Source organism: Leucobacter rhizosphaerae (assembly GCF_022919175.1).
GTDB lineage: Bacteria > Actinomycetota > Actinomycetes > Actinomycetales > Microbacteriaceae > Leucobacter > Leucobacter rhizosphaerae.
In genome coordinates this window covers 283,274-340,709 of sequence record NZ_CP095043.1, presented here as the reverse complement: position 1 = coordinate 340,709, position 57,436 = coordinate 283,274, and the positions used below count along the sequence as shown (strand labels likewise).

Here is a 57,436-nt window from a genome sequence, read left to right as displayed (position 1 = left end):
CCGTCGGAGAGGCGCTCCGGGTCGGCTACTCCCCTGGCGCGGCCTGGGCCCTGCAGCACCTCTTCGTCGAGAAGTACCGCGTGGGCTTCACCGAGACGCTGAGCCCCAACGACGGCCTGCCGCCGGCGATCAGCTCGGTGCGATCCGAGTTCCGCGACGACTTCATCGCCTCCCCCATCTTCCGCGACCATCTGCAGCGGCAGGGCTACCGGGACGGGATCAGTATGGAGCTCTTCCTGCGCGGCGAGTACGTCGGCATCGCCCACTTCTCGTCGACGCGCGCGACCGGGTTCCCCGAGGAATCCCGGCGGGCCGCCTCCGCGGTGCGGGGGTTGCTCGCCGCGCTGATCCTGGACGCCCCCGTGGCACGTCACGCGGCCACCTCAACCGCGACACCGGGAATTCTGCCGGGAACCACCGGAGACCCGGACGCGCGGTGGCTCGTCCTGCCCGATCGCGGCACGTCTCCGGGAGAGCCGCCGACAGGTCCTCCCCTCGTGCGCACTGAGCGATTCAGCGCGCACCTCGCGCAGTTCCGCCGTTCCGGCCTCGACGTCATCCGACATCTCTGGCTCGAGGGGCCGACCCTGTACCGGATCGACCTGCGCACGATTCCGGGCGGCGACGAGGTGGCCGTCGGCATGTCTCCCGCGCACCCCGACCACTACTCCCGGCTCACGGTGCAGGAGCTGCGGGTGCTGACGCTCCTGTGCACCGGACTCGACGACGCGACGATCGCGCAGCGTCTCCACCTGAGCCGGCGGACCGTCGAGAGCCACGTCGCGAATGCGCGGCGCAAGCTGGGGGCGAAGAACCGGGTCGAGGCGGTGGTCCGCACGATGACCACCGCCTCGACCCTTCCCGATCCGATCGGGTGCCCTGTCGACGCGCTCTGGCCCGATGCGGGATCAGCGCGCGGCGGTGATCCCCGGTAGCAGTGCTCCGGCGGCGTCCACCGCCTCTCGCTCGTGCGCGAGCAGTTCGTCCCCGCCCATCGCTCCGACGATCGGCTCGTACGCGTCCGCGATCCCGGTCGTGACCCCGGCGAGCTCCTCGATGACCCCGAGCCCGCAGCACGGAACGTAGTACGGGCTGTAGCCGCCCTCCTGCAGGAACACGATCCGCCCGTCGCAGATGCGCTCGGCGGCGTCCGTGATGAGCCGGGTGAGCCGCCGGAACCCATCGGCGCGTACCATCATGCGCGCGAGCGGATCCATGATCGCCGCGTCGAATCCGCAGGGCACCAGGATCAGCTGCGGCTCGAAGGCCTCGAGTGCGGGGATCACGACCTGCTCCAGGGCGTACTCGTACACCGCGTTCCCACCTCCGGGAGGCAGCGGGATGTTCACCGATCGACCCGCGCCCTCGCCGCCGCCGTTCTCGTCGCGGAACCCCGAATCGGACGGGAAGCAGCGATTCTGGTGGAGCGAGATGTTCAGGACCTGCGGCGACTCCCAGAAGATGTCCTGCGCGCCATTGCCGTGGTGCACATCCCAGTCCACGATGGCGACCCGCTCCAATCCGAGCTCCTCGAGCGCGTACGCAGCGGCGACGGCCGTGTTGTTGAAGATGCAGAAGCCGCGGCCGAGGGCGCGCTCGGCGTGGTGCCCCGGCGGGTTGATCAGCGCGTAGGCCCGGTCGACCTCTCCGCTCACCACCGCTCGCGTCGCCTCGATCGCCCCGCCCGCGGCGAGGAAGGCGATCGCGTCACCGCCCTGACCGAACGGAGACACTCCGTCGCCGGCGTCGCCGCCCTTCGGCTGCGCACCCTCCGCGATGATCCGGTCGACGTGGGCCGCGTCGTGCACGCGCAGTACATCAGCACGGCTGGCCGGGCTCGCCGAGAGCTCGTGCAGGTGCTCGATCAGCCCGGAGGCGACGACGAGCTCATGAAGCCGGCGCTTCGTATCGGGGTGCGCCACGTGGTGCGAGATGGGTTGCAATCCGGCCGCGACACTCGACGGGGCGAGGCCGCCGGAGCCGGTATCGACCCAGCCGTAGAGGGTGTTCCACAGATATCCGGTGCGCGTGGTCTGGTCGGTCATGCGACGGTCCCTTCTCCGATGCGGCGAGGCTGCGTTGCCCGCCGTCTCCGACATCGTCCCCCACTCCGGCCCGACCCGTGATCCGTAAAACTACGGAATCTCGCGCGGCACTAGGCTGGGCAGGTGCACGACTCCGCTCCCCAGAAGCTTCCCTTCGAGGTCTGGGCGCTCGTCGCAGGCGGGTTCACGGTGGCACTGGGGTACGGGGTCGTCGCGCCCGCCATTCCGCAGTTCGCGCTCGAGTTCGGCGTCAGCGCCTTCGCCGCATCCGCGATCGTCAGCGCCTTCGCTCTGATGCGATTGCTCTCCGCACCGCTGGCGGGCTGGATCGTCGGCCGGTTCGGCGAGCGGCGGACCTACAGCACCGGGATCCTCATCGTGGCGCTCTCGACCGGCGCGGCCGCGCTCGCGATGGACTACACGCAGTTCGTCATCCTCCGCGGCCTCGGCGGCGTCGGCTCCACCATGTTCACCGTCGCCGCGACGGCGCTGCTCATCAAGGTGAGCCCGCCCCTCGCTCGCGGCCGCGTCGCCAGCTTGAACGCCGCGGGATTCCTCCTCGGCGGGCTGCTCGGACCGGTGTTCGGCGGCATCGTGGCGTCGTTCGGTCTCCGTGCGCCGTTCGTCTTCTACTTCATCACCCTCGTCGCCGCTGCGACCGTGGTGGCGGTCGCGCTGCGCCGGTCCCAGATGGCGAAGGTCATCGCGGGATCGCCGGATGCTCGGGAGGCGATCTCGCTCGCTCAGGCGCTCGGCGTCTCCCAGTACCGCTCACTCCTCGCGTCGGTCTTCACCTTCGGCTGGGCCTCATACGGCGTCCGCGTCTCGGTCATCCCGATCTTCGTCGCGGTGGCGCTCGGCGGAGACGCGGCGGTCGCGGCCTGGGTGCTCGCGGCCTACGCCGCGGGCAACGCCGTGCTGATCTTCCCGTCCGGGCGCTGGAACGACACGGTGGGTCGCAAGCCCATGCTCGTGATCGGGATGTTCGTCCTCGCGGCGACGTACCTGGTGTTCCCGGCTTCGCCATCGGTGTGGGTCGCCATCGGGGTGATGTTCGTCGCCGGAGCGGGATCCGCACTCGTGAACCCCGGGCAGCAGGCCGTACTCGCAGACGTGGTGGGATTGCGCCGCGGCGGCAACGTCGTCGCGGCCTACTCGATGACGAGCGACCTCGGCGGGGTGCTCGGCCCGCTGATCGCCGGAGCGATCGTCGACGCCGCCGGATTCGGCTGGGCCTTCGGGGTCACCGCGGCGATCCTGGCGCTCGCGGGCGTGGCATGGCTCATCGTCCCCGATTCCCGTCGGCTGCAGCGCCCATCCGCTGACGCCGACGGCTGACCCGGCTAGGCTGCCACTATGACGCAGCCCGATCTCGCTCAGCACACCTCATCCGCGGCAGCATCCGGCGCTCCGGCACGGGTCGCCCTGATCACCGGCGCGGGTTCCCCCGACGGCATCGGCTTCGCGGCGGCGGCGCGTCTGGCCCGGGCCGGCTATCGGCTCGTGATCGGAGCCACCTCGGCTCGGATCGAGGATCGGGCGCGCGACCTGCGGTCCGGACCGGCCGGCGCCGAGGTGGTGCCATTCGTCGCGGACCTCACCGAGGAGGCCGGGGCGGAGCTGGCGGTGCGCACGGCGATCGAGGCCTTCGGGCGCCTCGACGTGGTGGTGAACAACGCGGGCATGACCTCGACGTCCGATCCCGAACGGCCCGCATCGATCGACGGGCTCGACCCCGTCGGGTGGGAGCACACGATCCGGCGGAATCTCACCACCGCGTTCCTCGTCACCCGGGCGGCGATCCCGCACCTCGAACGGTCGACCGCCGGGCGCATCGTGACCGTCTCGTCCGTGTCGGGGCCCATTCTGGCCTACCGCGGCGACGTCGGGTACCACGCAGCGAAGGCGGGGCTCGTCGGGCTCACCCGATCGCTCGCAGTGGATCTCGCGGGGAGCGGAACGACGGCGAACGCGGTCGCCCCCGGCTGGATCCGCACCGGCTCGGCCACGGCGCACGAGAACCGGATGGGCGACGCGACGCCGCTCGGCCGATCCGGCACCCCCGACGAGGTCGCCGCCGTGATCGAGTTCCTCGCGTCCCCCGCTGCCTCATACGTCACCGGACAGGTGATCGTCGTGGATGGCGGCAACGCGATCCAAGACGAGAAAGGGCTCGACTGAGCCGTCTCGGAGCTCAGCCCTCCAGGTCGTCGACCCCGGGCAGCCACGTGAGCCCGGGCTTGCCCCAGCCGTTCTTCCGCTCCGCCTTCTGCGCGCCGCGGCTCTCCGGGTGCACCAGGCGATCGACGTAAAGCAGACCGTTCAGGTGGTCGAATTCGTGCTGCAGGATCCGCGCGAACCAGCCCGACGCGGTGATCTCGAACGGCGTGCCGTCGATGTCCTGGGCCCGCAGCATCGCACGCTCGGAGCGTCGCAGTGCGAAGCGTTCCCCCGGGAACGACAGGCACCCCTCCACCTCGTCCTCACCGGGCAGCCCCGGATCCTGCGGGGAGACCCACAGCTCGGGATTGATCGCCACACCGCGCTCGGGGGCGACGTCCTGATCCTCGTACATCCACACGAAGATCCGCTTGCCGACGCCCACCTGGGGCGCCGCGAGTCCCACGCCCGGGGCCGCGACGGTCGTCTCGTACATGTCGTCGACGAGTGCGCGGAGCGACGCGTCGAACTCCGTGACGGGCGCGGCGGGGCGGTGCAGCACGGGCTCACCGCAGATCGTGATGGGGAGAACTGCCATGGATCCCAGCCTAGTGCGGGCGGCCTGTTCGCATGCACACGGATAGACTGTCCCGCAGCGCCACCGGCCGGCCGGCGCCCGACCCCGAGGAGTCCGCGTGTCGAACACCCCCGCCGAGCAGATCGTGTGGATTGACTGCGAAATGACGGGCCTCGACGTCGATCGAGACGGGCTCTGCGAGATTGCGGTCATCGTCACCGACTTCGATCTCACGCCGCTCGATCCCGGGTTCGAGATCGTCATCAACCCCGGTGAAGAGGCCCTCGCGAACATGGGCGACTTCGTCCGCGAGATGCACGAGACCTCGGGGCTCCTCCCCCGCATCGCCTCCGGCGCCTCGCTCGTCGACGCGGAGGCGCAGGTGATCGACTACCTCAGCGGTCTCGTCACTGCGGGCCGGCGCCCGCTGGTGGCCGGCAACACGATCGGCATGGATCGCCGCTTCATCGCGAAGTACCTGCCCGCACTCGAGGAGACGCTGCACTACCGGAGCATCGATGTCTCCACCATCAAGGAACTCAGCCGCCGCTGGTACCCGGCGGCCTACTTCGGCGCTCCCGCGAAGCGCGGCGGGCACCGCGCCCTCGCGGACATCGCAGAGTCGATCCAGGAGCTCGCCTACTTCCGCGACACGGTGATGCAGCCCGCCCCCGGACCCGACAAGAGCGCCTCGGCAGCGACGTCGCAGGCCACGAGTGAGCGCTACGCCGCCCTGATCGACGGCCTCATCGCCTGAGCGCGCTCTTCGCCTTGGGCGGTGCGGCGGGCTCCGCGCATGCCATGATGGACACTATTCTGCAGGAGAGCGTGATGAGGGGTCGTCACACCGGATAGAGGGGCCGTGTTCAGGGGGATGGAAACGTCGAAGCGTAGCCTCGTCTGGGTCGGGGTGTTCGTCGCGATCGCCGCCGGCACCATCGGCACCGGCGTGGCGCTCACGGTCGTGATCCCCCGGACTCCTGGACCCAGGTGCTGGCCCTGATCGCGAGCGTGATCATCTGCGCTCCGTTCCAACTGCACGTGGGTCGCCGCCCCGGGTTCCCGCTCGTCGGCGTCGCCATCGTGATGCTCGCGATTCAATCCGTGGAGGCGTCGCCCTATCTCGACGTCAGCATCTGGGCGATCGGTCTGCTCGTCTCGCAGCTCTTCGCCCGTCGCAGCCTCCTCCAGGCGATGTACCTCACGGGTCTCGGATCGACCTCCGCATTCGCGTTCGTGGCGGTGAAGTCGACGCTCCTCGATCTCGGCGTCTGGCTGCTGCCGACGTTCCTCCTCGCCACCACCGCGTACTATCTCGTCTTCCTGCTGGGCGAACTCGTTCGGCAGCGGGGACGCACCACGACCGACGAGCGGAGCGGCGTGGGGGCGTTGAGCCTGCCGAAGCTGGGCGGCGTCGTGCTCATCGTCTCGGTGCTCGCGACGATCCTCACGCTCGTCGACGCCTCGGTGATCCCGTGGTTGGAGCGCGATCCGCTGGCGGATCTGACGCCGTTCGTGATCCTGCTCGCCGCATCGCTCATGTACATCCTGGCGCAGCGCCGCCGCTACCTCGGCAACGAGGCCCGGATGAGCGCGGTGGTCGACGCCGCCGTCGAACTCCCCCGCCACACCGGCGACGAACTCGCCGAGGGGCTGCGCGAGCGTACCCGCGCCATCGTGCAGGCGAGCGATGTCGAGTTCCGCGACCGTCCGCCGGGGAAAAAGGAGATCGGGGTCCCGATCACGCTCGGCTCAGGCCCGGCGCAGTATCTGGTGGCGTCGCGGGGACCGGGTCAGGCGACGTTCGCCCGGGAGGACGAGCGGGCCGTCGCCGCGCTGGCCCACGTGGCGAGTGAGGCGGCTCGGATCCAGACCGAGGTGGACCTGCTCGAGCGTCGCGCGAACAGCGACGCCCTGACGGGGCTCCCCAACTACGGAGCCTTCCAGAAGGCCCTGATCGACGCAAACGAGAACCGACCGTATCGCGAGGGCATCGCGCTGCTCTTCATCGACCTCGACAACTTCAAGAAGCTCAACGACAACTTCGGGCATCGGGCGGGCGATGAGCTGCTGCGCGCCGTCGCCGACCGACTGCAGGGGGCCGCGGGTGGCGGGGACTTCGTGTCGCGCGTGGGTGGCGACGAGTTCGTGGTGATCCTCACCGACCTCCTCTCGCTGGAGCAGGCGAAGGAGACGTCCGACCGGATCATCGAGGCCGTCAGCCAGCCACTCGCACTGGAGGGGCACGACATGCGCCCCGTGCTCAGCGCGGGTCTCGCGTTCTCGAACCACCGCGAGCTCGACGCCCAGACGCTCGTCGAGGATGCGGACCGCACGATGCTGCAGGCCAAGCGTTCGCGCCGTCAAGGCGCGTCATCGTCGGGAGCCAGCAGCGTCAGTATTTCGTCGCACCGATCGTCCCGCACCAATGAAATCGTCGCCCGCGCCATTCGCGACAATCGCCTTATGCTCGCGTTCCAGCCGATCGTGAACATCACCGACGGCCGGGTCTGGGCCCACGAGGCCCTGGTCAGGTACGTCGATCCGGAGCTCGGGCCGATCTCCCCACCGTCCCTCGTCGCCCGTGCGAAAAGCCTCGGCATGATGAACGAGTTGACCAAGCAGATCATCACCAAGGCGCTCGACGCCGCCGAGGAGTTCCACCGCCTCGCCCCGGCGATCCGGTGCATGACGGTCAATCTCGAGCTGGGACAGATCAGCGACAGCGAGCTCGGGCCGTTCCTGCGGGAATCGGCGCGCGCACACCCCGATCTCACTCTCTGCATCGAGCTGAACGAGCGGTCGCTCCGCTCCGTGACCGACGAGCTGCGGCGCGACGCCCTCCTGCTGCAGAAGGCCGGAGTGAGCATCGCGCTCGACGACTACGGTTCCGACGATTCCTCGGTGGGAGCGCTCGTGCACTTCCCGATGAACATCTTGAAGATCGACAAGAGTCTGATCGACGATCTCGATGACCTGCGCCAGCGGGAGGTCGTGAAGTCGCTGCAGGGCTTCGGCGACAACCTCAGCTACACGACCGTGGTCGAGGGTATTGAGAGCGCGGCGATGGTGGACATCATGATCGAACTCGGGGTCCGCAACGCCCAGGGGTACTACTTCGGGCGCCCGATCTCCCGCGCTCAGTCGTCGGAGCGACTCCGGCGGTGGGGAGACCAGGCATCGATCGGCGGCTGAGCCCGACGGTCGGGCGCGCCCGACGCGCGCCGGTCTAGGACTGCGGGGTGACGTCGATCCCGCCACTCAGGCGCGCGATCGCTTCATCGGGCACGAAGTTCGGGATCGGCTCGAAGAACGCGTCCAGGACGCCGATGAAGGCGAGCGCGGCCACCGACCAGGTCTCGCTGTCCTCCGCCGACGGGAAGTCGAAGTGCGCCTCCACGAGCGCCGGCACGGTGGCGCGGACGATGCCGAGCCCCTCGATCACCGAGGCGGTCGCCACCACGAACGGCTGATAGTCGTTGTGGAACTCCGACCGCAGCTGATAGCCGAGTGTCGGCAGGACGTTGCGGTAGAAGCTCTCCATCGTCTCGACGAACGCCAGCTCGCTCGCTCGGAGCGCGTCGATCACGCGGGTCCGGGCCTCACCCTCCGGCCACGCCATGATGGTCGTGGAGAGCGCCGCGTACGTGCGCCACTTGCCGGACGCGGTGACGACATTGAAGTTGTACTCCGCGGCGGTGCGGATCACACTGCTGAGCACCCGTCGCCGCCCCTCCGGCGACCGGAGGTCGTCAATCCGCATGCCGAGGTACTGCCAGGTCGTGAGCAGTGTCTCGGTGTCGGCGCGATCGATCTGCGCCTGGTTCGCCAGCTCGCAGAACAGGTCGGTGAGGAAATCTTCGGGAGTCGCCCAGATCTTGGAGAACTGCTTCAGGGTGACTCCGGCGTCGGACGACAGCTGGGCGATGAGCGCAGGATTCGCCCCGAGCGTCAAGCCAACGGTGTCGACGTACCGTGTCGCGCTGTCCAGAATGCGGGCGCGGGCATCCGTGGAAGCGGAGTCTGCGCGCGGGCTGCCGTCACGATTCCAATTCTCTTCCGGCACCATCACCCCAATCGACACGTCACCCATTTGCACCATGGTATCAATTCGCGCCGTCGTTTCACCGCTTTTTCCGATTCCTCCGCATTGCCGACGCACAGACTCCGACACGACCCGCCGCGTGAACGCGTCTGCACCAGTTCTGACTCACTTGTAGGGCAGAATGAGTCTCTGACGAACTCATCTGAGTTCACGATCCGGGGGGAATCATGAACTGGCGACGGCAATTACATCTGACTGCACTCCGAAAGGACGCCGTCGTTGTCGCACATTGATCGTTCGATCACCAATCACCAGGTCATTCCGGTAGTGCAGTCGGACCTGTTCGAGGCCGAACCCGCGTCGCGTCTCGCCTGCGGCCTGCTGGCGGTGAACGGGGTACCGCTCCCCGGTTTCGAGGACGAGTACCGCGCGCACTTCGACCTCCGTCGGCGGGTGTACGTCGACCAGACCGGCCAGCTCGACGCGAGCGAGCTGAACGAGGACGGCACGGACCGCGACGACGACGACGCGCGCTCGGTCACCTTCGCCGTCTTTGAGAATCACGAGGAGGGCGTGCGCGTGGTCGGCGTCGCGCGCCTCATCGTGCGCGGCGATACCGTGCCGCTGCCGGTCGAGGAGTTCTGTCCCGAATCCTTCGGGCCGGGCGACGTCACCGCCTCGTGCGTCGAGGTGTCCCGCGTCATCGCGCGTCATGAGACCGCCGTGCTGCAGGACGTGATCCAGTACCACCTCTTCGCGATGATGCTGGCCTACATCTCCAAGCACCAGCACGAGCGCACCTTCGCGATCATCGAGCCCTGGCTGGAGCGCCATCTCGTGGGTGTGCTCGCGATCCAGCGCATCGGCGAGCCCACGTACGTCGAGCACTACCTCGATTACAACCTGCCGATCGAGGTCGATATCCCGGCGTCCATCGACAAGGTGAACACGCGGAACAGCGACTCGATCGACGGGTACCGCGCTGCCGAACCCGCCCTGACCTACTTCGGACGCGCCTCGCGCGGCACGCTCCGGAACCGGGCCGCCTGATGGCCCGATCCATCTCGTCTCCCGAATTCTCGCGCAACTACGGATTCTGGAGCGAGGACGAGCAGCGCGCCATCACGTCGTCTCGCGTGGCGATCGCCGGCGTGGGCGGGGACGGGTTCCAGCTCGGCCTCAAGCTCGCGCGCATGGGGGTCTCGCGGTTCAGCATCGCGGATCCGGAGGTGTTCGAACCCGAGAACGTCAACCGCGTCGAGGGGGCGTCCGTCTCCACGTTCGGACGGAACAAGGCGGAGGTCTTCCGAGATCGTGTGCTCGACATCAATCCCGAGGCCGAGATCGACGTCTTCCTGCAGGGAGTCACCCCCGACAACGTCGAGGACTTCATGCGCGGGGCGTCCCTGGTGCTCGACGAATCCGAGCTCACTCGGCCCGAGATCGGTTCGCTGATCGCCCGCCGCGCTCGGGCGCAGGGCATCCCCGACCTCCTCGTCATGAACGTCGGGTTCTCCGCCCAGGTCACCTCGTTCGCGCCGGACTCCCCCTGGACCTTCGAGCGATTCATGGGATTCGCATCGGACACTCCCCTTGCGGAGATCGCGGAACGCGGGGTCGACTTCGCACGCTGCCTCCCCTACATCCCGCCCTACACGGACCTGCGTTCGCTCGAGGCCGTGGTCGGGGATGACGGGGTCGATCCCGCACCCCTGCCGTCGATCTCGATCGGCGTGGACGTCGCTTCCGCCATCGGCACGACCCAGGCCTTCCTGCACCTCACCGCCGGGGTCTCGAACCGCCGCCGCTCGCCGATCTGGGCTCCGCGGATGGCCTACACCGACGCCTATCGGCTGCGCACGCGCATCGTGCGCGCGGGACGGGGCGCACACGTGCGGCACCTGCTCATGGCGGCCGCCCGGCAGAAGCTGGGGCTGAACCCGCTCGCGAACTACACGCTCCCCGAGATCGCGAGCCGCGCGGCCCGCTGATCAGACGGCTCGGTTCCGGTTCGGTTCGGGTCAGTCCGGTTCGGCTCCGGTCAGTTCGGTTCGGGATCGTCCTGCCTGGACCAGGCGATCGCGATCAGCCGACGGAGGACCGTCTCGTCGATGTCCTCGAGCTTCCGGACGTACACGCACCCCGCACCCTCGGTGTAGGTGCCGAGTTCGGGCAGCAGCCGGGCCCCGTCGGGCAGGTCCTTCAGTCCGTAGAGCGAGAGCTGCGCCTTGCGCGGCGAGAAGCCGGTCTTCGGCCAGTCGCCTCGGCGCCGCGAATCGGAGGGCGAGATGTAGCGATAGCTGCCGTACCCCACGATCGAGGGACCCCACATCTTCGGGTCCTCTCCGGTCACCTCGCGGAAGATCTGCGCGAGTGCCAGACCGTCGAGACGGCGCTTCGCCGGCGTCGCTTTCTCGATGAAGGCGTGCGGGTCGGCGTCCGTGATCTGGGTCGCATTCTCAGCCATGTGTCCAGTGTGCACGTCTGCGCGCCGCTCCGCCAGGTGCACTCTCATGCCCCCGCGCACTGGTGTGAGCGCGTTCCGTTGCGGAGCGAGGTACATCGGCCAGAAATCGGTCACGCCTTCGAGCACCGCCCCTCGTGTGAGCGATATCTGGGGCAGAACACGCGAAGCGCAACGGAACCCGCTCACACGAAAAAGGGAGGTATGGGTAAGAAGGGGTCGAGAGTCCCCCAGACAGCCGACCTTCGGGATCTCGTGACAAGCACACCGCCCCGCCGCGGAGCACTCCGAGACGGGGCGGTACTGTGGGGTGGCTAACGGGACTTGAACCCGCGACCACCGGCACCACAAGCCGGTGCTCTACCAACTGAGCTATAGCCACCATGCTGGCCGCATCCGCCGGGGCGAACGAGGCAACCCTACGATCATAGCCTATCTTCGGGTGCGATGTTCACACCGCCGCACACCGGATATTCACTCCCCGCGCGGCACTCCGCCCGATAGGGTGAAGCCATGGTCGAGGTGACATCCGAAATGTTCGAGTCGTTGGTTTCCGACGGCCTCGACTCGCTCCACGACGACATGCTCGCGCAGCTCGACAACGTCATCTTCCTGGTCGAGGATCGGCCCGAGGACGGTAGCGCCATTCTCGGGGTGTACGAGGGGTATTCGCTCGCCGAGCGGAACGTCTACGGGTACGGAGAAGAGCCCGACCGCATCATCCTCTTCCGCGAGAACCTGGCTGCCCACTGCGCCGATATGGATGAGCTCGTCGCGGAGATCCGCATCACCCTCGTCCACGAGATCGCTCACTTCTACGGCATCTCCGAGGAGCGCATCCACGAACTCGGGTGGGGCTGATGGTCGCGACGCAGGCGCAGCCGGGCGCCGGCGTGAGCGCCCGGACGGACGCGACGCCGGATCCGACGTGGCAGACGGTGGTCTGGGACGATCCGGTGAACCTCATGTCCTACGTCGCCTACGTCTTCCAGACCCACTTCGGATTCGAGCGTGCGCGCGCCGAGGAACTCATGCTCCAGGTGCACCACCAGGGCAAGGCCGTGGTGGCCGAGGGATCGCGCGAGACGATGGAGATGCACGTCGAGGCTCTGCACGGCTACGGGCTGTGGGCCACCGTGCTCCAGGGAGGTGCGGAGTGAAGCTGCTCCCCCTGCCCGAGGGCGGCTTGCGCCTGCACCTGGAGGTCGACGAGGCGGCGATGCTGGATCAGCTCGTCGCACAGCTCATGCAGTTGCTTCAGAGCCACAGCGGCACGGCCCTCGATCCGGATCCGCTCTTCGCGAGCCTCGAGGTCGGCGGGTCGGATGACGTCCCCGAGGATCCCGCGCTCGCGCGGTTGTTCCCGAACGCCTACGAGGACGACGCCGACGCCACGCAGTTCCGTCGGGTCACAGAGCAGGGACTCTTGAACCGCAAGCTCCAGGATGCGATCCAGGTCACGACCGCGCTCGGGCTCGGTGGCGGGCTCCCGTCTGAGGATGCCGTGATCGAGGTCGATATCTCGACCACGACCCTGCCTGCGTGGGCGCGCACGGTCACGGCCCTCAGGCTGGCGATCGCCGCCCGCATCGGCCTCGACACCGCCGAAGACCACGACCGCCTCTTGGAGGACGAGGAGACTCGCGGCACGGTGCTCGTCTTCGACTGGCTCGCGGCGATCCTCGAAGCGGCACTCATGATGCAGGGCGGAGCACTCCTGGACGGGGACGACGGCGACGACGCTGACGGATCCGCGGACGACGCTTCCGACCGGGCTTAGGCGGGCGGCTCGAGCGAGCGGGGATCGACGACCGGCCCGCGACCCTGGAGCAGGCTCGCCGATTTCACTCCGGCCGCCCCGAACCGGTGCTTCACGTCGTCCACGGCTTGGTCGACCGCGCGCCAGCTCTCGTCCTCGCTCCAGAGCGCCGCAAGGTCGCTGCCCTCCGGCTGGAGTTGCTCGGCGCGCACTCCGATAAGTCGCACGGGCGTGCCCGTGGCGCGCAGGCCGTCGAAGAGTTCGCATGCGGTCTGATAGATCCGCTGCGTCGCGTGCGTCGCCTCCGCCAGCGTGCGCGACCGGCTGACGGTCTCGAAGCTCGACCAGCGCACCTTGATCGCGACGGTCCGCGCCTCGAGCCCCGCGGCGCGCAGCCGTTCGCCCGTGCGGGTCGAAAGACGTAGCAGCTCCCGGCGGAGCACGGTCGGATCGGGCTCGTCGAACGCGAAGGTCTCCTCGTGCCCGATGCTCTTCTCGATCCGGGTCGTGGTGACGCGACGGGCATCACGACCGTTCGCGAGGTCGTGGAGGCGCTGGGCGCTCGCGGCCCCGACGAGCCGGGTGAGCGAGTCGAGCGGCTCTCGGGCGAGATCGCCGACCGAGTGAATGGCACGCGATCTCAGTGTGCGAGCCGTCGCCTCACCCACGCCCCACATCGCGTCAATGGGCAGGGGATGCAGGAACGCCAGGGTCTGCGCCGGTGGGATCTCGAGGATACCGTCGGGCTTCGCGCGCTGCGACGCGAGCTTCGCGATGAACTTCGTGCCGGCGAGGCCGACCGAGGCGGGGAGACCCGTCTCGCCGCGGATCCGCTCCCGGAGCTGCCGCGCGATCTCCGCGGGCGCGCCGAACAGGCGGATCGACCCCGCGACGTCGAGAAACGCCTCATCGATGCTCAGCGGCTCGACCAGCGGGGTGAACTCCTCGAAGATGCGCATGACCTGCCGAGAGGCGGCGCGGTACTTCTCGAAGGTGGGGGGCACCAACACGAGTTGGGGACAGAGTTGCTTCGCTCGCGCCACCGGCATCGCCGAGCGGACACCGAACCGACGCGCCTCGTAGCTCGCACTCGAGACGACCGATCGGAGCGTATCGTGCGCCGCGGCGACCGGCAGCCCGACCAGGTCGGGGCGATCGAGGAGCTCGACGGAGACGAAGAACGAGTCCATGTCGACGTGCAGCATCGATGCGATGTCACGCTGCGTGTCGACCATGACACCCATTGCACCACATCCCACCGACACGCACGCTCGACACCCTGCGGATCCGCCCAGGGTCGGGGCGGAGAGTCGGTGGTGTCTTGTAGCGTTGGGGGTGACGTCACGCACCCGGACGGAAGGTCTCTCACGTGCCCCAGGCGAACACCCCCAGCGCTCGCGCATCGGTCCAGCGACTCCGCGATCGCCCGGAGGCCGATGTGCTCATCATCGGCGGCGGGATCAACGGCATCGCGACGTTCCGCGAGCTCGCCCTGCAGGGCGTCGACGTCGCCCTGGTGGATCGCGATGACTTCGTCTCCGGTGCGTCCTCAGCGTCGAGCCACATGGTCCACGGCGGGATCCGCTATCTCGAGAACGGCGAGTTCCGTCTCGTGCAGGAGGCGGTGCAGGAGCGCAACCGCCTGATCCGCAATGCGCCGCACTACGTCGTCCCGCTCCGCACCACGATCCCGATCTTCAAGACCTTCTCCGGTGTATTGACCGCACCGTTCCGGCTCCTCGTGTCGCACGGCCGGGGCAAGCCGCGCGAACGCGGCGCTCTCCTCATCAAGGTCGGCCTCGTGCTCTACGACACCTTCTCGCGCGGCGGCGGCCGTGTCCCGCGGCACCGGTTCCACGGCCGTCGCCGCTCGCTTCGCGCACTGCCCCGACTCAATCCCGCGATCAAGTACACCGCCACCTACTACGACGCCGCGATGCACGATCCCGAGCGGCTCGCGCTCGACGTGCTCTCCGACGGCGTCGCCGCGGGCGCCTCCGCGGAACGCACCACGGCCCGCGCCGCGAACTACGTCTCCGCCGTCGGGTTCACCGATGGCGCCGTGACGCTCCGCGACGAGGAGACCGGCGACGAGTTCGGGTTCTCCGCGCGGCTCGTGATCAACACGAGCGGTCCGTGGACCGACCTCACGAACCGGACGCTCGGCGCCCCGACCCGGTACCTGGGTGGCACGAAGGGCTCGCACATCGTGCTCGACCACCCCGAACTGCTCGCCGCGACCGCCGGCCGCGAGATGTTCTTCGAGCACTCCGACGGTCGGATCGTGCTCATCTATCCGCTCAAGGACCGCGTCATGGTGGGCACCACGGACATCGATGCGGACCCCTCGGTGCCCAGCGTCTGCACCGACGACGAGGTCGAGTACTTCTTCGACCTGATTCCGCAGGTGTTCCCCTCCATCTCCGTCGATCGCTCGCAGATCGTGTACACCTTCTCCGGGATCCGGCCGCTGCCGAAGCACGACGACACCGTGCCCGGTTTCGTGTCGCGGGACTATCGGATCGAGCCGGGCCGCGTCGATGGCGTCCCCACGCTCAGCCTCGTGGGGGGCAAATGGACCACCTTCCGCGCCCTCGCCGAGCATCTCGGCGATACGGCGCTCGGTGTGCTCGGCGCGGAGCGGATCGTCAGCACCCGGACGACGGTGATCGGCGGCGGCGCAGGGTTTCCGCGAGACCGCGCCTCCCGTCGCATCTGGATCTCCCGGAACGGCGGCGGGCAGGATCCGGCGCTCGTGTCGCGCCTCCTCGACCGATACGGGACGAAGGCCGCCGAGGTGATCGCGGCGCTCCCCGCACAGCCGACCGAACTGGTCGCCGCGCCCGGGTACCTGGTCGAGGAACTGGCCGCCCTCGCGGAGTTGGAGGACGTCCGGCATCTCGACGACCTGATCCTGCGACGCACGTCGATCGCCTTCGTCGGCGGTCTCACCCGCGTTGCACTCGTGGAGATCGCCGCAGCGATCGCCCCGGTGCTCGGGTGGGACGACGATGCGCAACGCCTCGAAGTCGAGCGCATGACGGAGATCCTCCGCCACGCCCACCGTGTGGAGCTCGGCACCGCCGGGCTCGCCCCCATCAGCTGAGCGAAGGAGCTCTCGTGTCCCAGTACGTCATGGCCATCGATCAGGGCACCACCTCGAGTCGTGCGATCATCTTCGACCGGGCGGGGCGCGTCGTCTCGATCGGGCAGCGCGAGCACGACCAGATCATGCCGCAGGCCGGCCACGTCGAGCACGATGCGATGCAGATCTGGCAGAACGTGCAGGAGGTGATCGGCACGGCGCTCGGTCGGGCCGATGCCACCGATCGCGACATCGCGGCGATCGGCATCACGAACCAGCGCGAAACGACCGTCGTGTGGGACCGCCACACCGGGATCCCGGTCTGCAACGCGATCGTCTGGCAGGACACCCGCACGCAGGGGATCGTCGACAGGCTCGCGGCGGATGGCGGTGCCGACCGGTTCGCCGCCATCACCGGCCTGCCGCTCACCAGCTACTTCTCCGCGTCGAAGATCTCGTGGATCCTCGACCATGTCGAGGGCGCCCGCGCACGCGCCGAGGCCGGCGATCTGCTCTTCGGCACCACGGACTGCTGGGTGCTCTGGAATCTCACGGGCGGGGTCGACGGCGGGGTGCACATCACGGACGTCACCAACGCGTCGCGCACGCTTCTGATGGATCTCGCGACGCTCGAGTGGCGCGATGACCTGCTCGGAGCCTTCGACATCCCGCGCTCGATGCTGCCCGAGATCCGCTCGTCCTCGGAGGTGTACGGCGAAGCGGAGTACTCCTCGCTGCTGCGCGGCACGCCCGTAGCGGGCATCCTCGGCGACCAGCAATCGGCGACGTTCGGCCAGGCCGCGTTCGATGCCGGCGAGTCCAAGAACACCTACGGCACCGGCTGCTTCCTCCTCTTCCAGACGGGCGAGGAGATCGTGCACTCGAGCAACGGGCTGCTCACCACCGTCGGCTACCAGCTCGGTGAGGCACCCGCCCACTACGCCCTCGAGGGCTCCATCGCCGTCACGGGTTCCTTGATCCAGTGGCTACGGGATCAGCTGGGGCTCATCCACTCGGCCGCGGAGGTCGAGCACCTCGCCCGCTCCGTGCCGGACAACGGCGGCGTGTTCGTGGTACCGGCGTTCTCCGGACTCTTCGCCCCCTACTGGCGACCGGACGCACGCGGCGCGATCGTGGGGCTCACGCGGTTCTCGAACCGCGGACACATCGCCCGGGCGGCGCTCGAGGCGGTCGCGTTCCAGACCCGCGACGTGCTCGACGCCGTGAACGCCGACGTCACCCAGGCCGGTGGGATCCCGCTCACCGAGCTCCGGGTCGACGGCGGCATGGTCGCGAACGAAACGCTGATGCAGTTTCAAGCGGACGTGCTCGGCGTGCCCGTCGTGCGTCCCGAGGTCGCGGAGACCACGGCTCTCGGTGCGGCCTACGTCGCCGGACTCGCCGTGGGGTTCTGGTCGGGGCTCGACGAGCTGCGCGCCAATTGGGCCGAGGATCGGCGCTGGCAGCCACAGATGGACGAGGACGCTCGCGAGCGGCAGCTCCGCCTGTGGCGCAAAGCGGTCACCAAGTCCATGGAGTGGGTCGACGAGGACACCGCCCCCGGCACCTGAATGTGCACTCTCAGCCGCATCGTGCATAATTGCACTTTGTGAACGATAGTGCATCAATTTCCGGCATCGAACAGCGCAAACGGCGCACGCGGCGCGCGCTCACGAAACACGCGCGGCGCCTCACGATCGACCACGGCCTGCACGGCTTCACGGTCGAGCAGGTGTGCGAACTCGCGGGAGTGAGCCGCCGCACCTTCTTCAACTACTTCGCGTCGAAGGAGGAAGCGATCGTCGGCCCACCCGACGGATCGCACCACGAGGCGTTCGATGCCTTCCGCGCTGCTCGACCGGCGGGGGCCACGGGTCTCTCACTCTCACTCGTGGACGACCTCGTCACCCTGGCCGTCGAGCTCATCGGAGAGTTCGACGACGTCGACGAGTTCGACGATCCGCGGCTGGTGATCGCCCGCGAGCCCCAGTTGCTCAGCGCCTTCATCGGCGCCGGCGAGACGGCGGATCGGGAGTTCGCGGAGCTCGTCGCCGAGCGGGAGGGACTGCCCGCTGACGAGCCGGCCGTGACGCTCACGGTGGCGCTCTTCACCGCGCTCGTGCGGAGCACTGCCGACCGGTTCTTCACCCCCGGCAACGACCGAACGCTCGCCGAGCTCCTCGACGAGGCCGTCGCTTCCGCACGCCACCTCTTCCGCTCCGATCTCGAAAGCCCTCGCCCATGACCTCCACTTCAGCCGGTCCCGTCCTGCTCACGCAGCGACGCATCTGGATCATCTTCGCCGCGCTCATCGCCGGCATGCTCCTCTCGAGCCTCGACCAGACCATCGTCTCCACCGCCATGCCCACCATCGTCGGCCAGTTGGGCGGCGTCGAGTATCAAGCGTGGATCACCACCGCGTACCTCCTCGCCACCACGATCGTCATGCCGATCTACGGGAAGTTCGGCGACGTACTCGGCCGCAGGAATCTCTTCCTCATCGCGATCGCGCTCTTCACCCTCGCCTCGGTGGGTTGCGCCTTCGCGGGCGACTTCTGGATGTTCGTCGTCTTCCGCGCACTCCAGGGGCTGGGCGGCGGCGGCCTGATGATCCTCTCCCAGGCGATCATCGCGGACATCGTGCCCGCCGCGGACCGCGGCAAGTACATGGGCCCGCTCGGCGCGGTGTTCGGCCTCTCCGCGGTCGCCGGGCCGCTGCTCGGCGGCTACTTCGTCGATCACCTGACCTGGCAGTGGGCGTTCTACATCAACATCCCGATCGGCATCGTGGCCTTCATCGTCGCGTGGGTCACCCTCACGATCCCGTCGCACCGAGCGTCCAAGCGCATCGATGTGCTCGGCGTCGTCTTTCTGTCGATCGCCACCACCTGCCTCATCTTCTTCACCGACTTCGGCGGCAGCGCCGACCACGGCTGGGGTGCCATGGAGACGTGGGCCTGGGGTGTCGGCCTGCTGCTCGCAGCGATCGTCTTCGTCTGGGTCGAGGCCCGTGCAGAGGATCCGATCATCCCGCTGTCGCTCTTCCGCAATCCCGTGTTCCTGAACACCACCGCGATCGGGTTCACTCTCGGACTCGGCATGTTCGCGGCGATCGCGTTCGTTCCCACCTTCCTCCAGATGGCGTCGGGGACCTCCGCAGCGGAGTCCGGCCTGCTCATGATCCCGATGATGGTCGGCATGCTCGGGACCTCGATCGGATCCGGGATTCTGGTGTCGAGGTCGGGCCGCTATCGGATCTTCCCGATGGTCGGCACCCTCGTCACGGCCGCAGCCATGCTCGCGATGACCACCCTGACGGCGAGCACCCCCATCTGGCTCATCTGCGTGTACCTCTTCTTCTTCGGCGCGGGACTCGGCCTCATCATGCAGATCATCGTGCTGGTGGTGCAGAACGCGGTACCCGCGACCGAGGTCGGCACCGCGACGAGCACGAACAACTACTTCCGCGAGGTCGGTGCGTCGCTCGGCGTGGCGATCTTCGGGGTGATGTTCACGAACCGCCTCTCCGAGAACCTCCTCCGGGTGTTCACCGACGCCGGGGCCGACCCGGGATCGGCCGCGCAGGCGACGTCCACCCTCGATCCCGCGGCGCTAGCCGAGCTGCCGCCGGATGTTCGTGACGGCATCGTGTCCGCGTATGCGGACTCGCTCGCGCCCGTCTTCTGGTATCTGATCCCGTTCCTGCTGTTCGCGTTTGTACTCACGCTGTTCCTGAAGGAGATCCCGCTCTCGCACGAGTCGGGCATGGTCGCGCGAGGTGAGGCGATCGACGGGGAGGCCGCACTGGAGGCCGAACGTGCGCTGCTCGAGTCGCGGCACGCCGGTTCGGATGGCGGATCGAGTACCGGCCCGAGTGCGGAGGAGCGCACCGAGGACCGCACCGACGTGCGCCCCACCCGTCCATAAACGCGGAGCGATCCCCGGCCAGTTCGTCGGCCGGGGATCGCTCCCCGTGGGAAGGCGTCCGCGCGCTACTGCGCGGCGCGCTCCAGCACCAGCTCCCGCACGCGGGCGGCATCTGCTTGACCGCGCATCGCCTTCATCACGGCGCCGATGACCGCGCCCGCGGCCTGCACCTTCCCGTCGCGGATCTTCGCGAGGACGTCGGGCTGCTGCGCGAGCGCCGCGTCGATCGCCTCGATCAGCGGGCCGTCGTCCGAGACGATCGCGAGGCTGCGAGCCTCCACGATCTCCGCGGCGCTCCCCTCCCCGTCGATGATGCCCTGGAGCACCTGCCGAGCGAGCTTGTCGTTCAGTGTGCCCGCATCGACGAGCTGCACCACCTCGGAGACCTGCGCCGGCGTGATGAGGTCGGACGCCGTGGCGGAGCGCTCGTTCGCGATCCGGGCGATCTCACCCGTCCACCACTTGCGGGCGGTCTGGGCGGGCACCCCGGCGGCCACCGTCTCCTCGAGTGTGCTGAGCAGCCCGGAGTTCACCACGTCGCGGAACTCGAGCGGCGTGAAGCCCCAGTCCGCGCGCAGCCGGCGTCGCCGGAGGGTCGGATGCTCGGGCAGTTCGGCTCGCAGTTCCTCGACGAGCTCGCGCGACGGCGTGAGCGGCGCGAGGTCGGGCTCCGGGAAGTACCGGTAGTCGTCCGCGTCCGACTTCGGGCGACCGGGCGAGGTCTCCCCCGTGTCCTCGTGCCAGTGGCGGGTTTCCTGCGTGATCGTGCCGCCTCCGGCGAGGATGTGCGCCTGGCGCTGGATCTCGAACCGCACTGCACGCTCGACCGAACGCAGCGAGTTCACGTTTTTCGTCTCGGTGCGGGTACCGAGCACGGCCATGCCGGCCCCCTCGTTGCCGCGGGGACGCAGCGACACATTCGCGTCACAGCGCAGGTTGCCGCGCTCCATGCGCGCATCCGAGATCCCGAGGGCAACGACGAGGTCGCGGATCGTCGAGACGTACTCGGCGGCGATCTCCGGGGTGTCGGCCTCGCCGCCGAAGATCGGCCGGGTGACGATCTCGACGAGCGGCACACCCGCGCGGTTGTAATCGACGAGCGAGTACTCGGCGCCCTGGATCCGGCCGGTGGAGCCACCGACGTGGTTCAGTTTGCCGGCGTCTTCCTCCATATGCGCGCGCTCGATCGGCACATGCACGACCCGCCCGGATGCCAGCTCGATCTCGACGGAGCCGTCGTGAGCGATGGGGTTGTCGTACTGCGAGATCTGGTAGTTCTTCGCCATGTCCGGGTAGAAGTAGTTCTTCCGGGCGAAGCCGGAGCGCTCGGCGATTTCGCAGCCGAGGGCGAGCCCGAGGCTGATCGAGTAGCGCACGGCCTCGTGGTTCAGCACGGGAAGCGCCCCGGGCAGACCGAGGCACACCGGTGTCAGGTTCGTGTTGGGGTCGGAGCCGAACACGTTCGGCGCCGAAGAGAACATCTTGGTCCGCGTGTTGAGCTCGACGTGCACCTCGAGTCCGATCACGGGCTCGAACAGCTCGAGCGCCCGCTCGAAGTCCATCACCTTGGTCTTGGCCATCAGCGTGCCGCCTCTCCGGTCGGGGCGCCCGCAAGGGTCGGCGCCTGGGCCCAGAACGGTGCGCCATCCCGTTCCTCGATGAGTCGCTCGATCGCGGCGCCCGCGCGGTACAGCCGGGCATCCTCGAAAGCGGGGGCCATCAGCTGGAGACCGACCGGGAGCCCGTCCTCCGCGGCCGTGCCGATCGGCAGGCTGAGCCCCGGGATCCCCGCGAGGTTGGCGGGGATCGTCGTCGCGTCGTTCAGGTAGTCCTGCATGGGGTCTCCGGTGTGCTCACCGAGTCGCCACGCGGTCGTCGGTGCGGTGGGCGACGCGATGACGTCCACACGATCGAAGGCGCTCGCGAAGTCACGCTGGATGAGCGTGCGCACCTTCTGCGCGCTGCCGTAGTAGGCGTCGTAGTATCCGGCCGACAGTGCATACGTGCCGAGGATGATCCGTCGCTTGACCTCGGCGCCGAACCCGGCCGCGCGCGTCGCACTCATGACACCCTCGACCGTGCCGCCGCCCGCGGGCGTCTCACGCAGTCCGAAGCGAACCGAGTCGTACTTGGCGAGGTTGCTCGACGCCTCCGCGGGCAGGATCAGATAGTACGCGGCGACCGCGTACTCGAAGTGCGGCGCGTCGATCTCGACGATCTCTGCGCCCTGCGCGGTCAGCAGGGCGAGCGACTCCTCGAAGCGGTCCTTCACCCCGGGCTGCACTCCGTCGAGCATCAGCTGCCGCACGACGCCGACACGGAGTCCGCGGAGCGCGTCGCCCGAGGCGCCCTCGCGCGCCGCGGCCGCCATCGATGGCCAAGTGACATCGAGCGACGTCGAGTCGTGATGGTCGTGACCGGCCACGACGTCGTGCAGCAGCGCGGTGTCGAGCACCGTGCGGGCGCACGGGCCCACCTGGTCGAGCGAGGAGGCGAGGGCGATGGCACCGTAGCGGCTCACGCCGCCGTAGGTGGGCTTCACGCCGACCGTGCCGGTGAGCGCGGCCGGCTGCCGGATGGACCCGCCGGTGTCGGAGCCGAGCGCGAGCGGCGCTTCGAACGCGCTGACCGCGGCCGCAGACCCGCCGCCCGAGCCGCCGGGGACCCGGTCGAGCTGCCACGGGTTGTGCGTCGGGCCGTAGGCCGAGTTCTCGGTCGAGGAGCCCATGGCGAACTCGTCCATGTTGGTCTTGCCGATGGAGATCAGGCCCGCCGCGCGCGCCTTGGCCACCGTGGTCGCATCGTAGGGCGAACGGTAGCCCTCGAGGATCCGGGACCCGGAGGTCGAGGGCATGTCGGTGGTGACGAGCACGTCCTTGATCGCGAGCGGGACGCCGGCGAGCTCGCCAAGCGTCTCACCCGAGGCGCGGCGCACGTCGATCGCCCGCGCTGCAGCGAGTGACGCGTCGGCGTCGGTCGCAAGGAACGCGCCGATCTGGCCGTCGACCTCGGCGATGCGGTCGAGGTGGGCGCGGACGGCCTCCTCCGACGAGACCTCTCCCGTGGAGAGCTGCGCGGCGAGCTGCGCGGCGGTGAGGTGAATCAGGGACGACATCTACTGCTCCTCCCCCAGGATCGATGACACGCGGAACATGCCGTCCGTGGACTCGGGCGCGTTCGCGAGCGCCTCCTCGCGTGTGAGCACGTCCGCGATCTCGTCGGGGCGGGTCACATTGTTGAGCGGGATCGGGTGGCTCGTGGCCGGCACATCGGCGCTCGCCACCTCGCTCACCTTCACGATGTTCGTGAGGATCGAGTCGAGCTCGGTCGTGAGGCTCTCGACCTCGGCGTCGGTGAGGGCGATCCGGGCGAGACCGGCGAGATGCTGCACGGACTCGGCCGTGATCTCGCCGTTCGCGCCGGTGCGGTCTGCCGCACTGGTTTCAGGCATGCTGCTCCATCGGTATATCGGGAGTGGACGGTTCGGTGAACCACCCCATCCTACCGCTGAGACCCCGCAGTACCGGCCGCGGGCGCCCGACTCCCATCGGCCAGCCACAGCCCCGAGCACCCCCGACGATGGCTCGTGACGAGATGGACGTCGACGATCCCGATCGCGGTCATGAGCGCGTACGCCATCGTCGGACCGACAAAAGAGAACCCGTGGCGTTTGAGGGCCCGGGCGAGTTCGGCGGCTTCGGGCGCCGTACTCGGCACCTCCGCGTCCGTCTCCGGTGCCGGGGAGCGTTCCGGCTGGAATGACCACACGAACTCCGCGAGCCCTGCTCCGGACGCTCGCAATTGCTGGGCCGCGCGCGCGTTCGTGACCGCGGCCTCGATCTTGCGCCGATTGCGGATGATCCCCGTGTCCGCCATGAGCGCCTCGACGCGGGTGTCGTCGAAGTCGGCCACACGATTGACCTCGAAGCCCGCGAAGGCCTCACGGAACGCCTCGCGCCGGCGCAGGATCGTGAGCCAGGAGAGCCCGGCCTGGAACGCCTCGAGCGTGAGCCGCTCGAACACGCCGGTCTCGTCGCGGACAGGCATGCCCCACTCGGTGTCGTAGTACCCCCGCAGCAGCGGATCGGTGTTCGCCCAGGCGGCGCGCACCCGCGTGTCGTCGTGCAGCTCCATACTCGATCTCACAATCTCGGAGGGCGGACCCTCACCGCGAGGGACCGTGCCACTTACCGTACGTCACCGAACCCCCGCGACGGGCGGGGGTTCGGAATCTGTGGAGAGTCCGTCGCTCACAGGTCGAGCGCGGCCGGCCCCTCCGTCACGAGCACGGCGAACTGCTCGGCCGTGAGCACGGGGATCCCGAGCTCCTCGGCCTTTCCGAGTTTGGAACCCGCACCGGGTCCCGCTGCGACGTAGTCCGTCTTCTTGGAGACACTCGATGCGGCCTTGCCACCCGCCTGAATGATCGCCTCCTTGGCGCCGTCCCGCGTGAACCCCTCGAGGCTGCCCGTCGCGACCACCGTCAGGCCGGAGAGCACACCGCCGGCGGCGACCGCGGCCCCGGGTCCCGGATGCCCGGGAGTCGACCACTGCACCCCGGCAGCGGACCAGCGGTCCACGATCTCCCGGTGCCACTCGAGCTCGAACCACTCGGTCACGGCGACGGCGATCGTCTCGCCGACGCCTTCGACCTCGGAGAGCTCCGCGACCGACGCGCTCCGGATCGCGTCGAGCGACCCGAACCAGTCTGCGAGCGCTCGCGCGGCGACGGGCCCGACATGACGGATGTTCAACGAGACCAGGAGGCGCCAGAGCGGCTTCGTCTTGGCGCGCTCGAGCTCCGCCAAGAAAGTCTCGGCGTCCTTCGACGGGGTCACCACCCGCACGTTCTTCCGCAGCCCGGCGGCGCGGCGCTCGGTCGCGGTGAGCCCCTCGGCCTCGGGCGGGTACTCGATCGAGACGCGCTGGAAGGGCGCGCGGCGCACGTACTCCCCCGTCGCCTCGTCGACGCGGCGTTCACCCGTCTCGCTGTCGCGCACGATCACCTCGATCGGCACCAGCTGATCGAGGGTCAGGTCGAAGAGCCCGGCTTCGGTCTCCAGCGGCGGGGTCGCCGGCACCTTGGGCTGGGTGAGCGCGGCCGCGGTGATCTCGCCGAGCACCTCGATATCGAGAGCGCCCCGGGATCCGATGTGCTCGACCCGGCCCCGCACCTGCGCCGGGCATGCCCGCGCGTTCGGGCAGCGGAGGTCGATGTCCCCCTCCTTCATCGGTCGCAGCTCGGTGCCGCACTCCGGGCAGTCGGCGGGCATGTGCCACTCGACCTCGCTCCCGTCGCGCCGCTCCAGCACGGCACCCAGGACCTCGGGGATCACGTCGCCGGCCTTGCGCAGCACCACCGTGTCGCCGATGAGCACCCCCTTCGCCTTCACGACCTGCTGATTGTGGAGCGTGGCCTGCCGCACGGTGGACCCGGCGACCTTCACCGGCGCCATCACGGCGTACGGGGTGGCGCGCCCCGTGCGTCCGACACCCACCCGGATGTCGAGGAGCGTCGTGTGCACCTCCTCGGGAGGGAACTTGTAGGCGATGGCCCAGCGCGGCGCACGACTCGTCTCGCCGAGTTCTGCGTGCAGCTCCAGCTCGTCGACCTTCACCACGATGCCGTCGATCTCGTGCTCGACATCGTGCCGGTGCGCGCCGCGATCCTCGATGAACCCCACCACATCGTCGGCCGAGTCGAAGACGCGGGAGTGCGGCGAGACCGGGAGCCCCCAGGCGTCGAGCAAAGCGTAGGCGTCCGACTGATTCTCGAACGCGGGGTGCGACCAGGCGCCGATGCCGTGCACGTAGAGGGACAGCCGCGCGAGCCGCCCGCGCATGAGCTCGAGGTCGGCGTCGGACTTGTTGTCGGCGCGCTGCCGCAGGCTTCCGGCGGCCGTGTTGCGCGCGTTCGCGAACTCAGGGTAGCGCACCGGGATCGACTCGGGATCCTTCCCCCTGGCGGTCTGCTCGGCCACGAATGCCGCCTGCAGCTCCTGCTGACGCACGTTGAGCGCCTCGAAGTCGGCGCTCCGGAGGAACACCTCGCCACGGGCCTCGAAGAACTCCGGGATCCCGCTGCCGCTGAGCTCCCTCGGGATCACCGGGATCAGATCGACGTTCTCCGTGATGTCTTCTCCGACCCGGCCGTCACCCCGGGTCGTCGCGGTCTCGAGCACCCCGTTCCGGTAGGCCAGACTGATCGCCAGACCGTCGATCTTCAGTTCGGAGAGCCAGCGCACGTCGCGCCCCGCCGCGAGCCGCGTCTTCTCCGCCCACTCGCGGAACTCCTCCAGCGAGAAGACGTTGTCGAGGCTGAGCATGCGCTCGGCGTGCTCGTGCTCGGGGAACCCCGCCGAGACGACCGCCGCACCGACCTCCTGCGTCGGACTGTCCTGCCCCATCAGCTCCGGGAACAGCCGCTCCAGCTCCTCGAGACGACGGAACATGACGTCGTATTCGGCGTCCGAGACCATACCGACGCCCTCCGAGTAGTAGGCCGTGCGGAGCCGCTCGATCTCGGCGGTCAGCTGCTCCGCCTCCGCGCGCGCCTCCTCGAACGTCGGGTCAGATCCCTCGCTCATCCGAGCACCTCCGCGGTCGTCTGCTGCGCCGCGAGGGCGCGGTCGATGGTGAACTGCCCGAGCACGCGGGTGCCGGTGTAGAGCACCGCGGTCTGCCCCGGTGCCACACCGAGCAGCGGTTCGGCACGCTCGAGGTCGATGTCGACGACGATCTCGTGACTGGCCCCGACCCGGTGCTGCTCGGTTCGCTCCGCGTCGAGGATCGGCTCCAAGCGGGCACGCGCGGGCACCGGATCCGCGTGCGCGCGAATCTGAACGTCGCAGTCGAACGGTTCCGAGACCTCGAACCCCGGTTCGCCCGCCCAGCTGTACCGGCCGCCCGCAATGGTGCCGATCGCCAGGTGCTCCTTGGGTCCGACCACCACCTGGTTCGACACCGGCCGGATCGACAGCACGTACCGGGGCTGACCGTCCGCAGCGGGTCGCCCCAGTTGCAGGCCGCGGCGCTGCCCCACGGTGTAGCCGTGCGCACCGTCGTGCCGCCCCACCACCTCGCCGTCCTCGTCGAGGATCTCGCCGGGCCTCCGCTCGATGTGGTCCGAGAGCCATCCCCGGGTGTCGCCGTCGGGAATGAAGCAGATGTCGTGACTGTCCGGCTTCTGCGCGACCTGCAGGCCGCGGTCCTCCGCCTCCGCACGCACGAGCGCCTTGGAGGGGGTGTCGCCCAGCGGGAAGTAGCAGTGCGCGAGCTGATGCGCGGTGAGCACCCCCAGCACGTACGACTGGTCCTTCGCCCACGCGCTCGCGCGGTGCAGCTCGCGACCGGTCGCCGTGTCGCTCAGCGTCGCATAGTGCCCGGTGGCGACCGCGTCGAAGCCGAGCGCGATCGCCTTGTCGAGCAGCGCCGCGAACTTGATCTTCTCGTTGCACCGCATGCACGGGTTCGGCGTGCGGCCCGCCGCGTACTCGGCGATGAAATCGTCCACGACGTCCTCGGCGAATCGTTCGCTCAGATCCCACACGTAGAACGGGATGCCGAGCAGGTTCGCCGCGCGCCGCGCGTCCATCGCGTCCTCGATCGTGCAGCAGCCGCGGGATCCGGTGCGGATCGTGCCCGGCATGCGGCTCAGCGCGAGGTGCACCCCGACGACGTCGTGCCCCGCCTCGACGGCGCGCGCCGCGGCCACCGCGGAGTCGACTCCCCCGCTCATCGCTGCCAGAACTTTCACCCCGACAGCTTAGTTCAGTCCGGCGGAGCGCGCTCCGGAAATCGCGCGCGGCAGTGCCGCGAGGAGCGCGTCGATCTCGTCGTCGCGCGTGTCGGGGCCGAGGGTGAAGCGCAGCGCACCGGCGGCCTCCGGCTCCGGCACCCCCATCGCGAGCAGCACGTGGGAGATCTCGGCCACGCCCGCCTGGCAGGCCGAACCGACGGAGGCCGATACCCCGGCGGCATCCAGCAGGAAGACGAGCGAGTCCCCCTGGCAGCCGGGGAACGTGAAGTGGGCGTTGCCCGGCAGCCGATCGGGGGCACCCTGCGCGCCCCGTGCGATCGCGGAGGGGTCGGCAGCGCGCACCCCCGCGACGAGCCGATCTCGCAGCCGCTGCAGCTCGGTGATGCGTGCCTCGTGCGGCACCCCGTCCGCGTCGATCGCGAGCCGCATCGCCGCGGCGAACCCGACGGCCCCGGCGACGTTCTGGGTGCCGGATCGCGCGCGCTGCTGGGACCCGCCGTGCAGCAGCGGGTCGGCGGACGTCCGCCGGCCGAGCACCAGTGCACCGACGCCCACGGGACCACCGATCTTGTGCGCGGAAAGGCTCATGGCGGCGGCTCCCGATCGAGCGAAATCGAGCGGCAGCTGCCCGAGCGCGGCGACCGCGTCGACGTGCACGGGGATCCCGGCGTCCGCGGCGATCCGGCACAGCGCCTCGACGGGCAGCACAGAACCGACCTCGTTGTTCGCCCACAGGAAGGAGACGAGAGCGACGTTGTCCGCCCCCGCGTCCGCGATCGCCTGGCCGAGCGCCTCGGGGCGAAGGACTCCCTCGGCGTCGATCGGCACCCACACCACGTCGGCCCCCTGGGTGTCGCGCAGCCACTCGGCCGCCTCGACCGTGGCGTGGTGCTCGCCCGCGGCGATCAGCACGATCGGCCCGGCCCCCGCGCGCCGGCGCGCCCAGTAGATGCCCTTGAGCGCGAGATTGATCGACTCGGTGCCGCCCGCCGTCATGATGAGCTCGGCGGGATCGCACCCCAGCCGGCTCGCGATTTCCTCGCGCGCGGTCTCGAGCACCTCGCTCGCGCGCTGCCCGTCGCTGTGCGTCGAGGCCGGGTTGCCGACCGTGCGGAGCGCGTCCGTGTAGGCCCGCAGCACCGCATCAGGCATGGGCGAGGTCGCCGCGTGGTCGAGATAGGCGCCGGCCGGGGTCATCGGTCGCTCAGTACAGCAGGTTCGCGAGTCGCCCGCGAGCCGCGATGACACGGGGATCCGCGACGCCCACGACCTCGAAGAGCTCGAGCAGGCGCTCGCGGATCACGGCGCGATCCGCGTCGTCGCTCGCCGCGAACCGGTCGAGCAGGCGCAGGAAGGCGTCCTCGACGTGGCCGCCAGAGAGATCGAGATCGGCGACCCGGAGCTGGGCGTCGAGATCGTCCGGGCGCGCGGCAGCGTCGGCGCGGACCCCCTCGAGCGTCAGGCCTTCGAGGCGCTGCAGGAGCTTCACCTGCACGAGCGCCGCACGCGCCTCCGCGTCCGCGGGGGCCTTCGCGAGCACCCCTTCCCACTCCGCCACGGCGGTCGCGTAGTCGCCGCGCTCGGCGGCCTCGACCGCGGCGAGGTGCGCGGCGGGAATCACGGGTTCGGCCGGTTCGGCAGGAACCTCGGCACCGGCATCGGGGGCGCTGACGCGCCCCACGACCCCTTGCTGCTCCGCGAGCTGCCCGAGCTGCCCGAAGATCTCGCGGACCTGCTCCTCCGGCACCGGCCCCTGGAAGAGCGGCACCGGGCGACCGCCGACGAGCGCCACCGCGGTCGGGATCGACTGGACCTGGAACGCCTGCGCCAGTCCGGGGTTCGCATCGACGTCGACCCGGGCCAGCAGGATCCGGCCGGCGAACTCGCGCGTCAGCGTCTCGAGGACTGCGGAGAACGCGACACTCGCCTCGCTCCGCTCCGACCACAGGTGCACGACGACCGGCACGATCGAGGAGAGCTGGGCGGTCTGCTCGAAGGTGGCATCGGAAATGTCGAGCACGAGCGACGGCACGTCGACGACCTGGGCGCCGGGTGCACCGACCGCGCCGGTCGACGGTGCGCCGGGAGTCTGCGGCGCGCGTGCGGCTGCGAGGTGGCTCAGGTCGATTCCACCGCCGGGGATCCGTTCGGGCATCTGCTGCGACATGGTCGTTAGTTCCTCATTCCTACGAGTTCGCTGGTCACTCCGAGCAGTTCGATCTGGGTGCCCTGGGTCTTGCTGGGAACGAAGAACAGGAGCTGGTGGGCCACCTCCTGCACGATTCGATCCTGCTCGCCCGAGAGTCCCGAGAGCGCGGTCATGATCGCGCTCGCCTGCGGCTTGAATCGGCCGCCGTTCGAGTCGATGATCTGCTCCTCGATCACGGTCGTCGCGACGAGGGCGCCGCCGACGCCGGTCGAGAGGGCGACCGGTCGTTCGTCGCCCTGACGAGCCGTGACCGAGTAGAGCATGGTCTGGCCTTTACCATCCGACGTCGCCTGATCCGCCTGGGTGCGGGTGAGGCCGTAGTTCTCGAGGATCGTGGCGGTCGAGAGATCGAACGCCTTCGCCTCCTCGGAGTCGGGACCGGACTGCAGCACCTGCGCGAACGCGGTGCCGACCTCTCCGGGCGGCATCACGAAGGTCTCGAGATCATTCGCGAGCAGGGCGGTGCCCTCCTCCGCGGGTGCGGCTTGCGGCATCGAGATCCCGCCGCGCAGCGCGATGACGCGCGAGACGTGGTAGTTCTCGTGCGGGTTCTCCTGGGTCAGGATCATCGCCAGCGACGGCGACGACGGCGCATCCTCGGCCGTCGCGCCCTCGGTCGGCTCGGCGTCGGCGCTGTCGGCGTCGGACTCAGCGCTGTCGGCGTCGGCGTCGCTCGTCGACGAGGCGACGGTCACGAACAGCGTGCGCGGCCAGGACTCCGTGCTCTGCACCAGCTCGTAGTCGAGACCCTCCGCGGTGATGCGCGGCGGCACGACGGCGTAGGCCGGATCGGCGCCGCGGATCGTGTAGTTGGCGGTGCGCTGGGCGAGTGCGTCGCCCGAGAAGCGCGGCTCGAGCACCGCGGCGTCGAGGGTCTCGTCGCCCTCGCCGGCGACGGTGGCGACGCGCTCCACGATGCGGTCGAGCTGCGCGTCCGTGACCGGCACCGGCGCGGCGCTCGAGGATGTGGGCGGAGTAGCCGTCTCCTCGGACTGGCCGCCCGTGAGATCGGGCCAGTAGTTGGCCGAGCAGCCGCTCAACCCGACTGCCGCGACCACGGCGAGTGCCGGGAGCGCGACGCGGCGACGCGCGCGGATCCGGGTCGTCGAGATCGCCGCCTCACGGGCGAGCGGTGCGCCGGAGTCGGACCGGGACCGGCGCTTTCCTCCGCCGAACATGTTCCGGATCCCCTGCAGCGGCCCGCGCCGACCGCGCCGCGGACCGAGGCCACGACGATCATGGTCCACCGCCAACAGGTACAGCACTCCGCCGACGACTGCGAGGATGCCACCGCCGACGAGCAGCGGGCCAGCCCAGGGCGTGGCGCGATCCTGCACCCAGACGAGCGAGACGTCGCTCGGCACGGGGTTCTCACCGTCGGAGGCGATCAGCACGGACTGCCCCGCGGTGACCGCCACGGGGACCCGCAGCGTCTCCGTCTCGGTGTCGCTGCCCGCCTCGTCGATCCCCCGTTCCTCCAGCCAGAGGTCGCTGCCGCGCGGATCCATCGGGGCCAGCTCGTCGGCCTCGGTCCCGGCTGCCCCGGTATCGGCGGCGGCGCCGTCGGCCTCGGTCGCCTCTGCGGCCGGAGCCTCCGTCACCACCGCCGCGGCCACGAGGCCGCTCAGCAAGCGCTGCTGCCGCGTGTCGACCGACAGTTCCGCGTGCAGGAACGGCTCGAGCCAGGCCTCGACATCGCGGGTCGCGCCCGTCGCGACGAACGCCTGGGATCCCTTCACGACGACGTTCGCCTGTCCGGTCACCTTGGCGAACTCCGCGCCGTCGACCACGGCGTACCCCGCCTCAGATTGGGTATCGACCGGGAAGCTGATCTCGGCAGGGCCCGCAAGAAAGGTCCGCTGGCCGATGCCGAGGATCAGCATCACGCCGGAGAGCACGAGCGCTGCTATCGCAAGCACATATCGCACGGGGGCTCCTCACTCCATGACGCCGGCTCACCGCGCCCGAGCGGGCATGGCTGTTGCAGGCAGTCGTTCTCAACATCCAACGCTACCGGAGCTTTCCGTACAAGACATGGAAGTGACGCCCCGATGTGCCGCCTCGTGCCGCACGGCGCGAGCGGGCCGCCCGATGGCGGAACGATGTGGACTATCATGAACCCTTGTATGCCCGCGGCGCGGAATCACTGCGCCCGAGCGGGAACATCGTCATCTCCGGAGGGCCCGTGTCCGAATCAGCCCAGCAGTTCACCCCAGCATTCCGCGGTTACAACCGCGAGGAGGTCGACGAGCGTGTCGCCGCCCTGATCGGGCACATCAGCACCCTCCAGACACACCTCGAATCGCTGCAGCTCGCCCACCAGCAGGCGACGAACGTCGGGCAGGAGCAGCGCCAGCTGATCAGCGACCTCCAGGAGCAGGTCGCCGAACTCGGCGCGAGCGGATACTCCGGGCTCGGCCTGCGGGTCGAGAAGAGCCTGAAGGTGGCGGAGGATCACGCCCAGCGGCTGATGGCGCAGGCCGACCTCGACGCCGAGAAGCTGCGCCGGTCGTCGGAGGAGGAGAGCACGCGAGTGCTCACGCAGGCGCAGCAGCGCGCCGACGACCTCCTGAGCTCCGCGAATGAGCAGGCCGAGATCATCATCACTGGTGCGCGCAGTGATGTCGCGCAGCAGAGCGCCTCGGCGAACGCCGAGCGCGAGCGCCTGCTCGCCGAGGCGCAGCGGACCGCCGAGCTGACCCGCGCGTCGGCGGAACGCGAGGCCATCTCGACCCGCGAGGCCGCGCAGCGCGACGCCCAGGCGACCCTCGCGGCCACGGCCGCGGAGGCCGAGCGGATCGCCGCCGATGCCGCGATCGCCGCCGCTGAGCTCCGCGAGGAGACGGAGACCCACGCCGCCGCGTTCGAGCGCCGACGCGCCGAGAGCGAGCGCGAAGCAGAGCTCGAGCGCGCCCGTCTCGTGCAGGAGGGCGAGCGCGCCCGTGCCGAGTTCGAGGCGAAGCGCCAGCGCGAGGAGGCCGAGCTCGAGGCACGGTACACGGAACAGCAGCGCGAACTCGAGGCCGGGATCGCGTCCCAGCGCAGGGCGCTGGACGCCGAGATCGAGGACCTCCGGGGCAGGATCGCCCAGGAGCGCAGCGCGCATGACGCGGCACTCGCGACCGAGCGCGATCAGCACGACCGCGCCCTCGCGACCGAATTGCAGGCCCACACCGACCGCATCACGCAGGAGCGCTTCCAGCACGAGGCGACCATCGCGCGGGAGCTGGAAGCCCAGCAGAGCGAACTGCGCACCCTCGCCGAGCAGGGCGCCCGCGAGCGAGCCCGAGCTGACGAGCAGGCGCGCGCCGAGCTCGCCGAGACGCGCGCCGAGCAGGAGGCCGAGCTCGGTGCGATCCGCGAGGCGCAGGAGGTCCGGCTCGCCGCAGCACTCGCCGCGCACACCGAGCAGCTCACCTCCGAGCGGGCACTCCACGAGCACACGATCGCGGAAGAGCGCACGGCGCACGACCATCAGCTTCGCGCCGAGACCCTGGAGCACGAGGTCCGGTTGAGCAACGCGGACGAGCTTCAGAGCACCCGTCTGAGCGAAGAACTGGCCGCGCACGAGTCGCGACTCGCGGAGGAGCGCGCACGCCACGAGGCGCGCATCGCTGAGGAGCGAGCGAACCATGAGGCCGCGATCGCCGCCGAGCGTGAGCTCCACGACACCACGATCGCCGATGAACTGGATGCGCATCGCTCCGGGCTCGCCGAGGAACGCGCGACCCACGACACCGCGATCGCCCGCGAGCAGGCCGAGCACGACGCTGCGCTCGCGGCGGCCCGCACGGCTCTCGATGCCGAACTCGCCGCCGAGCGCGAGACCCATGACAGCCGCATCGCCGCCGAGCGCGAAGCGCACGACACCACGATCGGCACCGAACTCGCCGATCACCAGGATCGCCTCATCGCGGAGTGGGAGGAGCACCGCTCGAAGATCGAGTCCGAGCTCGGGGTGCACGAGGGCGAACTCGCCGCCGAGCGCCGCGCGGTCGAGCGCGAGATCGCGACCGCGCGCGCCGAGCACGAGGCGCGCATCGCGGACGAGTCCACGATGCACACCGAGCGCATCGCCACCCAGCTCCGCGAGCACCAGCAGCGTCTTGACGACGAGCGCGCCGCCGCCGCCGAGCAGCAGCGGATCGAGGGTGCCGAGGCCGCGGCCGCGCTCGGTCTCGAGCGCGAATCGCTCGAACTGCAGATCGAACGGGAGCGGCTCGCCCTCGACGCCGACGTCACCCGCGAGCGCGACGAGCACCAGCGCGGGATCGCCGCCTCGCTCGCGCAGCACGAGGCCGACCTCACGCAGCAGCGTGAGGCCGCCACCGCGGAGATCGACCGCGAGGTGGCCGCGAAGCGCGCGGCGGTGACCGAGGAGACGGATCTCCTCCGCGCCGACACCGTTGCCGAACTCGCCGAGTACCGCGCGTCCGAGGAGGCGCGGCTCGGGCAGCTCCGCGCCGACGCGGAGGACGCGGCGCGGGCGCTGCGGGAGCAGATCGAGACCGACACCCTCGCGTTCAAGACCTCCTCGACCCAGCAGCGCGAGCAGGTCGAGCAGGAACTGGCCGCGCGCCAGCACGAGGCCGCCGAGGCCTCGCGGCTCGAGATCGAGGCGACGACCCGCGAGCTCGAGGAGCTCCGGACCCAGCTCGCCGCCGCGCGCGACGAGTACGAGAGGATCACCCTCGATGCGACGCAGATCGCACGCTCGCTCCGCGCCGACGCTGAGCGTCAGGCCGCCGAGACGATCCTGGAGGCCGAGCGTCGCGCGCAGACCACGTTCGCCGCGGCCGAGGACCGTGCGACTAAGGTGCTCGCCGCAGCAGAGGATCGCATGACCCAGCTGAAGGTCGAGCGCGGAGCGGTGGCTCGTTACTTCGAGAGCCTCGGCGAGGTCATCACCAATGCTCAGAAGATGAGCACGGTGGCCGGCCGACTCGTGGAGCGTCCCGTCGCCGAAGCGACCGACGCCGCGTTCGTGGAGGCGGCAGCGTCCGATGCCGCGGCGGCCACGACGCCCGAGACGCCCGCGACTCCCTCAGATGCGGACGCCGCGCCGGTCCCCGAGTCCGCGAGCGACGAGACCACTCCGATCGAGCGGATCCCACCGCAGCAGGGCTGACGCATGGTCGGCGTCACTCCGAGGGTGGCGCGACGCGATCCTCGTCGACCTCGCGCGGCAGCGGCGTCGGCGCCGTGCCGACCGTGCCGACGATCTCGTCGAGCACCCGACTGGTCTGTTGCTCCCCCACCCACAGGTGCTTTCCGCCGTCGACGGGGATGAGCCGCGCGCGCGGCACCGCGGCGAACCGTTCCGCCGCGGCCTCGGGCCGCAGGTAGTCGTCGAACTCGGGGATCAGCGCGACGAGCTCCGCTTCCGCGTCGTTCCAGGCGCGCAGATCCGCCTCGGTCGCGCGATGGAGCGGCGGCGAGAGCAGGATCGCCCCCTCAATGGGGTGCTCAAGACCGTACTTCAGGGCGAGTTCGGTGCCGAACGACCACCCGAGCAGCCACGGCCGCGGGAGCCCGCGATCCCGAACGAACGCCATCGCCGCGGCCACGTCGGCGCGCTCGTCGATGCCATCACCGAAGGTGCCCTCGCTCGTGCCGCGCGGTGAGGTCGTGCCGCGCGTGTTGAAGCGCAACACCGCGAGATCCGCGAGTTCGGGCAGTCGGTTCGCAGCCTTGCGGAGAATGTGGGAGTCCATGAACCCGCCTGCCGTGGGCAGCGGGTGCAGGGTGACGAGGGTCGCCGCCGGTTCCCGATCTTCCGGTACGGCCAACTCCCCCACGAGCGTCAGCCCATCGGCGGTCGTGAATGCGATGTCTTCGCGGCGCGCGCGGAGCACCGTATTGCTCGAGATCTTCGCCATGTTCGTCCTCCTCGGGATCACGCGGTGCATGTGGCAGACCCGACCCAGCCTAGCCGCTCGCCGCACTTGGCTTCGGCACAGGCTCCGGCTCCGGCTCCGTCTCCGTCTCCGTCTCCGTCTCTGGCAGGATGGGAGTATGACTCTCACAGCGGCAGCGGACGGTTCGGCTCTCGGGAACCCCGGCCCTGCGGGGTGGGCCTGGGTCGTCGATGACGGCCAGTGGCGCGCCGGCGGCTGGCCCCGCGCCACCAACAACCAGGGTGAGCTCATGGCGGTGCTCGATCTGCTGCACGCCACCGCGGACCGCGCCGATGAGCCGCTGCACGTGCTCTGCGACAGTCAGTACGTGATCAACTCGGTCACCCAGTGGATGCCCGGCTGGAAGCGCCGCGGCTGGCGGAAGGCCGACGGCAAGCCGGTGCTGAACCGCGACCTCCTCGAGCAGCTGGATGCGGCCCTCGTGGGTCGTCGGGTGAGCTTCGAGTGGGTCAAGGGGCACGCGGGGCACCCGCTCAACGAAGCGGCGGATCTACGAGCGCGAGCGGCCGCCACCGCGTTCCAGGCGGGTCGGGATCCGGAGCACGGACCGGGCCTCGCGGGTCGCGTCGCGGCTCCGAGCCCCGAGATCTCGCTCGAGCAGCCCGCGGCTCCCCCGACGCTCTTCTAGCGGGAGGTCACGCCAGGCGCCAGCAGTGCGCGTGGTAGTGACGGCGATCCCGCATCGCCGCCTCGTCGCCGAAGAAGTGCTCGGCGTGCCATGCGACGATGTGGGCCTGACCCGGGGGCACTTCGTTGCTGCAGACCGGGCACCGGTACGCTTTCTCAGCGCGGTGCGCCGGGATGTCGCGCACGACCCACTCGACGCCCCGACGAGTCTCGGTGCGCGCGCCGCCGTGAGCGAGCCGGGTCACGTCGCCCGCCGGGTCGGACGGCGCCCTGCGGTGCTTACGCCCCATGAGAACGGTGGACTACCACCAGTGGTTAGCGGTCCAGAACGCGTAGGCCGCTGCCCAGCTGCCATAGCGTCCGACGGCGTAGCCATTCGCCCAGACGAGGTTGTCGACTGGGTTGTATCCGCTCCCCGGCACCTTGCTGCACGGGTACGCCTGGATCAGCCCGCAGGCGCCAGAGCTCGCGTTCGTCGCGTTCGGGTTCCAGCCGCTCTCCTTCGAGGCGATGAAGTCCACGTACCCCCAGTCGGCCTCCGCGATCCCCGCGGCCGCCATCCACTCGGCCGGTGAGCCGCCGCCCTCGTACCGGGGCGGTGCGGAGGGAGTCGTCGCCTGCTTCGCGGCGGACGCCTTCGCCTCCTCGGCAGCCTTGGCCGCGGCCTCGGCTTCCAGTCTCAGCCGTTCCTCTTCGGGGTCGGGCAGCTCCACCACCGACACATCGGTGAAGACGAGGTCGGCCTCGGCGGAGACGTTCGGCACGAACTCCTGGTGGATCCGCGCTTGGAACGCCATGGTCTCGGCGTCGGCCGAGGCGCTCGGCATCGCGAACGGGGCCACGACGGCCGCACCGAGGAACCCGGCCACTGCGATCACGGCGACGGGTGCCCGGAAGCGGGACCTGAAGGACACGGAGGAAGAAGGTTGCACAGCCACAATGTAACGATTCTATCTCAGGCCGCGGAATCACTCAATGCCGCGGAACCGGGCGCGCCGCACAGCATCAGCGCGTGGACAGGATCAGCTCGACGACCCCGTCGAGCAGCGCGTCGACCTGATCCTCGTCGTACCCCCGCCACTGCGAGTGGAACACCACATCGCGCACCTCGGCGGGAGCGAGGCCGAGCTCGCGGTTCTCGAACATCTTCGCGACCCGGTCGAGGAAGGCGTCGACCTGTGAGCGACGGTACCCCGTGGCGAACAGGCCACGTCGCCGGAAGCGCTTGCCGCGCGGCCGCTGCAACCGACCGCGCACCTCGGACAGCAGCTGCCGGGTCTCGTCCCACCACTGGTCCTCGCCGTCGGCGCGCACACGCACGCGACGCTCCCGCTCGAAGAAGACCTCCTCGAGGCGATCCATCGCGGCGTCGACGTAGCGCGGAGAATATCCCCCGCGACGCACGCCGAAGGCGGTGCGGCGGACCTCTTCCGCGGTGATGGCCCCATCGGGCACCGCTCCGCCCTCGTACGTCGACCGAGCGCGGTCGAGGAACGCGTCGACCTGATCCTGGTGGTAGCCGACCTGACGTTTGGGAGCGAGGGGGAACGCGGTGTGCACCACCCCATTCTGCCCGGACTTCTTCCCCGCACCCTGGGAGCGAGGGCTCACGACACGGCCCCCAGTACCAGGGCGACACCGTAGACGCCGACGGCGGAGGGCAGCAGTGAATCGAGACGGTCGAGGAACCCTCCGTGGCCCGGGATCCAGCTGCTCATGTCTTTCACTCCCAAGTTGCGTTTGATGAGGGACTCGGTGAGGTCTCCCCCCGTGGCGGTGAAGAGCACCACGATGCCGAGGATGATCCCGACCCACCAGGGCTGGTCGAGTGCGAGCACGGTCACGGCGACCCCAACCGCCATGGCGACGATCGCGGCTCCGGCGAACCCCTCCCAGGTCTTGTTCGGGCTGATCCGAGGCGTCATCTTGTGCTTGCCGAGGGTCACTCCGGCGGCGTAGGCACCCACGTCGACCGACACGACGATGAGGACGAGGGCGAAGACCCACCACTGGCCGTTCTCGGCCGCCACGAGCAGCACGGTGAAGCTGGCGAGGAACGCGACGTAGACGAGCGTGAAGAGACCGGAGAAGACGTCACGGATGAGGGTGCGCGGCGGGGTCTCCCATCGCGGCACGAGGCCCTCGATGAGGCGCCAGACCGTCAGGAGAATGGAGCCCGCGAAGAGCCCGAGGAGCATGCCCTCCGCTCCCCAGAAGTAGGCGCCGACGACCACCAGGAGTCCTCCGAGGACCACGCCGATTCGAGGCACCCGACGGCCCGCGACGCTGAATGCCGACGCGAGTTCTACGAGGGCGATGGCCACTAGGATCGCGACGAGCAGGGCGAAGATCTGCTTCACGAGCAGCAGGCTTACGAGGAACACGCCTCCGAAGAGGAGCCCCGAACCGATCGCGAAGACGAGGTTGCGCCCCGCACGCGCTTCGATTTTGGCGTTGGTCGCTTCCAGCTGCGCGCGCGTGGATTCCAGGTGCGCCCTGAGCTCGTCTCGCCGGTCGGCACCCGCCATCGCCGCTAGACCTCCAGCAACTCGGCTTCTTTGCGCTTCAAGGCCTCATCGATCTGATCGATGAACTGCTTGGTGAGCGTCTCGAGCTCCTTCTCGGCGCGAGCGAGCTCGTCCTCTCCGACCTCGCTCTTCAGCGCGTCGAACTCGTCCTTGCCGTGACGGCGCACGTTGCGCACAGCGACGCGGGCGTCTTCAGCCTTCGCCTTCACGATCTTGACGAAGTCCTTGCGGCGCTCCTGGGTCAGCTCCGGCAGGGAGAGGCGGATCACGTTGCCGTCGTTCGACGGGTTGGCCCCGAGGTTCGGCATGTCGCGGATGGCCTGCTCGATGTCTTTCATCGCACCCTTGTCGTAGGGGGTGACGAGGAGGCTGCGCGCATCCTGGTTCTGCACCGAGGCGAGCTGCGGCAGCGGGGTCGGCGTGCCGTAGTAGTCGACCTGCACCCCCTGCAGCAGCGAGGGGTTCGCGCGTCCCGTTCGCACCGTGGCGAAACTCTCCTTGGCCGACTCGACCGCCTTGGTCATGCGGTCTTTCACGTCTGCGAAGATGTCGTCAATCACGGTGTACCCCTTCAGAAGTTGTGCGTCAGTCCAGCTTAGCGGTGAACGAGGGTGCCGAGCTTTGCCCCGCGGAGGGCCTCGGTGACATTTCCGGCGGGTTCCATACCGAACACGCGCATTGGCATGCCGTTGTCCATGCAGAGGCTGAAGGCGGTCGAGTCGACCACCTTGAGGCCGCGGACCAGCGCGTCGTTGTAACTGATCTCGCTGATGAGCGTGGCGTCGGGATCCTGGTTCGGATCGGCCGTGTAGACGCCGTCGACGCCGTTCTTGGCGACGAGCACCTCATCGGCGCGGATCTCGAGCGCACGCTGCGCCGCGACGGTGTCGGTCGAGAAGTACGGCAGCCCGGCGCCCGCGCCGAAGATGACGACGCGCCCCTTCTCGAGGTGCCGGACCGCGCGGAGCGGGATGTAGGTCTCCGCCACCTGGGTCATGGTGATCGCGGACTGGACGCGGCTCGAGACCCCGGCCTGTTCCAGGAAGTCCTGGAGCGCCAGCGCGTTCATCACCGTGCCCAGCATGCCCATGTAGTCGGCGCGGGAGCGATCCATGCCGCGCTGCGAGAGCTCGGCACCGCGGAAGAAGTTGCCGCCGCCCACGACCACGGCGACTTCCGCGCTCTCCATCGCCGCGGCGATCTCACGCGCGATCTGGCTGACCACGTCCGGATTCACCCCGAGGGTGCCGCCGCCGAAGGCCTCTCCCGAGAGCTTAAGCAGGACGCGGCGCTTGCGTGCGACGGTTTCGGACATGGGTGATCTCCTTCTTCGAGTCTCAGATCAGCGTAGTGGTGATGAGGGGGACGCGCAGCAGCTGTGCACAGGCCGGGCACAGTAAGGAGGCCCGAGCGAATGCCCGGGCCTCCTGGATGCCGTGGTTACGCGCCGACCTTGCTGCGCGCGAACGACGTGACGGTGATGCCGGCCGCGTCGGCGACCTTCTTCACGTCGCGCTTCTCGTCATCAAGCGCGTGCACCTGCTCGTTGAGCACGACCTGCTTGAAGAACGCGTTCAGACGCCCCTCGACGATCTTCGGCAGGGCGGCCTCGGGCTTGCCCTCGTTCTTCGAGATCTCGGTGACGATCTCGCGCTCCTTGTCGACGTCGGCCGCGGGGACCTCGTCGCGGGTGACGTAGAGCGGATCGGCGAAGGAGATGTGCTGAGCGATGCTCAGTGCGGCCTTCGCATCGTCGCCCTCGTAGCCGACGACCACGCCGATCTGCGGCGGCAGATCCTTCGAGGTGCGGTGCAGGTAGACCGCGGTGCTCGGAGCCTCGACGCGCGAGACCTTGCGCAGCACGATCCGCTCGCCCATGATGGCGGACTCGTCGGTGATGACCTCACCCACGGTCTTGCCCTCGGCGGGAGCGGCGAGGGCCTCCTCGGCGTTCGACGCACCGGCGGCCACGACGGCCTCCAGCACCCGATCGGCGAGCGCGATGAACTTCTCGTTCTTCGCGACGAAGTCGGTCTCGCAGACGAACTCGATCATCGTGGCGGCGCCGTCGCTCTGCTTGACGGCCACGAGGCCCTCGCTCGCTTCGCGATCGCCGCGCTTCGCGACACCCTTGAGTCCCTTGAGACGCAGGATCTCAATGGCCTTCTCGATGTCGCCATCCGCCTCGGTCAGTGCGTTCTTGCTGTCGAGCATGCCGGCGCCGAGACGCTCGCGCAGCTCCTTCACAGCGGCCATGGTTACTGCAGCCATCTGTTACTCCTTAACTGTTCGTTCAGACGAAAACGTGGGGCCGAGACTACTCGGCAGCCGCCTCGGCGGGAGCCTCGGTTGCGGCCTCGGCAGCTGCGGGAGCCTCCTCGGCTGCGGGTGCCTCAGCTGCGGCGGGAGCGGCCTCAGCGGCGGCGTCCTCGGCGGGCTTGGCATCGGCGTTGAGGAGCTCGACCTCCCACTCGGCGAGCGGCTCAGCAGCGGCTGCGCCCTCTTCCGGCTTCTGATGGCGCTCCATGAGGCCCTCGGCGACGGCGTCGGCGATCACGCGGGTGAGCAGCGCAACCGAGCGGATGGCGTCGTCGTTGCCCGGGATCGGGTAGGTGACCTCGTCGGGATCGCAGTTGGTGTCGAGGATCGCGATCACGGGGATCCCGAGCTTCTTCGCCTCGTCGATCGCGAGGTGCTCCTTCTTGGTGTCGATGATCCAGAGCGCCGAGGGGGTCTTGGTCATGTGACGGATGCCGCCCAGCGACTTCTGCAGCTTGTCGAGCTCGCGCTTCTTGAGCAGCAGCTCCTTCTTGGTGAAGCCGCTCGTGGTGCCCTCGAAGTCGAGCTGCTCGAGCTCCTTCATGCGCTCGAGGCGCTTGGTGACGGTCTGGAAGTTGGTCAGCAGACCACCGAGCCAGCGCTGGTTCACGTAGGGCTGGTTGACGCGGGTCGCCTGCTCGGCGACGGCCTCCTGCGCCTGCTTCTTCGTACCGACGAAGAGGATGTTGCCGCCGCGTGCGACGGTGCTCTTCACGAAGTCGTAGGCGGCATCGATGTACCCGAGCGACTGCTGCAGGTCGATGATGTAGATGCCCGAGCGCTCGGTGAAGATGAAGCGCTTCATCTTCGGGTTCCAGCGACGCGTCTGGTGTCCGAAGTGGACGCCGCTGTCGAGCAGCTGGCGCATGGTTACAACGGCCATTGCCGTCTCCTGTTCTGCGCGCTCGAACGAGCACGCGTTTGCGGTTGTTCGGCTGCGGATGCAGCCAGATCCTGGTGCCCGCGGGATCAGCCGCCCTGAGCTATTCGCACAGGGACCGATGGCGTCACTCCGGTGAGTGGGCACGCGAAGTCACCTCTTTCGAGGCGCAGCGACCAGTGTACCACCCGCGGCGCCCCGACGGTGCGCGGGGCGCGCCCGGAATCTCCGCTCACATCCTGACCGCTCTGCGAGCCCGGGGCGAGGTTTCCCCCGATCGAGTCGAACCGCCTCCCCCGCCCCGCCGGCGCGCCACCCTGGATCGCATGCACCGCTACTTCGGGATCCCGCGTCGGGCACTCGGCGTGCGCGGAATCCTCGCGGGGCTGACGATCCTCGCGGTACTTCTTCCGTTCACCCACCCCACCACCGGCGGGGACGGGGCGGGACGCTGGATCCCGCCGCTGCACGCACCATTCCGGGTGACCGGACCGTACCGACCTCCGCCGCACCCCTACGGGTCGGGTCATCGCGGCATCGACCTGCCGACGACCACCGGTGCGGTCGTGGTCGCCCCTGCCGCAGGGACCGTCACGTTCGCGGGAGCCGTCGCGGGGCGGGAGTTGATCTCGATTCGGGTGGACGCGCACACGGTCGTGTCGATCGAACCGGTGTCGAGCGGGTTGGCCGCGGGTGACGCCGTGCCGGCCGCGGCGCCCCTCGGCACGGTGGGCACGGGGGGCCACTGCATCGGAGCTGCGGGATCGGTCGAGTGCATCCATCTCGGGGTGCGCGTCGACGGCGACTACGTCAACCCGCTCCGCTACTTCCTCGGTCGGCCGCGTCTGGTGCCGTGGTGACGGCTACGCGCGCGGGTGCGCCTGCCGGTAGCTCTCGGCAAGACGCTCGGTCGAGACGTGTGTGTAGACCTGGGTGCTCGCGAGACTCGAGTGACCGAGCACTTCCTGCACCACCCGCAGGTCCGCGCCACCGTTCAGCAGATGCGTCGCCGCCGTGTGCCGCAGCGTGTGCGGACCGCGCGGGCCGCCCCCGGGCTCCTGCTGCAGCTCCCGCGCGACGAGCCGATAGACGGCATTGGCGCCGAGCGGTCCCCCACGACTCCCGAGGAACAGAAAATCCGTGCGGTGTTCGGTCTGGATAGCCGTGCGGGCTCGGGCTTCCGCGGCGCGGGCTTCCGCAGCACGTGCGGCGAGCGCCGGTCTCCCCGTGGCGAGATAGGCCTCGAGTGCTGCGGCGGCCGGCGCTCCCAGCGGCACGACTCGCTCCTTGCCGCCCTTGCCGAGGACCCTCACGGTGCGCTGCCGCCGGTCGAATCCCTCGCGCGGCAGGGTGCACAGCTCGGAGACGCGCAGCGCGGAGGCATACAGTAGCTCGAGCACGGCGTGGTCCCGAAGCTGATCCGGGTCGCCGGTGGCCGCTCGAGCCGCGGCGCGGTCGAGGATTCGGGTGATCTGCTCATCGGCGAGCACTCGCGGCAGTGTTCGGGGAGCACGTGGCGCTCGGAGCCGTGACGCCGGGTTGCCGGGCACGAGCTGCGTGCGCTCGAGCCAGACGCCCAGGGACTTGAGCGTCGCGACGTTGCGGGCGAGCGTGGAGGGTGCGAGGTTCGCCTGCTGGCGGGTCCACAACCATCCCCGCATGAGTTCGATGTCGCAGTCGCGCACGTCGCGGGCTTGCTGCTCCTCGGCGTAGTCCGCGAAGCCGAGCAGATCGCGCCGATACGCACGGACGGTGTGCTCCGAGTACCCGTACTCGAGCCGGACCGCCGTGAGGAACGCGTCGATGGCGTCACGGAGCTGCATGGTCTCATTGTCCTCGCTCCAACCCCCACAGTTCCTCGGGATCTCCCGGCGAGTCGCGTCGCCGCACCCTGCCGAGCAGTTCCAGCTCGGCGAGCGCGGCGCTCGTGTCGTCGAGGGCGAGACCGGCTCGGCGGGCAACCTCGTGCGAGGTCCGGGCCCCGCGCAGCGGCAGGGCATCGACCACCCGCCGGTGCACCGCGGACTCGCGCGACCCCTCGGACGTTGACTCCCCGGGCGGTGACTCCCCGGGCGGTGACTGCCCGGGCGGTGACTGCCCGGGCAGTGACCCGCCGGGCAGCAACTCCCCCAGTGGCGCATCCTCCGGAATCCCGAGAAGCTCACGCAGGTCGCGCCCGTCGGTGATGAGCGACGCGCCGTACTCCCGGATCAGTCGGTGGCAGCCCACCGAGGCAGCACTCGTGATCGGACCGGGAACGGCGCCGAGCGCCCGGCCGAGCTCGGCGGCGTGGCCCGCGGTGTTCAGCGATCCCGAGCGGGGGCCGGCCTCGGTGACGAGGGTCGCCCGAGCGAGCGCCGCGATGACGCGGTTGCGCTGCAGGAACCGCCATCGTGTGGGAGCCGACCCCGGCGCCATCTCCGAGCAGACCGCGCCGACCGATGCGATGTGTTCGAGCAGCTGGCGGTGGCCGCTCGGGTACGACCGGTCCGCACCACCCGCAAGAACCGCGATCGTGGGGGTGCCGAGCGCGAGCGCGGCACGGTGCGCGACCGCGTCGATGCCGTACGCGGCGCCGGAGACGATCGCGACCCCGGCTCCGCACGCGTCACCCGTGAGCTCCGCAGTGACGTGGGCCCCGTACCCGGTGCTCGCGCGTGCACCCACGACGGCGAGCGCGGGTGCACACAGCAGGGCCGCATCTCCCCGAAGCCAGAGGAGCACTGGCGCGTGCGCCCCCAGGTCGTCCAGGGATGCGGGCCAGTGGTCGGTCCCGGGTGCCACGACGCTGATCCCTCGTGCCCGAGCTCGTGCAATCCCGTCCATGACGACGGACCGATTCAGTCGGGGTGCCCAGCGCGCGATGGCCGCGGAAGCCTGGCGCGGCGTCACCTCGTCGTGACCTCGCCCACGCAGCGCAGCGCACAGCTGTGCCCCGGTCGTTCGAGAAGCGACCAGATCGATGGCGGTCCCAGCACCGAGGTGCGCGATCAGGGTGCCGGCCACCGCATCCCCTGGCTCGACGACGTGCGACCACACGATGCTGGCGAGCAGTGCATCGGCCGCAGCCGGCGTCAAGCCCTGAGACGAGGCGCCCCGCACACCGGGCACCAACTCCTCCAGTTCCCGGCGCAACGAGGCATCCGCGCGGATCTCCACGGCTCCGTTCCTCCCAGTGCCGCCGGTCACGGCAGATCACCGCCCCGCAGCACCAGTGCACGAGAGAGATCGCTGCGCACGGGGCGGTCGCGCCCCGCGAGGTCGGCGATCGTCCACGCCACCCGCAGTACCCGGTCGTACCCCCGCATCGTGAGACCTCCCCGGGCGAGCGCCCGGTCGAGGACCGCGGTATCGCCGCGTGGGAGCCGCATCTCCGGGCTGCGCAGCCAGGTCCCCGGCACCTCAGCATTGACCCGCCAGGGCGTGCGACGCAGCCGATGAGCGGCCGCTTCGCGAGCCCCGGTGACCCTCGCTCGGAGCTCCCCGCTCGTCTCGGTGCGAGCACCCGAACCCTGCAGCAGAACCGTCGGCACGCGTCGCACCGTGAGCCGCAGATCGATCCGATCGCCGAGCGGACCCGAGATGCGCTGCAGGTATCGGACCCGGGTGTGAGCGGCGCAGCGGCACTGCGCCACGGTGTCGGGCGACCCGGCGTAGCCGCACGGGCACGGGTTCGCGGCGAGCTTGTATCGGGTGTTTGTGCCTATCTACTGTTCACAAAGAACCGTCCCTCGCTTAGCATCCAATTGTGAGCAAAGAGGCCGACCAGTCCATCATTTCTGGAAGTGAGCGCTGGCGCTGCTTCCGATTTGAAGAGCCCGGCCCAGGTCCCGCATCGGGTCCAGTTTCACAGAAATGGTGGAACGACCTCGGAGTGCCACTAGGGACACCCTTTCTGATGTCGCCAAGGTGGCGATACGACCGCGAGTTGAACGAATTCTTTTACTCCACCGAGATGCTATCTGCACGGATGTCAACTCGAGTCGGCTACGCAAACGATCTGGTCTTATATTTCAACTTTCTTCACCATAATCGAGGAATCTCTGACTGGAGAGCAACGCGGGAGCTCGATCACTTGGCATATCTGATCTGGCGGCGTCAGGATCCGCAGGGACCGCAAGTGAGCGGCGCTACCTGGGATCGAGAAGTTAGCGCACAGAACCGTTTCTTCCGCTGGCAAACCTCGCGAGGGAATATCTCGGTGAATCCGATCCCGCAACGAGATAGCAGGTCACGGCCGGAGACCTCACGACGGCAAGCCGGACCTACCGCGGCCACCTATTCGCATGATCGCCAGAGAGATCGCGTGCGATGGTTGCCTGCCTCGTCCTACCGAACATGGCGAGACATTGGGATTCGAGGGTATTCAATGGAAGGGTTCCCAGACCCCGGATTTCGCGGACGATGGGCAGCCCGAAACGCGACTTTTGCTGACTTTATGGTTCGCACCGGCCTGCGTCTTACCGAGCAAGCATCACTCTTGGTGACAGAGATTCCAGAAGCCTCCGGTCGGGGTTACTCCCGTTTCTGGCTGAGTGGTGCTGTCGCCAAGTGGGGTTCAGCACGATGGGTATACGTCCCCGCGAGCGTTCTGTCAGACGTCGCTGCGTATATAGACATTGATCGTCAGTATGTGATCAAAATGGCTCAATCGCGCGGAGACTATGAGAGTTCGGGCAAATCAGTGTTCAATCGAGGATCCGGGTTTGTTACTACTGCGATTGACGACGGAGTTCACGTCCGCACCCGTGTAGGCAATCTCTCACCTGCCGAACGATTACGCCTCATGGTCGAGACAGATGAGGGTTTAGAGCCTGCGGCATTGTGGCTTTCTGAAACAGGGCAGCCAGTCGCTGTATCGACTTGGAAGGATGTGTTCCGACAGGCCAATGCACGGTGCATGGCAAAGGGCGCGAGAGTTCACGCTCATGCACATCTTTTGAGACACACATTTGCAGTGCTGACATTGGAGCAACTCCAGCGCGGCCATATTGCTGCTCTCTCGAATTTGCGTCCTGAGCAACGTTCTCACTACGTGCGAGTGTTCGGTGACCCGCTCGACTGGGTACGACGCGCACTTGGACATCGCAGTGTTACCACCACCCAGGTTTATCTCCATGCGCTTGAAGAGCTCGAACTCGAAACCCGACTCGCCCTCATCCCGGATGAGTGGAGCGACCCGCGAGTCGAACCCTTCAAGTTGGGTGCTTCCCAATGAGTGGGCGAGGCAGTACTAGCAACGGCCGGCGGTCATCTGTTCCTCCAGCGAACTATGAGCCCGCGCCGTCACGCACGTCTGGGCTAGAAGGCTCAGTGGTGCACTTTCTGGGCGAAGACGGGCGCCGAAAAGCGTTCGATTTCGAAACTCTCCCCCTGCCGGGCTGGCATCAGAGCCTTGCCACGGCATGGTCAAGGCGCGTCGGGCCTTCCGGCGGCTTACGAACCCTGTCGTCGGCAATGAGCGCCTGGGGTATCGTTGCGAGATTTGTTCGGTTCCTTGGAGGTCTACCGTCTCCACCTTCCGCGCCCGCAAATCTCACCCTCATGCAAGTGGAGTACTTCCGAAGAATCCGTGCTCAGTCAATAGGCACTGTGCAATCCGGTATCGAGGTACGCCAGATTGGCTTGTTGTGCGGCCTGCCGCCGCTTAGCAACCTCGTGAACCCTGAGGTCCAAGCGGGACTCCGCCCCAGAGTCTTCGGGCAATCTCGTCGAGGATCCGTGTCAGGGTACACAGATACGGAACTCTCCAGCATCATCACCGCTGCACGCGCTGACGTCTCGACGCTTCGCCGTCGATTAGACAAACACAAGGACAGCAAGCACCCCGAACCTTCTCTGACCCCAAACTCTGCTCAGGCAACGTCGAGAGACAAGGCAGCGCCGTCGTCTGTCGCAAGTCGGACAGCAGCTGCCGAACAAGTCTTTGTGACTCGCAATGACCTGTACCCGATGCTCCTGCTCATGATTTCACTCACGGGCTGGAACCTAGAGGTCATCAAAGAACTGCCTGCTGAACATCGCATCATCGATGAACGCGCCGTTGAGGTGACCCTCCTGAAACGACGTCGAGGCGCGGGGAGATGGCATCAGACAGCGATCTGGGAGATTGGCCCACCTGGTCGAGAACTACACACTCCCGGTGGCCTGTACCTTTTGCTTCATCGGCTCATGGAGCCCGCACGACGCACTCTTAAATCGCCATCATTCTGGGCCATCTGGGATCACACAGCCAACTCCCGAGAATCCCAGTGTTTCAATCCATTCGCTGCAGCACTGAACGCACAACTCCGATGGACCTCATGGGTAGCGAAGCATAATCTCGAATCTGGTACTTCTCGACACGGGGACGAACAGCAAAAGGATCAATCGCAGCCGCCGTTGCAACTCACCGCGAACCGCCTAAAGACAAGCATCGACGTACGGCGCACTCGGCAATTGGGCGGGCATCTCCCATCGGCGGCGCGCAGCAACACAACAGCCGTACTCTTTCGCAACTACCTGTCGGGAGACCAGACCACGATCGATTGGGCGAAAGGTCTGATTTCCGAAACGTTCACGGAAGTCGAACAAGCAGCATACGACGCACATACTCGCGCGCTCCACAGCAATAGCGGACGCAACCAGTTGCAAATCACCCCTATCAATGCGCCAACGCCAACCAGAAGTCGGGATCGCCAGTCATCAGCGGCCTGGAACAACTGCGAGGATCATGAGCATCACCCACTCACTGGACGCAGATGCTCGGCATCATTCCTGGATTGTTTTCACTGCGGTAATTGCATCATCACCCCGGACCACCTCCCCAGACTGCTAAGCCTGCTAGACGCGTTCGAAGCTCGACGAATCGCGCTGTCTGAGGAGGATTGGTGGAACAAGTACGGACCAGCCTGGATCGCAATTCGGCACGACGTGCTTCCGAAGTTCACCGAGGCAGAAGTCGCCGCCGCTTTTGAGGATCGTCCAAGTGACAGCCTTCTCGACCTTGTGGAACCCAGTTGGGAGCACCCGTGAAAACGAACACCGTCACTGATGGCTTCGAAGAATTTGCCGACCCCCGATACGTGCTCAGTCGACGCCCACTCCGGCCCGGGTATCGTCTAGAAGACACTGCTCGATTTGATGAAGACAACTGGCCGCTCGCTCCAGCGTCATTGCAACAACAAGAACGCGGCCTCACGCTTCGTTTCGGCACGGTACCCGAACTGCATCGCACCGCCCTCAAACGCTTGTGTCACGCAATGCTCTCGTCAGTGCCACTTGGAGATGAACCGCGTCCCCGCGTATCCAGCGTCACCACGACGTTCTACAACTTACGGGTGTTCCTTCGATGGCTAGATCTTGAGTACCCACAAACACGACTTCCAGAAATTCTGTCGAGACATCTTGAGCAGTACCAACGTCATCTACTCAAATCATTTGCGAACCCACATCGCAGATTCGCTCTGCGTTCATCAGTCAATAAATTGTGGGCTTATCGTTCAGCGCTAGCCAAAGAAGGTCTCGCCCATGATCCGCGTGAGACACCGGGATGGAGCGAGCCAGACCCTGACCGGGGCCGCGAAAACACAACGGACCGCATCCCCGAGTCCGTACACAGCCGCGTACTGGTGTGGGCGCTGCGATTTGTCGACGAATTCAGCGGCGACATCATCCACGCAATCCAACGCTGGAAAGAAATACGCCGCCCAACAGGATCTCGTTCAGCTATTAAAAAGCCCTACGCCTACCAGCAAGACCGAATTCGCGCCTATCTTGACGCCGCTAGAACTAACAACCGGCCATTGCCAGGAGTCGATGGCATCGTCCATCTCAACGCGATCGCACACCAAATCGGGTGTGATCGCACCTCGCTCGAACGTCAGCGACACGAAATCTCTCAAATCGCCGAGCAGACCGGAGTATCAGCTTACGCCGAGCTCGATATTTACGTACAAGGGCGGCTTGATGGAAAGCCTTGGATCGCGGGCGTCTCGCTCTCGACAAGCCACTTCGATTCTCTTACTAGCTTGGCCAGAATGCTCCAAATCGCGTGCTACATCGTAATCGCGTTTCTCTCCGGTATGAGGGACAGTGAACTGAAACATCTAAAGGCAGGGTGCTGCACCATTTCGCGAGACGCAAACGGACGAACGTACAGATGCACGGTGAAGAGCACCGCCTTCAAAGGTGAAATCGATGACCATGGCACGACCGCAACATGGGTAATAGGTGAGCCAGCGGCTCGCGCAATCAGAGTGCTCGAACAAGCCCACGCTGCAATCTCCACGCCAACGCCTTGGCTCTTCGCCCCATTTAAAGTTGGGCCAGGAGCTGGATCCGCGGGGCGCGGCGGAAACCACGCCCTCACTCTCCCTGCAACAAACCAACAACTCGCTCATTTCGTGACTTGGATCAACGAATACTGCAAAAGGCACGACCGGCCAGACCCGATACCTCAATTCAACGGGCGGACGTGGAAACTCTCAACCCGCCAATTTCGACGCACTCTTGCCTGGTACATCGCTCGCCGCCCCGGAGGATCCATTGCGGGTGCAATCGCCTATCGACACCACAGTATCCAAATGTTTGAAGGATATGCCGGTACTTCGGATTCGGGCTTTCGTGGAGAAGTCGAAGCCGAGCAATCGCTCGCACGCGGCGAACATATGCTCGAAATGATCGATCGACATGACCACTCTGAATTGATCGGTCCTGCTGCAGAAATAGCTCAAGAACGACTCACTGCCTTTCGTGAACACGCCAAGTTTCAAGGTGTAGTCGCCACCGATCGCAGACAACTCTTGCGACTCATTGGCCGTGATGACCCTGCAATCTACCCAGATCGCTATGTGACATGTGTTTACGACCCTGCGAAAGCGCTCTGCCGAAATCTCACCGGTACCGCTGACGAGAAGCCAAATCTCCCAGCCTGCAAACCCCTTGCATGCAGAAACGTCGCACTCGACGCTGAAAACTGCGAAACCTGGAAGAACGAAATCAACACGATTGAAATGGAACTCAAAGCCCGCCCATCTCTCCCACCGCTCTTAGCATCGCAGCTTAGAGAACGCCTCGAACAGATCAGAGAACTGCTGCATCAGAAGGGCTTTCGCGCATGACCAAACCTGTTCCTCTCCCGACACATTCAGAAATCGATATGGCAATAGACCTATGCAAGAAAGAAAGGCCCACTCATCCTCCGTCAGCTCTGTCAGTCGCAACTCGCCTAGGACTAAGCAACGCAACCTTTTGGCGTCACTTCCCACAAATTGCCCAGGGTCTTGCAGATGCCAGGCGAGATTCACGCAAGAGAGTTACCACCTCGCTGAAAGGGGCCGCACTCACTACTCAAACGGAGAACCTCAGACGCGTAACTGACGACCGTGCACGCCTCGAAAACGACATCAAACTCGCTGCTGCAGAAATCCAACGATTAACAATTGAGAATCATCGACTGCGCACTCATCTCGAACAAGCATCAGGAATACTACCGTTCAAGAGGCCGAGCGAAACTTGAAGTCCTTTCAGCACTGAAGAATTCAACAGCGCACTCACGACGCGGACAGCGTCGATTCGGTCGAGGCGCAACCAGCGTTCTCAGCTCCTCTCAGCATTTCGGTCAACCCAATGTGATTGTGACGTCCTGTGTATCGGTTGCAACGGCGACGCCATCTTTGACAATCCAGGCCTGCACCCAGTGGTTGCCGGCGAAAGAGCTGCGTTCGGTGATCTTTTCGCCGCCCTTGAAAATTTCGCCACGTAGGTTGCAAAGCTCAACAGCTTCGATTCCCGCGTTGCGGACCTTCCAATAGACGTCATACGGGGCGGGTACGGTGCAATCCTCGACCGTGAAGCTAAGGCTGCGACCGATGGGGACGTGGTTCCCTGTCGCGTTCATCGGCCGGTATCTGCCAGTTGCCCGTCGCGTCGCCGACATGCGTCCAACGAGACGGAAACGCGCACTCGGCTGGATGCGCACGGGGATGTGATGGTCGCGCTCGAGGAACTGCTCACCTGGAGCTTCTCGCTTCTCGTAAGTCTCGGTGGTCTCGGTGGTCTCGGTGGTCTCGGCCGATGCTGACAGCATAAGCTCCGCCTTCGTGGAGCCGCCGAACTTATCACCGAACACCTCCTGCCATTTGTCGACGCTTTCGTCGCTGGGGGCATCCAAAGCAGCCCGCATCTTCCGCGCCCACGTCTTGACTTGGCTCTGCAGGTTGAGGAAGCCAGTATGTGAGAGCCTGTCTGCGAGGTTCTGGCCGATACGGTCGTCGACCCACGGGGCCGACGACATCGGTCCCAGGTAGTCGTTGAGGTCCTCGACCAACGACACCAGAGTTGTGGCGACATTTTGGTACTTGTCGACACCGGCGAAGCTATGAACCCTTTCCGTAAGCATCGCAGTAAGAACCACCGATGCAACGTTCAAAGAGCTTCTGTCTCGAAGATACTTAACCAGCCGGATTGCACGGATCAGGTGACCGTTGGTTACCCGGGACGACTCCTCGATCCATGCGGTGAGCGCAACAGGATCCTGACGAATCCAATCGTTGTCGATGCGGTGCGTAATGTATGTGCTGTCGTCCTGACGCGTGACGAACGGGACAACGTCGATGTGGAAATTATCCGCATACTCGATGGTGACGCAGCGCTTACCAAGCGTCGTCTTCCCCTCGTAGTTCTTGGATGCTTCAAGCGCTTTCTGGAGCTCGATGGTGTATTTTTTCGGTTCCCAACCCGGCTCCTCATCTATGGGAAGCAGGACATCGGCGTCAAAGTCATTGCCGGTGTACGGACGGATGATGGTTTTGTGCGCGAAAGAACCCTGCGGGATCACGTCGTCGGTGACCATGCCACTCAGTGTCGAATCGTCGCCCAGGAACTTATCGAGAGTGGAAACACGCGACTGGAGCGTGTTTACTCTGGTCTGGTTCAGGTTGACGTAGTCGCGCAAGAACGCGTTGAACTCTCTAACTCGGGCGGTCATCCCGCAACCTCCATCACTGCTTCGTCGATTCCCTTGCCGTGGTGCTGATACAAAACAAATGTGGGGTGCGCGCCTCGCATACGGTGGCGCCCCATCGTGACAGCGGCAGTACCCGGTACCGCTGCCAAGATGTGCAGGCGTTCCACTCGGGGCCATTGACGCTCCACAGTCGAGAGGAGTTCCCTCCATGCTGCCGCGAACGATACTAGATCCACCCTGGACGCGATTGCTTCAGACGATGCACCCTCAGTAACCAAGAGGCGCACGGAGGGTGCTCCAGCAAGCTGTGCCGGCACGCGTGCTACGTCCACCGATGCGGTCACGTCCACGAACGCAACAACGTCTGTCGCCTCGGCATCAGCGCACGATGCCTCGACTTGGAACGTGTAAGGCGCTCGGACTGGTGCCGTCCAAGTCCATGCGTCTGGTGCATCGCTCCTATCTCGCCGGAACAACACGGTCTCGGTCTTGTCGTCAAGCTCCGCTCCCAGATGGATCAGCATCGGAATCGGCGCCAGCGCAAAGACCGCCAGCACACTCGCGTCGCCCGCAGCGATAGCTTCGTGTGCCTTCTGGACCTGCATATCGATCTGCTTACGCGCGGCCGCCCAGGTCCATGAGTCGGACTCGTCATCGTACGTGGTGATATCGAACAAACCTGTGCGGGAGTCTGCGTGCATCCCCGTGAGCCCTGCTTCACGGAGAGCCTCACCAATCTGTTCTTTAGTCGCAGGACTCCGAGTCCCTCGAATCGTACCCGTCATACGGATGACAATGGCCGGACGCAAGCGCGCAAAGTTAGTAACGTCACGGACCCAGCTTTCGTGCTCGTTCTTCTTATCCGTTAAGAACTGGACCGTGAACTTATCCTTGAGCGCTGACGAATCAATCTTTCGATGACAATCGCCACAGAGCAGAAGAAGGTTTGCTTCTTCTGCTCGCTGTTTCGAGCTCAGCTTCGAATCGCCCCTCGGCGCCTTTGGCCCGTTCTCCGCCGCGATGTTATGCGCGATCTGCCCAGTTGGAATGGCGTGCCAAAACTCTGTCTCATCGACGAGCCATTTTGAACACAGAACACATCGAGCCGCCGAGCGACCCCAAATGCGTTCGCGCACCGCAGCGGGCACGTTGGTTCGCTTGATCTCTGTGTCAAAGGTCGTCGCAGCGCTCTCGTGCTCAGCAGGATTTCCCATATTCGAATCTTAATCGGGGGGTCGGACATTGACCTGCAGGAGCATTTGGGCTGCTCAACGTCGTGAAGTATCGCCGGCTCCCGTCGAGTGCATAGATCCATGTTTCTTACATTCCTCGATGGAAACACATTAAGTGCCAAGCGGTGTCAAGCAATGGGCCAATACAGGTTCCACCAATTAGGGGTGGTTTGAGCCTGAAACATCGGACTCGTGACTCCTCAAACTCCTGCTGGTGCGACAAACGTAAGGCAGAATTCCGATCTTCGCCCAGGTTTCAGAAATCGATCACCAGATTTCGAATCGTCTTTCAGGATCCTCATTTCTGAGCTCCTTCTCGCGTTTCACCTTCGCGTCACAGAGCGACATCGACACTGCGGACCTCGCACTAGCCCTACAGTCTGCGGAGCCTTCTGAGTACCTCATTCGCGTGATCCGCCTCGGTGAGGCAGCGTCTGCCGAACTCGGGATTTCCCTCTCGCTCAGCGCGTGCAGCATCTCGACGTTGGGTTCGTTCGTATTCACCTAGCGCGATCGCGACTGTAGCGGTGTGGCCTGGTGTCCCGAGAACCAAAGTCCGTTCCTGGGCGTGTTCGTATCCGTCTACCCATGCCTCAGCGCGAGAGACGGTCTCTTTGCACCGATTCCGGAGCTGTTCTTCACTCCACGTATCAACCTTCGGCATGGGGTCAGGGAACCTGAAGTAGTAACGAAGACCGCCAAACTTTTGCTTGATCTGGAGCACCGTATAGCCGGGGATGCGTTCCTCAAGGTCTTGGTGGGTGCGCTAGATAATCGGGAACCACGGATGTCCTCGCCATTGATTGACTTGTTGCTCGTTGCTCCTATTCATGCTCCACCCCAAACAATATGCAGCCGTTCTTCTTCAGGCAGTACTCCCGCGAGTGGAGACACCAACCTAAGCGCTTCACCATGGCGGCCTGGCATTACAGCGAGACGCTCCACCTCATCTGGACCTGCGCCGACCGCGAACTCCCACTCATCCAGATACACGCTGTGAGCAGCAGCACTCGGGCGACTGCGCTTCAACTCGAGATTCTTCCGAATCAGTGCTTCGGAATTCACCCAGTTCGAATGCAAATAGAGTGCAGCCGCTCGGTGCAACTCACGCCGCCGCCAGATCCTCGGCCACTCATGCTCCAACCACCCCAAAAACTGAACAACGTCACGCTCTGGGCAGACTCCACCATGAGATCCACCACCGCAGTTCTTTCCATTGCATACGCTCCACGCGATACCCATCCCGAGGCTTGCAAACACATCCCACTCAAATTGCAACTCGGAGAACAGGTCCATCATTTGCAAAGTGCTGTAACTACTCCCGCACTCGGGCCGGGGTCGGTTCTCTTCGGTCCACACCATGACATCCTCGATCGTTCTAATCGTGCCGAATTCGCTAGTTGTGCGGTCGTGTTCGCGTACGTACACATTTGCTAAGCGCGTTGAAACTCCCACCGCCCATTGTGGTTGTCGACCAGCGGAGAGCAAAAGAAGCTTGGCAATTCAAGTATTTGTGTCTACTCCGCTCCACGGCAGGCCAGCCTGCTCTTTCATGACCGAGCGAACAATTGATCCGCTTCCAAGAGACCTGCTCCGTCACTTGCGACCACCATCATGTCGAAGTGGGCACCGTGTCCCTGAATGTCGAAATAGTGCTTGAACATCCGAAGAAAGTCCTTCGTGCGTCCGACATCGATCGTCTGGTCTATGTCATCCGCGATCGTATGCGAACCTGAGTTGGCCCAGACATGAAACTGGGAGACCATTCTCTCTTCGAGTGGCGATGCGTTGCTTGGCCGATCGAAGTCCTTCACGTTTCCGATCGTCTTGAAGTACCCCTCAAGGATCCTCCTGACGATGTTGAATACGCCGACACGCACCAGGTCTGATTCGTCTTCGGTCTGCGCGGCTTCGACAACCGAATGCCAGAGCAGAGGGTAGCTGCCGCGAATCTTGGATGTATCCCCATCGTCACGGACTGTGGTCAAACCATTCAGGTCTTTCACGAGCCTGAAATAGTGGCGATGCTTTGATTTTCGATCTGCACTGTAAGCCGCCTCATGATGAAACTGTGTGTTGTGCGTCAAGACAATCAGCTGGCGGAGATTGGTAGTTCCCTTGATAGCAAGATTCGCGGCCTCTCGGATGTAAGCAGCAATCATGAATAGAGCGTCACTATCTAGGCTAGAAATAGGGTCGTCGATCACTGCCACCACATCTTCAGGTACCCCGCTGGCCACTTCGCTACCGAAGAGTGATTCCCAGAAATAGGCGAAGCAGATGAAGGATTTCTCACCTTCAGACAGAGATTCGAATGCCGCGGTGCCATCCTCGCGCACCAACCGATAACCACCGTTGGACTCACCGGCGCTGCTCAAAGTGAAGCGGTGAAACCCCATTGCTTTAAGGAGCTTGTTGATTTTCTCGGCGACTTCGCTTGTGTTGGAAATGGACTTCTGAAGTACATCTATTCTCTGCTTCGCTTCCTCGTCCGCTCGCTCGCTGACCTCAATATTGGTCCGCAACTCAGCGATTCTTCCTTGCTTCCGTGCTTCAACGCCATTGAACCGTTTGAGCTCGATACCGACGGCAGTTCCAGATAGAAATGCTTCCCACCCGTCCTTGACGAGCTTGCCGCGCTCGACATCCGCGTTTTCGACTATCTGATTGTGCTGCTCGATCTCTTCATTCTCTGCGTCAACGAGCTGCACAAGTTCAGAGACGACGTCATTTACGTCCGAAACTGCGATCGGTTGTGTCGGGTGCGCGCTCCTTTCTCGCAATTCAGAGAGCAGGAGTTTCGAGGCCTCGCGAAGACGCGAAATAGCAGAATCGAAATCCTTGTTTTCGGTCGCTTCGTCCTTGCTCAACGCGACTTCCAATGCGGAGATCTCGTTCTCGAGTCTTGCGGCCACAACCTTTACTGTGTTTTCAATCTTTATCGAACCTTGAAG

At 66.9% G+C, this 57,436-nt stretch carries 51 protein-coding genes, 1 tRNA gene and 1 pseudogene (2 of these 53 cut by a window edge); 22 read left to right on the top strand and 31 right to left on the bottom strand.

The genetic code is table 11. The features are described 5' to 3' along the window. Positions 1–935 carry the 3' portion of a helix-turn-helix transcriptional regulator gene (locus tag MUN76_RS01565; protein ID WP_244686554.1) on the top strand. It extends 130 nt beyond the left edge of the window, so 935 of the gene's 1,065 nt are visible here — the last part of the coding sequence; its start codon lies off the left edge, out of view; its stop codon occupies positions 933–935. On the opposite strand, the gene MUN76_RS01560 is transcribed toward MUN76_RS01565, so the two are convergent. Next, positions 909–2,045, bottom strand: coding sequence for a class II histone deacetylase (locus tag MUN76_RS01560; protein ID WP_244686552.1), 1,137 nt, complete (start codon positions 2,043–2,045; stop codon positions 909–911). The genes MUN76_RS01565 and MUN76_RS01560 overlap by 27 nt on opposite strands. 123 nt (positions 2,046–2,168) lie before the next feature. Between MUN76_RS01560 and MUN76_RS01555 the strand changes: the two genes are divergently transcribed. Both MUN76_RS01555 and MUN76_RS01550 read left to right on the top strand, forming a co-directional pair. Continuing rightward, positions 2,169–3,383, top strand: coding sequence for an MFS transporter (locus MUN76_RS01555; protein WP_244686551.1), 1,215 nt, complete (start codon positions 2,169–2,171; stop codon positions 3,381–3,383). An 18-nt stretch (positions 3,384–3,401) separates the two neighbouring features. Then, a complete protein-coding gene (locus MUN76_RS01550) occupies positions 3,402–4,226 on the top strand; it encodes an SDR family NAD(P)-dependent oxidoreductase (RefSeq protein WP_244686549.1) in 825 nt (274 codons plus the stop codon). 13 nt (positions 4,227–4,239) lie between these two features. On the opposite strand, the gene def is transcribed toward MUN76_RS01550, so the two are convergent. Continuing rightward, entirely contained in the window at positions 4,240–4,803 is a 564-nt protein-coding gene (def, locus tag MUN76_RS01545) for a peptide deformylase (protein WP_244686547.1), read from the bottom strand. Positions 4,804–4,900: 97 nt separating this feature from the next. Here def and orn point away from each other — a divergent pair, with 97 nt between their 5' ends. The 3 genes from orn to MUN76_RS01535 all read left to right on the top strand — a co-directional run bounded on the left by orn (position 4,901) and on the right by MUN76_RS01535 (position 7,977). Next, entirely contained in the window at positions 4,901–5,539 is a 639-nt protein-coding gene (gene orn / locus MUN76_RS01540) for an oligoribonuclease (protein WP_244686545.1), read from the top strand. A gap of 117 nt (positions 5,540–5,656) precedes the next feature. Next, entirely contained in the window at positions 5,657–5,785 is a 129-nt protein-coding gene (locus MUN76_RS15480) for a hypothetical protein (protein ID WP_256451798.1), read from the top strand. Further along, complete coding sequence (locus tag MUN76_RS01535; protein ID WP_244686543.1) at positions 5,773–7,977, top strand: putative bifunctional diguanylate cyclase/phosphodiesterase; 2,205 nt, start codon at positions 5,773–5,775, stop codon at positions 7,975–7,977. Before MUN76_RS15480 ends, MUN76_RS01535 begins: the two co-directional genes overlap by 13 nt. 34 nt (positions 7,978–8,011) lie before the next feature. On the opposite strand, the gene MUN76_RS01530 is transcribed toward MUN76_RS01535, so the two are convergent. Next, entirely contained in the window at positions 8,012–8,875 is an 864-nt protein-coding gene (locus MUN76_RS01530; RefSeq protein ID WP_244686542.1) for a hypothetical protein, read from the bottom strand. A 231-nt stretch (positions 8,876–9,106) separates the two neighbouring features. Here MUN76_RS01530 and MUN76_RS01525 point away from each other — a divergent pair, with 231 nt between their 5' ends. Together MUN76_RS01525 and MUN76_RS01520 are read left to right on the top strand one after the other, a co-directional pair. Beyond that, positions 9,107–9,877, top strand: a complete 771-nt coding sequence (locus MUN76_RS01525; protein WP_244686540.1) for a GNAT family N-acyltransferase — start codon at positions 9,107–9,109, stop codon at positions 9,875–9,877. Then, entirely contained in the window at positions 9,877–10,818 is a 942-nt protein-coding gene (locus MUN76_RS01520; protein ID WP_244686538.1) for a ThiF family adenylyltransferase, read from the top strand. The genes MUN76_RS01525 and MUN76_RS01520 overlap by 1 nt, the downstream gene beginning before the upstream one ends. 50 nt (positions 10,819–10,868) lie before the next feature. Here the strand turns inward: MUN76_RS01520 and MUN76_RS01515 are convergent, their stop codons facing one another. After that, the gene (locus MUN76_RS01515; protein ID WP_244686536.1) at positions 10,869–11,294 is read right to left on the bottom strand and encodes a DUF1801 domain-containing protein; all 426 of its coding nucleotides are present in this window, start codon (positions 11,292–11,294) and stop codon (positions 10,869–10,871) included. Between the two features lie 303 nt (positions 11,295–11,597). Then, positions 11,598–11,673, bottom strand: a tRNA-His gene (locus MUN76_RS01510). A 131-nt stretch (positions 11,674–11,804) separates the two neighbouring features. On the opposite strand from MUN76_RS01510, the gene MUN76_RS01505 reads away from it, so the two are divergent. Genes MUN76_RS01505 through MUN76_RS01495 form a run of 3 tightly spaced genes read left to right on the top strand, consistent with a single transcriptional unit; the run spans position 11,805 to position 13,071 of the window. Continuing rightward, the gene (locus MUN76_RS01505) at positions 11,805–12,152 is read left to right on the top strand and encodes a metallopeptidase family protein (protein WP_244686534.1); all 348 of its coding nucleotides are present in this window, start codon (positions 11,805–11,807) and stop codon (positions 12,150–12,152) included. Then, complete coding sequence (gene clpS / locus MUN76_RS01500; RefSeq protein WP_244686532.1) at positions 12,152–12,451, top strand: ATP-dependent Clp protease adapter ClpS; 300 nt, start codon at positions 12,152–12,154, stop codon at positions 12,449–12,451. The genes MUN76_RS01505 and clpS overlap by 1 nt, the downstream gene beginning before the upstream one ends. Then, a complete protein-coding gene (locus MUN76_RS01495; protein WP_244686530.1) occupies positions 12,448–13,071 on the top strand; it encodes a DUF2017 family protein in 624 nt (207 codons plus the stop codon). Before clpS ends, MUN76_RS01495 begins: the two co-directional genes overlap by 4 nt. On the opposite strand, the gene dinB is transcribed toward MUN76_RS01495, so the two are convergent. Next, a complete protein-coding gene (gene dinB / locus MUN76_RS01490; RefSeq protein ID WP_244686528.1) occupies positions 13,068–14,285 on the bottom strand; it encodes a DNA polymerase IV in 1,218 nt (405 codons plus the stop codon). The genes MUN76_RS01495 and dinB overlap by 4 nt on opposite strands. Before the next feature lie 134 nt (positions 14,286–14,419). On the opposite strand from dinB, the gene MUN76_RS01485 reads away from it, so the two are divergent. The 4 genes from MUN76_RS01485 to MUN76_RS01470 are packed head-to-tail and all read left to right on the top strand — an operon-like array spanning position 14,420 to position 20,062. Further along, positions 14,420–16,156, top strand: a complete 1,737-nt coding sequence (locus MUN76_RS01485) for a glycerol-3-phosphate dehydrogenase/oxidase (protein ID WP_244686526.1) — start codon at positions 14,420–14,422, stop codon at positions 16,154–16,156. A 14-nt stretch (positions 16,157–16,170) separates the two neighbouring features. Continuing rightward, positions 16,171–17,706: a glycerol kinase GlpK gene (gene glpK / locus MUN76_RS01480; RefSeq protein ID WP_244686524.1), complete on the top strand. Its 1,536-nt coding sequence runs from the start codon at positions 16,171–16,173 to the stop codon at positions 17,704–17,706. A gap of 38 nt (positions 17,707–17,744) precedes the next feature. Then, a complete protein-coding gene (locus tag MUN76_RS01475; protein WP_244686522.1) occupies positions 17,745–18,380 on the top strand; it encodes a TetR/AcrR family transcriptional regulator in 636 nt (211 codons plus the stop codon). Then, the gene (locus MUN76_RS01470) at positions 18,377–20,062 is read left to right on the top strand and encodes an MDR family MFS transporter (protein ID WP_244686520.1); all 1,686 of its coding nucleotides are present in this window, start codon (positions 18,377–18,379) and stop codon (positions 20,060–20,062) included. The genes MUN76_RS01475 and MUN76_RS01470 overlap by 4 nt, the downstream gene beginning before the upstream one ends. A 65-nt stretch (positions 20,063–20,127) precedes the next feature. On the opposite strand, the gene gatB is transcribed toward MUN76_RS01470, so the two are convergent. The 9 genes from gatB to MUN76_RS01425 all read right to left on the bottom strand — a co-directional run bounded on the left by gatB (position 20,128) and on the right by MUN76_RS01425 (position 31,958). After that, positions 20,128–21,642 carry an Asp-tRNA(Asn)/Glu-tRNA(Gln) amidotransferase subunit GatB gene (gene gatB, locus MUN76_RS01465; protein ID WP_244686518.1) on the bottom strand — a complete coding sequence of 505 codons (1,515 nt, stop codon included), beginning with the start codon at positions 21,640–21,642 and terminating at the stop codon, positions 20,128–20,130. Further along, complete coding sequence (gene gatA / locus MUN76_RS01460; protein ID WP_244686516.1) at positions 21,642–23,177, bottom strand: Asp-tRNA(Asn)/Glu-tRNA(Gln) amidotransferase subunit GatA; 1,536 nt, start codon at positions 23,175–23,177, stop codon at positions 21,642–21,644. Before gatA ends, gatB begins: the two co-directional genes overlap by 1 nt. Beyond that, positions 23,178–23,513, bottom strand: a complete 336-nt coding sequence (gatC, locus tag MUN76_RS01455) for an Asp-tRNA(Asn)/Glu-tRNA(Gln) amidotransferase subunit GatC (protein WP_244686514.1) — start codon at positions 23,511–23,513, stop codon at positions 23,178–23,180. 50 nt (positions 23,514–23,563) lie between these two features. After that, positions 23,564–24,196: a DNA-3-methyladenine glycosylase I gene (locus MUN76_RS01450; RefSeq protein ID WP_244686512.1), complete on the bottom strand. Its 633-nt coding sequence runs from the start codon at positions 24,194–24,196 to the stop codon at positions 23,564–23,566. A 116-nt stretch (positions 24,197–24,312) separates the two neighbouring features. After that, entirely contained in the window at positions 24,313–26,649 is a 2,337-nt protein-coding gene (ligA, locus tag MUN76_RS01445) for an NAD-dependent DNA ligase LigA (RefSeq protein ID WP_244686510.1), read from the bottom strand. Further along, complete coding sequence (gene mnmA / locus MUN76_RS01440) at positions 26,646–27,818, bottom strand: tRNA 2-thiouridine(34) synthase MnmA (protein ID WP_244686508.1); 1,173 nt, start codon at positions 27,816–27,818, stop codon at positions 26,646–26,648. The genes ligA and mnmA overlap by 4 nt, the downstream gene beginning before the upstream one ends. 9 nt (positions 27,819–27,827) lie before the next feature. Further along, positions 27,828–29,018: a cysteine desulfurase family protein gene (locus tag MUN76_RS01435; RefSeq protein ID WP_244686506.1), complete on the bottom strand. Its 1,191-nt coding sequence runs from the start codon at positions 29,016–29,018 to the stop codon at positions 27,828–27,830. A 7-nt stretch (positions 29,019–29,025) separates the two neighbouring features. Continuing rightward, complete coding sequence (locus MUN76_RS01430) at positions 29,026–29,988, bottom strand: tetratricopeptide repeat protein (protein WP_244686505.1); 963 nt, start codon at positions 29,986–29,988, stop codon at positions 29,026–29,028. 5 nt (positions 29,989–29,993) lie between these two features. Further along, positions 29,994–31,958 (bottom strand): DUF8094 domain-containing protein, encoded by a 1,965-nt coding sequence (locus MUN76_RS01425; protein ID WP_244686503.1) that lies wholly within the window; start codon positions 31,956–31,958, stop codon positions 29,994–29,996. A gap of 257 nt (positions 31,959–32,215) precedes the next feature. Here MUN76_RS01425 and MUN76_RS01420 point away from each other — a divergent pair, with 257 nt between their 5' ends. Continuing rightward, positions 32,216–35,158 (top strand): coiled-coil domain-containing protein, encoded by a 2,943-nt coding sequence (locus tag MUN76_RS01420; protein ID WP_244686501.1) that lies wholly within the window; start codon positions 32,216–32,218, stop codon positions 35,156–35,158. Positions 35,159–35,171: 13 nt separating this feature from the next. On the opposite strand, the gene MUN76_RS01415 is transcribed toward MUN76_RS01420, so the two are convergent. Next, a complete protein-coding gene (locus MUN76_RS01415; protein ID WP_244686499.1) occupies positions 35,172–35,909 on the bottom strand; it encodes an alpha/beta hydrolase in 738 nt (245 codons plus the stop codon). 136 nt (positions 35,910–36,045) lie between these two features. Between MUN76_RS01415 and MUN76_RS01410 the strand changes: the two genes are divergently transcribed. Then, the gene (locus MUN76_RS01410) at positions 36,046–36,576 is read left to right on the top strand and encodes a ribonuclease H family protein (RefSeq protein ID WP_244686497.1); all 531 of its coding nucleotides are present in this window, start codon (positions 36,046–36,048) and stop codon (positions 36,574–36,576) included. Positions 36,577–36,583: 7 nt separating this feature from the next. On the opposite strand, the gene MUN76_RS01405 is transcribed toward MUN76_RS01410, so the two are convergent. The 8 genes from MUN76_RS01405 to rpsB form a co-directional block, all read right to left on the bottom strand. Then, positions 36,584–36,865, bottom strand: coding sequence for an ATP/GTP-binding protein (locus tag MUN76_RS01405; RefSeq protein ID WP_244686496.1), 282 nt, complete (start codon positions 36,863–36,865; stop codon positions 36,584–36,586). A gap of 12 nt (positions 36,866–36,877) precedes the next feature. Beyond that, positions 36,878–37,489 (bottom strand): aggregation-promoting factor C-terminal-like domain-containing protein, encoded by a 612-nt coding sequence (locus MUN76_RS01400; RefSeq protein ID WP_244686494.1) that lies wholly within the window; start codon positions 37,487–37,489, stop codon positions 36,878–36,880. Between the two features lie 91 nt (positions 37,490–37,580). Further along, positions 37,581–38,135 carry a DivIVA domain-containing protein gene (locus MUN76_RS01395; RefSeq protein WP_244686492.1) on the bottom strand — a complete coding sequence of 185 codons (555 nt, stop codon included), beginning with the start codon at positions 38,133–38,135 and terminating at the stop codon, positions 37,581–37,583. A 47-nt stretch (positions 38,136–38,182) separates the two neighbouring features. After that, complete coding sequence (locus MUN76_RS01390) at positions 38,183–39,103, bottom strand: phosphatidate cytidylyltransferase (protein WP_244686490.1); 921 nt, start codon at positions 39,101–39,103, stop codon at positions 38,183–38,185. A gap of 5 nt (positions 39,104–39,108) precedes the next feature. Beyond that, a complete protein-coding gene (gene frr, locus MUN76_RS01385) occupies positions 39,109–39,663 on the bottom strand; it encodes a ribosome recycling factor (protein ID WP_244686488.1) in 555 nt (184 codons plus the stop codon). A gap of 35 nt (positions 39,664–39,698) precedes the next feature. Beyond that, the gene (gene pyrH, locus MUN76_RS01380; protein WP_244686486.1) at positions 39,699–40,418 is read right to left on the bottom strand and encodes a UMP kinase; all 720 of its coding nucleotides are present in this window, start codon (positions 40,416–40,418) and stop codon (positions 39,699–39,701) included. A gap of 125 nt (positions 40,419–40,543) precedes the next feature. Further along, positions 40,544–41,374, bottom strand: a complete 831-nt coding sequence (gene tsf, locus MUN76_RS01375) for a translation elongation factor Ts (RefSeq protein ID WP_244686484.1) — start codon at positions 41,372–41,374, stop codon at positions 40,544–40,546. A gap of 46 nt (positions 41,375–41,420) precedes the next feature. Then, entirely contained in the window at positions 41,421–42,305 is an 885-nt protein-coding gene (rpsB, locus tag MUN76_RS01370; protein ID WP_244686482.1) for a 30S ribosomal protein S2, read from the bottom strand. A gap of 323 nt (positions 42,306–42,628) precedes the next feature. Between rpsB and MUN76_RS01365 the strand changes: the two genes are divergently transcribed. Continuing rightward, entirely contained in the window at positions 42,629–43,162 is a 534-nt protein-coding gene (locus MUN76_RS01365) for a peptidoglycan DD-metalloendopeptidase family protein (protein WP_244686480.1), read from the top strand. 3 nt (positions 43,163–43,165) lie between these two features. Here MUN76_RS01365 and MUN76_RS01360 read toward each other — a convergent pair whose 3' ends face one another. The 3 genes from MUN76_RS01360 to MUN76_RS01350 are packed head-to-tail and all read right to left on the bottom strand — an operon-like array spanning position 43,166 to position 46,009. After that, positions 43,166–44,125: a tyrosine recombinase XerC gene (locus tag MUN76_RS01360; RefSeq protein WP_244686478.1), complete on the bottom strand. Its 960-nt coding sequence runs from the start codon at positions 44,123–44,125 to the stop codon at positions 43,166–43,168. Between the two features lie 4 nt (positions 44,126–44,129). Continuing rightward, positions 44,130–45,461, bottom strand: a complete 1,332-nt coding sequence (gene dprA / locus MUN76_RS01355) for a DNA-processing protein DprA (protein WP_244686476.1) — start codon at positions 45,459–45,461, stop codon at positions 44,130–44,132. 26 nt (positions 45,462–45,487) lie between these two features. Continuing rightward, the gene (locus tag MUN76_RS01350) at positions 45,488–46,009 is read right to left on the bottom strand and encodes a magnesium chelatase subunit ChlI family protein (protein WP_256451816.1); all 522 of its coding nucleotides are present in this window, start codon (positions 46,007–46,009) and stop codon (positions 45,488–45,490) included. Between the two features lie 191 nt (positions 46,010–46,200). On the opposite strand from MUN76_RS01350, the pseudogene MUN76_RS15590 reads away from it, so the two are divergent. From MUN76_RS15590 to MUN76_RS01335, 4 genes and pseudogenes are all read left to right on the top strand, one after another. After that, a pseudogene (locus MUN76_RS15590) lies at positions 46,201–46,482 on the top strand (site-specific integrase); the annotation flags it as partial. A 258-nt stretch (positions 46,483–46,740) separates the two neighbouring features. Next, a complete protein-coding gene (locus tag MUN76_RS01345) occupies positions 46,741–47,520 on the top strand; it encodes a site-specific integrase (protein ID WP_244686472.1) in 780 nt (259 codons plus the stop codon). Positions 47,521–48,023: 503 nt separating this feature from the next. Continuing rightward, positions 48,024–49,316 carry a hypothetical protein gene (locus tag MUN76_RS01340; protein WP_244686470.1) on the top strand — a complete coding sequence of 431 codons (1,293 nt, stop codon included), beginning with the start codon at positions 48,024–48,026 and terminating at the stop codon, positions 49,314–49,316. Further along, positions 49,313–51,403, top strand: a complete 2,091-nt coding sequence (locus tag MUN76_RS01335) for a hypothetical protein (protein WP_244686468.1) — start codon at positions 49,313–49,315, stop codon at positions 51,401–51,403. The genes MUN76_RS01340 and MUN76_RS01335 overlap by 4 nt, the downstream gene beginning before the upstream one ends. 500 nt (positions 51,404–51,903) lie before the next feature. Here MUN76_RS01335 and MUN76_RS01330 read toward each other — a convergent pair whose 3' ends face one another. The 4 genes from MUN76_RS01330 to MUN76_RS01315 form a co-directional block, all read right to left on the bottom strand. Then, complete coding sequence (locus MUN76_RS01330) at positions 51,904–53,271, bottom strand: SMODS domain-containing nucleotidyltransferase (RefSeq protein ID WP_244686466.1); 1,368 nt, start codon at positions 53,269–53,271, stop codon at positions 51,904–51,906. Then, positions 53,268–54,464 (bottom strand): SAVED domain-containing protein, encoded by a 1,197-nt coding sequence (locus MUN76_RS01325; RefSeq protein WP_244686464.1) that lies wholly within the window; start codon positions 54,462–54,464, stop codon positions 53,268–53,270. Before MUN76_RS01325 ends, MUN76_RS01330 begins: the two co-directional genes overlap by 4 nt. Before the next feature lie 846 nt (positions 54,465–55,310). Beyond that, positions 55,311–55,781, bottom strand: coding sequence for a hypothetical protein (locus MUN76_RS01320; RefSeq protein ID WP_244686462.1), 471 nt, complete (start codon positions 55,779–55,781; stop codon positions 55,311–55,313). Between the two features lie 251 nt (positions 55,782–56,032). Further along, positions 56,033–57,436, bottom strand: partial view of an AAA family ATPase gene (locus tag MUN76_RS01315; RefSeq protein WP_244686460.1) — the 3' portion only. Its footprint extends 888 nt past the window's final position; 1,404 of the gene's 2,292 nt are visible here — the last part of the coding sequence; the start codon falls outside the window, past its right edge — the gene reads right to left on this strand; the stop codon is at positions 56,033–56,035.

What these genes read in the sequence shown, in the direction of transcription:
- MUN76_RS01560 (WP_244686552.1), bottom strand. Translation starts at nt 2,045, where the DNA reads ATGACCGACCAGACCACGCGCACCGGATATCTGTGGAACACCCTCTAC.
- MUN76_RS01550 (WP_244686549.1), top strand. Translation starts at nt 3,402, where the DNA reads ATGACGCAGCCCGATCTCGCTCAGCACACCTCATCCGCGGCAGCATCC.
- def (WP_244686547.1), bottom strand. Translation starts at nt 4,803, where the DNA reads ATGGCAGTTCTCCCCATCACGATCTGCGGTGAGCCCGTGCTGCACCGC.
- MUN76_RS15480 (WP_256451798.1), top strand. Translation starts at nt 5,657, where the DNA reads ATGGAAACGTCGAAGCGTAGCCTCGTCTGGGTCGGGGTGTTCGTCGCG.
- MUN76_RS01530 (WP_244686542.1), bottom strand. Translation starts at nt 8,875, where the DNA reads ATGGGTGACGTGTCGATTGGGGTGATGGTGCCGGAAGAGAATTGGAAT.
- MUN76_RS01520 (WP_244686538.1), top strand. Translation starts at nt 9,877, where the DNA reads ATGGCCCGATCCATCTCGTCTCCCGAATTCTCGCGCAACTACGGATTC.
- MUN76_RS01515 (WP_244686536.1), bottom strand. Translation starts at nt 11,294, where the DNA reads ATGGCTGAGAATGCGACCCAGATCACGGACGCCGACCCGCACGCCTTC.
- MUN76_RS01505 (WP_244686534.1), top strand. Translation starts at nt 11,805, where the DNA reads ATGGTCGAGGTGACATCCGAAATGTTCGAGTCGTTGGTTTCCGACGGC.
- clpS (WP_244686532.1), top strand. Translation starts at nt 12,152, where the DNA reads ATGGTCGCGACGCAGGCGCAGCCGGGCGCCGGCGTGAGCGCCCGGACG.
- dinB (WP_244686528.1), bottom strand. Translation starts at nt 14,285, where the DNA reads ATGGTCGACACGCAGCGTGACATCGCATCGATGCTGCACGTCGACATG.
- MUN76_RS01470 (WP_244686520.1), top strand. Translation starts at nt 18,377, where the DNA reads ATGACCTCCACTTCAGCCGGTCCCGTCCTGCTCACGCAGCGACGCATC.
- gatB (WP_244686518.1), bottom strand. Translation starts at nt 21,642, where the DNA reads ATGGCCAAGACCAAGGTGATGGACTTCGAGCGGGCGCTCGAGCTGTTC.
- gatA (WP_244686516.1), bottom strand. Translation starts at nt 23,177, where the DNA reads ATGTCGTCCCTGATTCACCTCACCGCCGCGCAGCTCGCCGCGCAGCTC.
- gatC (WP_244686514.1), bottom strand. Translation starts at nt 23,513, where the DNA reads ATGCCTGAAACCAGTGCGGCAGACCGCACCGGCGCGAACGGCGAGATC.
- MUN76_RS01450 (WP_244686512.1), bottom strand. Translation starts at nt 24,196, where the DNA reads ATGGAGCTGCACGACGACACGCGGGTGCGCGCCGCCTGGGCGAACACC.
- ligA (WP_244686510.1), bottom strand. Translation starts at nt 26,649, where the DNA reads ATGAGCGAGGGATCTGACCCGACGTTCGAGGAGGCGCGCGCGGAGGCG.
- MUN76_RS01435 (WP_244686506.1), bottom strand. Translation starts at nt 29,018, where the DNA reads ATGACCCCGGCCGGCGCCTATCTCGACCACGCGGCGACCTCGCCCATG.
- MUN76_RS01430 (WP_244686505.1), bottom strand. Translation starts at nt 29,988, where the DNA reads ATGTCGCAGCAGATGCCCGAACGGATCCCCGGCGGTGGAATCGACCTG.
- MUN76_RS01415 (WP_244686499.1), bottom strand. Translation starts at nt 35,909, where the DNA reads ATGGCGAAGATCTCGAGCAATACGGTGCTCCGCGCGCGCCGCGAAGAC.
- MUN76_RS01410 (WP_244686497.1), top strand. Translation starts at nt 36,046, where the DNA reads ATGACTCTCACAGCGGCAGCGGACGGTTCGGCTCTCGGGAACCCCGGC.
- MUN76_RS01405 (WP_244686496.1), bottom strand. Translation starts at nt 36,865, where the DNA reads ATGGGGCGTAAGCACCGCAGGGCGCCGTCCGACCCGGCGGGCGACGTG.
- MUN76_RS01390 (WP_244686490.1), bottom strand. Translation starts at nt 39,103, where the DNA reads ATGGCGGGTGCCGACCGGCGAGACGAGCTCAGGGCGCACCTGGAATCC.
- pyrH (WP_244686486.1), bottom strand. Translation starts at nt 40,418, where the DNA reads ATGTCCGAAACCGTCGCACGCAAGCGCCGCGTCCTGCTTAAGCTCTCG.
- tsf (WP_244686484.1), bottom strand. Translation starts at nt 41,374, where the DNA reads ATGGCTGCAGTAACCATGGCCGCTGTGAAGGAGCTGCGCGAGCGTCTC.
- rpsB (WP_244686482.1), bottom strand. Translation starts at nt 42,305, where the DNA reads ATGGCCGTTGTAACCATGCGCCAGCTGCTCGACAGCGGCGTCCACTTC.
- MUN76_RS01365 (WP_244686480.1), top strand. Translation starts at nt 42,629, where the DNA reads ATGCACCGCTACTTCGGGATCCCGCGTCGGGCACTCGGCGTGCGCGGA.
- MUN76_RS01360 (WP_244686478.1), bottom strand. Translation starts at nt 44,125, where the DNA reads ATGCAGCTCCGTGACGCCATCGACGCGTTCCTCACGGCGGTCCGGCTC.
- MUN76_RS01345 (WP_244686472.1), top strand. Translation starts at nt 46,741, where the DNA reads ATGGTTCGCACCGGCCTGCGTCTTACCGAGCAAGCATCACTCTTGGTG.
- MUN76_RS01330 (WP_244686466.1), bottom strand. Translation starts at nt 53,271, where the DNA reads ATGACCGCCCGAGTTAGAGAGTTCAACGCGTTCTTGCGCGACTACGTC.
- MUN76_RS01325 (WP_244686464.1), bottom strand. Translation starts at nt 54,464, where the DNA reads ATGGGAAATCCTGCTGAGCACGAGAGCGCTGCGACGACCTTTGACACA.
- MUN76_RS01320 (WP_244686462.1), bottom strand. Translation starts at nt 55,781, where the DNA reads ATGATGGACCTGTTCTCCGAGTTGCAATTTGAGTGGGATGTGTTTGCA.